We start from the raw sequence: 56,495 nt of genomic DNA on the forward strand, positions 1-56,495 counted from the left end.
TCTCTCCACACACACGGGAGCCCCCATCGGGCTGAGAGGAAGCACCCGGCTTCGACCGTCGAACCTGATCTGGATAATGCCAGCGCAGGGAGGAGAGGAATATGCACGCGTCCGCGCCTGCCGAAACGTCCGCCGCCACCGCCCGTCCCGGGCGACTCCGCTGGAGAGTCGTCGACATCGTCGTCGCCTCCGTGCTCGGAGTCGCGATCGGGCTGATCTTCTGGGCGTGGAACACCATCGGCTATGCCTGGTTCACCGCGATGGATGCGCTCACCCCGGGCCTCGGCGGCATCGCCGTCGGAATCTGGCTGCTCGGTGGGGTGATGGGCGGCCTCGTGATCCGCAAGCCCGGAGCGGCGATCCTGGTCGAGGTGATCGCATCCGTCGTGTCGATGCTCATCGGCAACGTGTGGGGCGTCTCGACAGTCTTCGAGGGCTTCGTGCAGGGGGTGGGCGCGGAGCTCGTCTTCGCGATCTTCCTGTATGCACGGTTCACGCTGCCGGTCTCGATGCTGGCCGGGGCCGTCGCCGGTGTCGGCTCGTGGGTCTTCGAGCTCTTCTACGGCCCCGCCGCGAACATCCAGAAGTCGCTCGAGTTCAACCTCATCTACCTCGGCACGATCCTCGTCTCGGGCGCGCTGCTGGCGGGCCTCGTCGGCTGGCTGCTGGTCCGGGCGCTCGCCGCCACCGGGGCGCTCAGCCGCTTCGCCGCCGGGCGGGAAGCGCGTCGCGAGGTCTGACATGACCCGCATCCCTGCGGGAAGGAACGGTGCCGCCGGCATCACCGCGGAGGGCTGGGGCTGGCGGTACGCCGGCCGCCGCGCGCCCGCTGTCCGCGATGTCTCCTTCACCGTCGAGCCCGGCGAGCGGGTGCTGCTGCTCGGAGCCTCCGGCTCCGGGAAGTCCACCCTGCTCGCCGGCATCGCGGGCCTCCTCGGCGGCGCCGACGAGGGCGAGGAGACCGGTGTCCTGCTCGTCGACGGCGAGCGGCCCGAGTCCCACCGGGGGAGAGTGGGCCTCGTCCTCCAGGACCCCGACACCGGGATCGTCCTGTCCAAGGTGGGGGACGACGTCGCGTTCGGATGCGAGAACCTCGGGGTGCCGGCATCCGAGATCCCCGCTCGCGTCGCCGAGGCGCTCGACGCGGTCGGCCTCGATGTGCCCCCTTCCCGCGCGACCAACGCCCTGTCGGGGGGACAGAAGCAGCGCCTCGCGATCGCGGGAGTGCTCGCCATGCGGCCCGGAGTGCTGCTGCTCGACGAGCCGACGGCGAACCTCGACCCGGACGGCGTCCGCGAGGTCCGGTACGCGGTCGAGCACGCGCTGGGCGAATCCGGCGCGACCCTGATGGTCATCGAGCACCGCACGGAGGCTTGGGTCGACCTGATGACGCGGGTCATCGTGCTGGACGCCGACGGCGGCCTCCTCGCCGACGGCGCCCCCGAGACCGTGTTCGCGCGGCACGGCGCGGCGCTGGCGGCCGCGGGGGTGTGGGTGCCGGGGCAGGCGATCGAGCTGCCGGTGCTCGAGCCCGTCCAGGTGGGGAGGGATGCCGTGCTCTCCGCCCGCGACCTCGCCATCAGCCGCGACGGCCGGACCCTCGTCCGCAGCGGCATCGATCTCACGATCCCCCGCGCGGCGGCCACCGTCGTGACGGGGCCGAACGGCGTCGGGAAGTCCACCCTCGCGCTGACCCTCGCGGGGCTGCGGCCCGAGGCGGCGGGCGCGCTCGAATCCGCGCCCGAGCTCGCCGGCCGCTCCGGGCGCAGGCCCATCCGCTGGACGTCCCGCGAGCTGCTCACGCGCATCGGCACCGTGTTCCAGGAGCCCGAGCACCAATTCCTCACGCAGACGGTCCGCGACGAGCTCGCCGTTGGTCCGCGCGCACTCAAGCTCCCTGTGGCCGAGGTCGAACGCATCGTCGACGAGCTGCTCGAGCGTCTGCACCTCGCCCCGCTGGCTCTGGCAAACCCGTTCACCCTGTCCGGCGGGCAGAAGCGGCGGCTGTCCGTCGCGACCGTGCTCGCCGCATCCCCTCCCGTCGTCGTCCTCGACGAGCCGACCTTCGGCCAGGACCGCACCGGGTGGATCGAACTCGTGCGCCTCCTGCAGGACGAGATCGCCCGCGGCACATCGATCGTCGCCGTGTCCCACGACAGCGGGGTCGTCCGCCACCTCGGCGGCCGGCAGGTCGCCTTCGCACCCGAGGCGGTGGTCCGCGCATGACTGTGGTCGAAGCTCCTGCGCGACGCGCCTGGCTCGACGGGGTCAACCCGGTCACGAAGGTCCTGGCGGCGCTCATCCTCGCCGTCCCGCTGATGGCCTCGATCGACGTCACCAGCGCGGCGCTCGTCATCCTGCTCGAGCTGCTCTGCCTCCCGCTCACCGGCCTTGCTCCGGCGGCCGTCGCGCGCCGCATCCTTCCCATCGTGGTGTTCGCGCCCATCGCCGGAGTCAGCATGCTGCTCTACGCGCAGCCGGCCGGCGAGATCTACTGGAGCTTCGGCTACGCCACCATCAGCAGCGGCTCGATCGTCCTCGCGATCGCCGTCAGCCTGCGCGTCTTCGCGCTCGCACTGCCGACGATCCTCCTGTTCGGACGCACGGATCCCACCGAGCTCGCGGACGGCCTCGCCCAGGTCGCGCATCTGCCCAGCCGCTTCGTGCTCGGAGTGCTCGCCGGTGCCCGCACCCTCGGGCTGTTCCTGGACGACTGGCGCATGATGGGCCTCGCGCGGCGCGCGCGCGGCGTCGGCGATCGCGGGGTCATCCGCCGGTTCTTCTCCATGGCCTTCGTGCTGCTGGTGTTCGCGGTCCGACGCGGCACGAAGCTCGCCACCGCAATGGAGGCCCGCGGGTTCGGATCCGGCATCCCGCGCACGTGGGCGAGGGAGTCCACGGTGGGGCCCCGGGATGCGGTCGCCCTCGCCGGTGCGGTCGCGATCATCGTCATCGCGCTGAGCGTCGCGATCGCCCTCGGGACCTTCCGCTTCGTCTGGAGCTGACGGCACCTGGCAGGCGATCCGGGCCGCGTACGCATCCGTGTCCTGGATACTGTCGAAGCATGAACGGCGAGGAAGCCCCTGGTACAGCGGCTGCTGCCGTACCGTCGCGGCACATCCTTCGCCAGCCGGCGTTCGCCCACTTCTGGAGCGCGACGACGATCCGTGCATTCGGCGGCGCGATCGCCGGGGTCGCCTTCCAGGTGCTCATCGTCACGGTCGTGAACGCGACTCCGGTGCAGATCAGCATCCTGAGCGCGCTCAGCGTGGTGCCGTATCTCTTCTTCGGTTTGATCATCGGCGCGCTGATGGATCGCTGGCGTCGGCAGCGCACTCTGGTGCTCACCACCATCGGCCGTGCGGTGACCCTCGCCGCGATCCCCGTGCTCCTGCTCCTGGATGCGCTCGGATTCTGGTCGTTGGCTGCGGTCACCCTCGTGCTCGGAGTGCTCACTCTGTTCGCGGATTCCGCGGCGCAGCCCCTGCTGCCGCGCATCGTCCCCCGAGGTTCGCTCGTGACGGCGAATGCACGGCTCGGTCAGAGCCAGACCGTCGCCGAGACCGCAGGGCCGGCAATCGGCGGCGCATTGTTCAGCCTGATCGGCGCACCGGTCCTGTTCATGTTCGAGGCAGTCATCAACGCCGTGGCCGCGTTCCTCCAATCGCGGATCAAGGTCGTCGAGCCCAAGGCGGAGCCTCGCGCCGCGGGTCGGCACGTCGGGCACGACATCGCCGAGGGCATGCGGTACACCTATCAGCACCCGACGCTGCGACCACTCGCGCTCTCGGTGCACGTCTGGTTCCTCGGGAACAGCATCGTGTCGACCGTCTTCGCCGTCTTCGTTCTGCGTGAGCTCGCGCTTCCGTCCTGGGCGTTCGGCGTTGCTCTGGCGCTCGGAGGGGTGGGCGGGTTCGTCGGAGCGATGATCGCGCCCGGCGTCGGTTCCCGGCTCGGAGCAGGACGGGCGATCCTGCTCGGCCGCGCCCTCGTCGTCGTCCCGTGGGTCATCCTCGCGCTGGCGCCGCTCACCGCCGACAGCGGCGTCGCTGTCGTGCTGGTCGTCGTCTCGGCTACGCAATTCCTTTACTGCCTCGCCATGGGCATCGAAGACGTCAACGACATCTCCTACCGTCAGGCCGTTGCGCCCGACGGCATCCAGGGACGCATGAACGCCACGATCCGAACCGTCAACCGCGTCGTGTTCTTCTTCGGTGCCCTGCTGACGGGGCTCCTCATGACGCTCCTCGGCTACACCCTGACGATCGGGATCGGTGCTTGCATCTTCGCCATCGCCGCGCTCGTGATCGTGTTCTCGCCACTGCGCGAGGCCCGGCACGAGGGTGTCTCGACCTGATCGACGACGTCAGCCACCGAACTGCGGCCGAGGTCGGCGCTCCCGTCCTCGGCGGGCCACGCCCTGACTGTGCGCGCAGAGGGATCGTCGCGCCGCTTGTCGATCGTCGATCCGCGGATGGCCGACCAAGACAAGTGCGCCGGAGTCGCCACGTTCGATATGCACGGCCGTGAATCCGACGCGCGCGATGATCGGCGACGACTTCCGAACTCGTCGAAGCCCGGGCTTGCGATGACTCATGCGATCCCGGACCCCAGGAGGTGGTTGCTGAAGTCGCGGATGTCGGGCATGTCTCCGAACGTCCGGGCGAGCTGAAGAGCCGCCGCATAGTCTGCGTCGGCGACCTCCGCGACGCTTTCCAGAGCGATTCCGGCCGGGCCTTCGAGCCCGATGATCGTCACGTTTCGAAGACCAGCGGTCGTCATTTCCTCCCGCAGCTCCTGTGGCGTGTGGAAATGACCGCCGGGGAACCCGAGCGAGGCAACCGGTGCCCCGTGTCTCAGCAAGCCCAGCCACGCATCAAGCGAGGCGTCGAGGAGGTCCGGATCGAGGGCAGCTGCGGCGAAAGCCGACATCCGGGGGATCGCTGCGGCGTGCACGAATCCGCCGGGTCGGCATACCCGGCGCGCCTCACTCAGCGCTTGCAGGCGTTCGTCGCGACCGGCCAGGTGGTAGAGGGGCCCCGCCATGAGGACTGCATCGAACGAGTCCTCCGGAAAGTCGAGTCGTCGGGCGTCTCCGATCGCAGCGGTGAATGTTCCGATACGGGCAGCCGCGGCGACCTGACTCTCCACCGGGTCGATCAATACGACCTGATAGCCACTGCGTGCCAGCGCTGCCGCGTGGACGCCGGTGGCTCCTCCGATATCCAGCACTCGGGCCGGGGCAGGGGTCGCGTTTCGGACGACTTCCTGCGTGCGCTCGAACTCGAGTCGTCCTTGGGCAGACCGTGTCGTCAGCCGCGCACTCTCGTCAAAGGCCTCGCCGTAGTACCTCTGTATCGCAGCGTCGATCCCGTCCTGATCCATACCTCATCATTCCGTACCGGACCCGCCGTTCCATCCGATCAGAGTCGTGGTCCGCAGCCCACCCGCCGAGTCAGACCCGGTCAGTCAGATCGCATTCCAGAGGTCGCGGTAGTAGGCGAGGCGCTCGCGGTCGGGCGCGATGCCGTACGCCTCGATGAGGGCGTCGGACCAGCCCGGCCCGTAGTTCCACTCCGTGCTCATGGATGCGACGGCGATATCGGCCCAGCGATCGGCGACGCCGAGCGCCCCGAGGTCGACGTGCGCCGTCCACCGGCCGCGGTCGTCGAGGAGCGTGTTGGGGCAGCAGGCATCCCCGTGGCACACGACGAGGTGGTCGATCGCGGGCGGCTCGCGCAGCGAATCGGGGATCAGGATGCCGCGGCCCTCGGCATGCCGGATCCGCGACTCGACGCTCCAGTCGAACGGGCAGTCGTCCACCGGCAGCGCGTCGTGTAGGGCGCGAAGACCCTCGCCGACGGCCCGCACCGCGAGGGCGGGCACAGCGATCCATCCCGGCGCGACCGCCGACTCGCCTCGGATCGCCGCGGTCACGAGCCACTCGTGCTCGTGATCGCCGCCGACTTCGAGCACCCTCGGCACGGGAGTGAACGCCCGCGCCCATTCGAGCCGTTGCACCTCGTCGATCACCGAGGTCTCCGCGTTGTACGGCTGCCACTTGACGTAGCGGCCATCGCCGATGCGGAACGTCCTCCCGCCGAGCTCGTTGAGCCACACGGCATCCACCGCTGCGTCTCCGGCCAGCTCGCGCACCGTGGCCGGCACGGCGAACGGTTCGATCGGGATGGTCACGCGGCCGTCGCCTCGGGGTTCACGAGTGCGTCGCGCAGCAGCACCGCATGGTTGTGCTCGGCGTCGTGCACGCTGTGCAGGAGGGTCACGACGTCATGCGCCTTCAGGTCGTCGCGCAGCCGCGGGACCGCGGGGTTCCCGGCGAGTTCTGCGCGGTAGGCGGCGGCGAAGGCGTCCCACGACATGCCGTCGTGGTGGAACGCCTTACGCAGCTCCGTCGAGGGCGCCACCTCCTTGGCCCAGAGGTCGAGGGCGGCCCGCTCCTTCGAGAGGCCCCGCGGCCACAGTCGGTCGACGAGGACGCGGAATCCGTCGGAGGCTGAGACATCGTCGTACACGCGCTCGATCCGGATCTCCACACACTCCAGTGAACACCCATCGGTAGCCTGGTGGGGATCGGATGCGGTCGGCGGTGACACCGAGTCTCGCCTAGACTGACACCCGATTCCAACACCATCGGTTCGAAGGAGAGCGCATGGACATCGCAGGAGCCGCGGCCCTCGTCACGGGCGGTGCGAGCGGGCTCGGCAGGGCCACCGCCGAGCGTCTCGCGGCCGCGGGCGCCCGGGTGACGATCGTCGACCTCCCCTCCTCGGTGGGCTTCGAGGTCGCCGGCGAACTGGGCGGCATCTGGGCCCCCGCCGACGTCACCAGCCCCGAGGAGGTCGCACTCGCGGTCGACGCCGCATCCACCGCCGGTCCCCTCCGTGTCGTCGTGAACTGCGCGGGCATCGCGCCACCCGCGAAGGTCCTGGATCGCGACGGCAAGCCGTCGTCGCTCGCGGACTTCGAGCGGATCATCCGTATCAACCTCGTCGGCACGTTCAACGTCATCTCGCAGGCCGCCGCCTACATGGCGCGCACCGAGCCGACCGAGGACGGCGACCGCGGGGTCATCGTCAACACGGCGAGCGTGGCGGCCTTCGACGGGCAGATCGGCCAGCCGGCCTACTCGGCGAGCAAGGGCGGCGTGCACGCCATGACCCTGCCGATCGCCCGCGAGCTCGCGCGCTACGGCATCCGTGTCTGCACGATCGCCCCCGGCATCATGGAGACGCCGATGCTCATGGGCCTGCCGCAGGCCGCGCAGGACTCGCTCGGCCAGCAGGTGCCGCATCCGGCCCGCCTCGGCAGGCCCGACGAGTACGCCCGCATGGTCATGTCGATCGTCGACAACGGCTACCTCAACGGCGAGACGATCCGTCTCGACGGAGCGATCCGGATGGCACCCCGATGAGCGATTCGATCCTCCTGGACATCGAGGGCGGCCTCGCCCGCGTCACCTTCAACCGACCCGCCTTCCTCAACGCGATGGACTTCGAGATGGGCCAGCGGTGGCGCGAGGTGGCGCGCCAGGTCACGTCCGACCCGTCCGTCGGCGCCGTGATCCTGGATGCCGCGGGCCCCGCCTTCTGCGCCGGCGGGGACGTCCTCGCGATGGCGACGTCGGGCGCCTCGGGCGCGGACGTCACGGCGGCGGCGCACACGATCCACGACGGGATCGCGGCGTTCGTGCACTCGGACAAGCCGATCGTGGCCGCCGTTCAGGGCGCGGTCGCCGGCGGAGGCCTCGGGCTCATGCTCTCTGCGGACTACATCGTCGCCGCCGACTCGGCGCGGTTCGTGAGCAAGTACGCCAACATCGGCCTGACGCCCGACCTCGGCGTGTCGACGCTGCTGGCTGCGGCGATCGGCCAGCGGCGCGCGCTCCAGCTGCTGCTGAAGGACCGCACGATCGACGCCGCGACGGCCCTCGAGTGGGCGCTCGTCTCCGAGGTCGTGCCGGGGGCCGAGCTCGCGGACCGGGCGGAGGCTGTCGCGCGGTTCTGGCTCGCTAACGCCACGGCGGCGTTCGGCCAGGCCAAGCGCCTCGTCCGCTCCGGAGCCGACCGCACCCTCGCCGCGAACCTCGACGACGAGGCCGCGACGATCGGCGCCCGGTTCGAGACCGACGAGGCCCGTGCGCGCATCGCCGCGTTCGCCGCAGCATCCGCCAAGTCCGCCCGCGGCGAGAGCGCATGATCTCGCCGAATGCACACGATCGCCGCGAGCGCAGCGTGTGGTCGCGGCGAGGACGCACGTTCTCGGAACACCCAGCAGAAAGGTCGGCCCCATGACCGCAGGCCCCCTGGCAGGCAAGACGATCCTGATGTCCGGCGGCAGCCGCGGCATCGGCCTCGCGATCGCGCTGCGCGCTGCGCGCGACGGCGCCAACGTCGCGATCCTCGCGAAGACCGACACCCCCCACCCGAAGCTCGAGGGGACGGTGCACACGGCGGCTCAGCAGATCCGGGATGCCGGCGGCAACGCCCTCGCGATCGTCGGCGACGTCCGCGAGGACGACGACATCACGCGGGCCGTGCTCGAGACCAAGGGCGAGTTCGGCGGCATCGACATCGTCGTCAACAACGCCTCGGTGATCGACCTCTCGGGCTCGCTGGACCTCGCCGCGAAGAAGTACGACCTCATGCAGGACGTCAACGTCCGCGGCACGTTCATGCTCAGCCGCGCAGCGCTGCCTGTGCTGAGAGAGGCGCCGAACCCGCACATCCTGTCGCTGTCGCCGCCGCTCAACATCACGCCGCGGTGGCTCGGCGCGCACACCGGCTACACGCTGGCGAAGTTCGGCATGACGATGGTGACCCTCGGCATCGCCGCGGAGTTCGCCCGCGACGGGGTCGCCGCGAACACCCTGTGGCCGCGGACCACGATCGCGACCGCCGCGGTGCAGTTCGCGCTCGGCGGCGATCGGATGATGAACGTCAGCCGCACGCCGGAGATCTACGCCGACGCCGCGTACGAGGTGCTGCAGCAGCCCGCGCGCGAGTACACCGGGCAGACGCTGATCGTCGAGGACGTGCTGGAGGCGGCCGGGATCACCGACTTCTCGGGCTACGCCGCCGTGCCGGGCACGCCGGACGACCAGCTGTTCCCGGACATCTTCCTCTAGGAGCCGGGGCGCACCGGCTCGGAGGATCAGGACTTCGAGCCGGTGAACAGCAGGATGCCGCCCAGGCCGATCATCATCCCGCCGCCGGTCGCCGTCAGCCGCTCCATGCGCTGGGGGGAGCGGCCGAACCAGTCACGCGCGCCGGAGGCGATGAGCGCCCAGGTGCCGTCCGACAGCAGCGCCAGCACGAAGAACACCAGGCCGAGCTCGATCATCTGCGTCGGCACCATGCCGGCGTTCAGATCGACGAACTGCGGCAGCACGGCGACGAAGAAGGCGATGGTCTTGGGGTTCGTGATGCCGACGATGAAGCCCTGACCCAGCTGCCTCCAGTGCGACCGCGGCATCTCGGCGACGGCGGCCGCCCGCTCCTTCCGGTGGCGGATCGCCTGTATGCCGAGGTAGGCGAGGTAGAGCGCGCCCACGATCTTGAGGATCGTGAACAGGACGACGGACTCGGCGACGATGCCGCCGACGCCGAAGGCGACGGCCGCGATGATCGGCAGAAGTCCGAGCGCGTTGCCGAGCACGCTGAGCAGGCCGCCGATGCGACCGAGGGCGAGCGAGCGGCCGATCGTGAACAGGACGCTCGGGCCCGGGATCACGATGAGCACGAGTGCCGCGGCCGTGAAGGCGAGGAGGTGGTCGGTGGGCACCATCGCGCCAGGATAGTCCCGCGAGCAGCAGGCGGGTCGGGCACGCGGCCGTTCCCACGACGAGCACAGGGGCCGCCGGTAGCCTGGAGGCATGACCGAGCCCCGTCCCGTCCGCTCCACGAAGCCGCGCACGGCGGGTGCGGATGCACCGCAGGTGCGTCCGAAGACGGCGCCCGCGGCCTCAGCACCGCAGGTGCGTCCGAAGACGGAGGGCTGGGCGCAGAAGAAGGATGCCGAGGGCCGGCCGCTGCTGCAGTTCGCGAGCCCGCGCCGCGGCAAGCCGCCGGTGCACCTCGCCGACCTCACTCCCGACGAGCGCGTCGCGAAGGTGACCGAGCTCGGGATGCCGGGCTTCCGTGCCACGCAGCTCGAGAAGCACTACTTCACCCATTACACGTCGGATGCTGCGGAGATGACCGACCTCCCGGCATCCGGTCGCGAGGAGCTGGTCGCGGGACTCCTGCCGCCGCTGCTCACCGAGGTCCGCCGGCTCGAGACCGACCGCGGCGACACCATCAAGTTCCTCTGGCGCCTGCACGACGGCGCGCTCGTCGAGTCGGTGCTGATGCGCTACCCCGGCCGTATCACGCTGTGCGTGTCGTCGCAGGCCGGCTGCGGCATGAACTGCCCGTTCTGCGCCACCGGCCAGGCGGGGCTCACTCGCAACATGTCGGCCGCCGAGATCATCGAGCAGGTCGTGCGCGCGAACGCGCTCATCCGTGCAGGCGGCCTCGGCGACCCCCGCGGTCTCGGCCATGACGAGGAGCGCGTCACCAACATCGTCTTCATGGGCATGGGGGAGCCGCTCGCCAATTACGCTCGCGTCATGCAGGCGGTCCGCGCCATGACCGACAAGAAGCACGGGATGGGGATGAGCGCGCGCGGCATCACCGTCTCGACGGTCGGACTCGTGCCCGCCATCAAGAAGCTCGCGGACGAGGACATCCCGGTCACCTTCGCCCTCTCGCTGCACGCCCCCGACGACGAGCTGCGCGACGAGCTCATCCCGGTGAATTCCCGCTGGAAGGTCGACGAGGCGCTGGATGCCGCGCGCGCCTACTTCGACCGCACCGGCCGCCGGGTCTCGATCGAGTACGCGCTCATCAAGGACATGAACGACCACGCCTGGCGCGCCGACCTCCTCGCCGACAAGCTCAATGCCCGCGGCCGCGGCTGGGTGCACGTGAACCCGATCCCGCTGAACCCGACGCCCGGCTCGATCTGGACGGCCTCCGAGAAGCCCGTCCAGGACGAGTTCGTCCGCCGCCTCAACGATGCCGGCATCCCGACGACGCTGCGCGACACCCGCGGCAAGGAGATCGACGGCGCCTGCGGTCAGCTGGTCGCGACCACCGAGGACGAGGCCGCCGCCGCAGCGCTGGCTTGAGCCCGCGTCCTCAGCGCTCGCCCACGAGTTCGCCGCGGACCTCGGCGAGGCGCTCCTCCAGCACCTCCAGGAACGCGGCGACGGCGGGCTGGCGCAGCGCCTCGGCCCGGGCGACCAGCCAGTAGGGGAGCCGCTGCTCGATCCGATGAGGCAGCACCCGCACGAGGTCCTCGTGCTGGTTCGCGAGGAAGACGGGCAGCAGCCCGAAACCCGCACCGCCGCGCGTGGCGTCGACGTGGACGTACACGTTCGTGCTGGCCACGGCATCCGTCATCCGCGGCACCACGCGCCGGGCGTCGTCGAGGGAGTCGACGTGCAGCATCGACTCGATGAAGTACACGAGGGGCTTCCCGGCGAGCTCGTCGGGATCCTTCGGCGCCGGGTTCTCGCGCAGATACTCGCGGCTCGCGTAGAGGCCGAGGGCGTAGTCGGCGAGGTGGATGGCGCGCGCCCGCCGCACCTGCGGCCGACCGACGACCACCTCGAGGTCGGCGCCCGCGCGCTGCTGGGAGGCCTGGCGCGTCCCGGTGACGATCTCGAGCGTCACCTCCGGATGCCGACGGCGCAGCGCAGCCATCGCCGGCGCCGCCACGAAGCCGCTGAACCCGTCGGTCGCCGAGAGTCGGATGAGGCCTTCGAGCGGCCCGCCGTCGCGTTCGTGCAACCCGCCGAGCGCCCGCTCGACGCTCTCAGCGGCGGACAGCGCCCGCGATCCGAGGGGGGTCAGCTCCCACCCGCCGGTCGCCCCCGCCGTGTCGCGGGTGAGGATGCGGCCGCCCAGCTGCGCCTCGAGGGCCGCGATCCGTCGGGCCACGGTCGTGTGGTTCAGCCCGAGCTGACGGCCCGCGGTCGTGAACCGGCCGCTGCGGGCAACGGCGAGGAGAACCAGAAGGTCGTCCGCGCTGAGCGGCGGTGTGGGGAAATGCGCGGTCATGTGTGCAGTTTTGCACATGGTCCGACGCCACCGCCCTGCATTAGTGTGCAGACGTGGCAGCGCAGCTGGGGCCTGCACGCGGAGCCGATCTCGGGGGCCGCACCGCGCTCGTGACGGGCGGCGGAAGCGGTATCGGCGCCGCGTGCGCTGCCGCTCTGGCGGCGGCCGGCGCTCACGTGCTCGTCGTGGACCGCGACGCCGCGTCTGCCGCCCGAGTCGCCGAGGAGCTCGGCGGCGAGGCCGTCACGCTCGACCTCAGCGACGTGGACACGCTGGCCGAGCGGCCGTTCGACGCGGACATCCTCGTCAACAACGCGGGCATCCAGACGGTCGCGCCGATCGTCGAGTTCGATCCGGCCGTCTTCCGGCGGATGCTGGACCTCATGGTCGTCGCGCCCTTCCTGCTCACGCGAGCGGTGCTGCCCGGAATGTACGCGCGCGGGTGGGGGCGCATCATCAACATCAGCTCCGTCCACGGCCTGCGGGCGAGTCCCTACAAGGTCGCCTACGTCACGGCGAAGCACGCGCTGGAGGGCCTCTCCAAGGTCACGGCGCTCGAGGGCGGAGCCCACGGCGTGACGAGCAACTGCATCAATCCGGGCTACGTCCGCACGTCTCTCGTCGAGAGGCAGATCGCGGACCAGGCGCGGGTGCACGGCATCCCGGAGTCCGAGGTCGTCGAGAAGGTGATGCTCGTCGAGGCGGCGATCAAGCGGCTGCTCGAGCCCGAGGAGGTCGCCGGCCTGGCAGTCTGGCTCTGCGGCCCGTACGCGTCGGCGGTCACCGGCTCGTCGTACACGATGGACGGCGGATGGAGCGCCGCGTGACACTCTCGGTCTCGACCTTCGGCCCGCAATCCGGCACGCCCGCCGTCCTCGCCGTGCACGGGATCACGGCGAACAGCCGCTGCTGGGACACGGTCGCCGCGCATCTCCCTGAGCGCCGGGTCATCGCACCGGATCTGCGCGGGCGCGGGCGCAGCAACCGGATGCCGGGCCCCTACGGACTCCGCCGGCACGCGGCCGACCTCGCCGAGCTGCTCGATGCCGACGGGGGCGAAGCGCGGGTCGTGATCGGGCATTCGATGGGTGCTTTCGTCGTGGTCATGCTCGCCTCCGGCAGGCCCGACCTCGTCGAGCGGCTGGTGCTCGTCGACGGCGGCTTCCCGCTCGACCTGCCGCCCGGCGCGACGAGCGTGGACGACCTCGACCCCGGCGTGATGCTCGGCCCGGCGGCTGCTCGGCTCGCCATGGAGTTCACCGACCCGGAGTCCTACCTCGACTTCTGGCGCCGGCATCCATCGTTCGCACGGGACATGACTCCGGCCGTCGAGGCGTACGCGCTGTACGACCTGGAGGGCGACCCTCCGCACCTCCGGCCGTCCACCCTCGCCGCCGCCATGATTGAGGACGCCCTCGAGCTGTACGGTCCGGAGTGGTATCTCGACGCCCTGCGCGGACTCCGCATGCCGGTCGCGGTGCTGCGCGCTCCGCGCGGGCTGATGGATGCCGAGCCCCTCTACGCGCCGGGCGTGCTCGAGTCGTTCCGCGAGCTCGTGCCGCAGCTCGAGATCGTCGAGGTCGAGGACGTCAACCACTACACGATCCTGTTCGCCGACCGCGGCGCCGAACGCGTGGCCGAAGCCGCATCCCGCTGACCCGACCCCCGAAGGAGCATCATGGCCGACATCTTCGACGGCATCACCGCCCACCGCGTCGAGACCGACCGCTACACGGCGAACGTCCTCGAGCGCCCCGCATCCGCTCCATCCGCGCCCGATACGACGGTCGTCTTCGTACACGGAAACGTCTCGTCGTCGCTGTTCTACCAGCCGACGATGCTGGCGCTGCCGGAGGGCGTGCGGGCGCTCGCGATCGACCTGCGCGGATTCGGCGACAGCGAGACGAAGCCGGTGGATGCGACGCGGGGCTTGCGGGACTTCGCCGACGACGTGCGCGCGGTGCTCGACGCTCTCGACCTCGACCGGGTGCACCTCGTCGGCTGGAGCATGGGCGGCGGGGTCGTGATGCAGGTCGCACTCGACGCGCCGGAGCGCGTGCTCTCGCTGACGCTCGAGTCCCCCGTCTCGCCGTACGGCTTCGGCGGCACGCATGGCCACGACGGGCAGCGCAACGACGAAGACGCGGCAGGCACGGGCGGCGGCGGCGCGAACCCGGACTTCGTCGCGCGCCTCGAGGCCGGCGATATGAGCGCGGACGCGCAGACGTCCCCGCGCACGGTGTACCGCACCGCGTACGTCGCGAAGCCCGAGCTGCAGGAGGCGAACGAGGACCTCTGGGTGGCATCGATGCTGACGACGGCGACCGGCGTGGACAACTATCCGGGAGACGCCGCCGGCTCGGAGAACTGGCCCGGCTTCGCCGCGGGCACCCGAGGCGTGCTCAACACGATGACCCCGCAGCACCTGGACCTGTCCGTGATCGTCGACCTCGAGGTGAAGCCGCCGATCCTCTGGATCCGCGGCGAGAAGGACGCGATCGTCTCGGACGCGTCGTTCTTCGATCTCAACCAGCTCGGCCTGCTCGGCGTCATCCCCGGCTGGCCCGGGGCCGAGGTCGCTCCGCCGCAGCCGATGGTCACGCAGACGCGGGCGGTGCTCGACCGGTACGCCGCGAACGGCGGCACCTATCGCGAGGTCGCGCTGCCGGACGCCGGGCACGCGCCGCACCTCGACGAGGCGGAGGCGTTCGACCGGGAGCTCGCCGCGCACATCGGCGTCGCCTGACGGCGGCCGACATAGGCCACGTCCAGGCGACGTCCACGGGATGTCCAGGCGGGCTTCTCTAGCGTGGTGGGATGTCTTTCTCCGCGCACCGGCCCGGCCGCATGGACTCGCAGGGGCGGATCTCGTTCGAACTCGACGAGCCCGGGACCGCAGAGGACGGCGACGAGTGGGACTTCCTGCGGGAGTTCGACCCGGAGCCGTCGCAGGCGACGAACCCCGCAGTCCCGTCGCAGCCGTCGAACCCCACAGTCCCGTCGCTCCAGGCGGAGGCTGCCCCGCATCCTGACCTTCCCGCTCCGCGGCCGAAGCGCGAGAAGCGCGAGCGCACGCCGCTGCGCCCCGCCCGCACGCTCGCGATCCTCGGCGGCGCCGACGGCGCGATCCTCGACCGCGTGCCCGGTGAGACGCCCAAGTTCGTCCAGATGTTCTTCGTGCTGCTCGGCACGGCCGTGGTCTCCGCGATCTCGATGCTGTTCGCCCTCACGACGGGCGCGCAGGCGTGGCTCTGGCTCGCCATTCCGCTCGCGCTCCTCTGGGCGCTCCTGATCTTCAACCTCGATCGCTTCCTGACGTCGACGATGTCATCGACCCGCAGCATCCCGAAGCTCATCGCCCTCGCCATCCCCCGTGTCCTGATGGCCGCGCTGATCGGCTTCGTGGTCGCCGAGCCCGTCGTGCTGCAGGTCTTCCACAACGACATCGCCCGCGAGGTCGCCTCCACCAACATCGTGCAGGCGCAGTCCGATCAGAACGCGCTCGAGAAGGGCCCTGAGAAGACCGCGATGGATGCCGCAGCCAAGCGCGTCGCGGCACTCCAGCAGCAGGCCAAGACCGGCATCGTCGCGGGAACGTCGGGGAACTCCGCATCCCAGTCCGCCGCCCAGGGCACGGTCGACGACCTGACGGCGAAGCTGGCGGCCCAGCAGAAGGTCATCGACACCGCCCGCGCGCTGTACCAGTGCGAGCTCACCGGCCAGGGCGCCGGCACCGTTCCCGGCTGCACCGGCGTGAAAGGCCAGGGCGCCAGCTCGTCGGCGGCCCAGGCGCAGCTCGCGCAGGCCCAGCAGACCTACGATGCGCTGGCCGGGCAGCTGCGTGCCGCGAACTCGCAGCTCGGCGCGGCCACGACGGCCGAGAAGAGCCAGACCACGGCATCTGAGTCGACCAACCGCGCCGCGGCCAGGAGCGAGCTCCCGGCCGCGCAGAAGCAGTACGACGCGGCGCTCGCGGCCTACAACGCGCGGGCGGATGCGGTGGCCCAGGGCAACGCGGGTGCGGTCGGGCTGCTCAGCCAGATCACGGCGCTCGGCACCCTGGGCGAGAAGCAGCCGGCGATCCTGTGGGCGCACTGGCTGATCGCGGGGCTGTTCTTCATGATCGAGCTGCTGCCGGTGCTCGTGAAGGTGCTGACGAGCTACGGCGAGCCGAGCCTGTACGAGCGCACGGCGGCGATCCGCAAGAGCGTCGACCTCGACCGCGTGAGCGCGGAGGGCTTCCGCGACCGCGCGGCCATCGTCACGACCGCCGCCCAGGAGGCGGATCCGGCCTGACACCCGCGTTCCGGGTGGAGGATGTCGTCATGGAGACATGGGACGCGATGCGCTCGCGGCGCAATGTGCGGCAGTTCACGGATCAGCCGGTCGCCGATGACGCCCTCGACAGGATCCTCGACGCCGGACGGCGGGCACCGTCGGCGGGCAACTGGCAGCCGTGGGACTTCGTGCTGGTGACCGACAGGGCGCAGCTCATCGAGCTGTCGAAGGTCTGGCAGGGCGCCGGGCATGTGGCGCGAGCCGCAGCGGCGATCGCGATCGTCGCACCCGAGCCGAAAGACGACCGGCAGGCGGCTCTGCTGCAGTACGACCTCGGCCAGACCACGTACGCGATGATGATCGCCGCCGCCGACCTCGGCGTGGGCACCGGGCATGCCGCGGTCGCCGACCAGGACCAGGCGAAGGCCGTGCTGGGCTTCCCAGACGGGCGGTTCCTGGCGTGGGTGCTCGCAGTCGGATACCCGGCCGACAAGCCGCTGGCCGTCCTCCGGCGGCTCGACCGGCGGCCCTTCGACGAGGTCGTGCACCGCGGGACCTGGAACGGCGGGGCCGCCTCGGCCTGATCGGATCAGACCGTGAGCAGCACCTTGATGGCGCGACGCTCGTCCATGGCCCGGTAGCCCTCGGCGGCCTGTTCCAGCGGCAGGGTGAGGTCGAAGACGACGCCGGGGTCAATGGCGCGGTCCCAGATCAGCCGGATGAGATCGGGGAGGAACCGGCGCACCGGAGCAGGTCCGCCATGCAGGTGCACGCCTGAGAAGAAGAGCTCCTGCCCGTCGAGGGAGACGTCGTGCGAGACGCCGACGAAGCCGACGTGCCCGCCCGCGCGGGTGGCGCGGATCGCCTGCATCATCGACTCCTGTGTGCCGACCGCCTCGATCGTGGGGTGCACCCCGAGGCCGCCGGTGAGCTCCTTGATCCGCTCGACGCCGGCGTCGCCGCGTTCCTCGACGATGTCGGTCGCGCCGAAGCGGTGGGCGAGCTCCTGACGGTCGGCGTGGCGCGACATCGCGATGATCCGCGGCGCTCCGAGCTGCTTCGCGGCGAGGATGCCGAGCAAGCCCACAGCGCCGTCGCCGACCACGGCGACGGTCTTGCCCGGGCCGGCTTCGGCGGCTACGGCGGCGAACCAGCCGGTGCCGAGGACGTCCGACGCGGCGAGCAGGGACGGGATGAGGTCGGGATCCGGCTGACCCGGGGTCGCGACGAGGGTGCCATCGGCCAGCGGCACGCGCACGTACTCGGACTGGGCGCCGGTCGCGGCACCCGGCTGCCGATGCACGCAGTGCGTCTGGTACCCCGCACGGCAGATCTCGCACGTGTTGTCGGAGGCGAAGAACGACCCGACGACGAAGTCGCCGACCTTCACGTTCCGCACGTCGGCGCCGATCTCGGTGACGACTCCCGCGTACTCGTGACCCATCGGGTTGTGGTCGACGTGCTCCGCACCGCGATATGGCCAGAGGTCGGACCCGCAGATGCAGGTCGCGGCGAGCTTGATGACGGCGTCGGTGGGATCGACGATCGTCGGCATCTCGCGATCTTCGACCCGGACATCGCCGGGGGCGTGCATGATGACTCCGCGCATGGGGTTCTCCTTATCGGGTGACAGAGGTTGGGACGGCCGGCGGGCTCGAGACCGAGCGGGCACGGCGGGGGAGACGGGTGAGGAAGAAGAAGGCGGCGGCCGCGAGCGCGGTCGCGGTGACCGTCACGACGCCGAGCGGCAGGATGCTGGTGGCCCCGGCGATTCCCACGAGCGGCGCCGCGACGCCACCGAAGCCGAAGCGCACCATGCCGAGCACGGACGACGCCGTCCCGGCGATCTGCGGGTAGCCGACGAGCGCGAGCGTCGTCGCGGGGGGCGAGGTGACGGCCACGCCGCTCGCCAGTGCGAACAGGGCGGCCAGGACGACCCACAGCGGCACGGCCGAGATCCCGGCGGCGAGCAGTCCGAGCGCGCCGAGCCCGGTGACGGCGATGCCGACCGCCAGCGTTCCGCGCACCGACCACTGCTCCGCAGCGCGTCCCGAGAAGTAGCCGAAGACCATGAATCCGGCCGAGTTCGCGCCGAAGGCGAGCGCGTAGGCCTGCGGCGAGAGCCCATAGATGTCCTGCAGGACGAACGTGGCGCCCGCGAGATAGGCGAAGAGCCCCGCGTAGAGGAAGCCCTGGGTGAGGACGGCCCCACGGAACACCCGGTCGGCGAGCAGTGTGCCCAGATCGCCGAGGGTGCGGGAGAACCCTCCCGTCGTCCGGCGTTCGACGGGCAGTGTCTCGCGGAAGGCGAGGAGCGTGATGATGAGGATGCCGGCCCCGATGGCCGAGAGGAAGACGAAGAGGCCTCGCCAGTCGAACGTGCTGTTCAGCATGCCGCCGAGCAGAGGCCCGACGATGGCGGCGAAGCCGCCGACCACGGTCAGCCGGCCGTAGAAGCGGATCAGGGCCCCGCCGGAGTACAGATCTCGTCCGGCCGCCTGTGCGATCACGATGCCGACGCCTCCCGCCAAACCCTGCACGAGCCGAGCGAGGATCAGAAGCCCGACGGTCGGGCTCGCCGCGCACAGCGCCGACGTCGCGATGTAGGCGACGATCCCGATCAGCAGGATGCCGCGGCGCCCGTACCGGTCGGACAGCGGGCCGGCGATCAGCTGGCCGGCCGCGAGCCCGACGAGGCAGGCGGTCACCGTGAGCTGCGCGATCGAGGTCGCGGCGGACAGCTCGGCGGTCAGTGCGGGCAGCGCGGGGAGGTACAGGTCCATCGAGATCGGGCCGAAGACCGTCAGCAGCAGGAGGAGCGGTGGCAGCAGGCGCCCGGTGGTCGCGAGGCTCGTCGGCGGGGTCATGCATCCAGCGTCGCGCGATGCCCGTGTGCGGGGGAGTTCCTGATGAGACGTGTACCGACAGGGCACCCCTCGCCTTCGAGGATCGGCCTAGCCTGCTGTGCATGGACAATCGAGCCGAGGTGCGTGAGTTCCTCATGACCCGCCGGGCCCGGGTGACGCCCGAGGCGGCCGGACTCATCGGCGGCCCGAACCGGCGCGTCTCGGGGCTCCGCCGCAGCGAGGTCGCGGCGATCGCCGGCGTGAGCGTCGAGTACTACGCGAAGCTCGAGCGCGGCGCGATCGCCGGCGCATCCGCATCCGTCCTCGATTCCGTCTCGCGAGCCCTGCAGCTGGACGACACCGAGCGCGCTCACCTGCTGGACCTCGCCCGTGCCGCGGACGGCATCCCGACGAGCGGCCGCCCGCGCCGTCGCGCGTCCAAGCCCGGCGCCGCACGCCCCAGCCTGCAGTGGGCACTGTCGGCGATCACCGACGCGGTCGCATTCGTGCGAGACCCCCGGCAGAACCTGCTCGCCACGAACGAGCTCGGCCGTGCCTTCTACGCGCCGGTGATCGGCGACGGCGGCCGCACGCCGAACCTGGCGCGGTTCCAGTTCCTCGATCGCGCGTCGCGCGATTTCTACCCGGACTGGGATGTGTTCGCCGGGATGTGCGTCGCCATCATGCGGGCGGAGGCCGGACGCGATCCGCACGACAAGGAGCTGCAGGATCTCGTGGGCGAGCTCTCCACACGCAGCGATCTCTTCCGCACCCTGTGGGCCGCGCACGACGTGCGCACGCACGGGGCGGGAACCAAGCGGTTCGAGCACCCCGTCGTGGGGGAGCTGACCCTCGCCTACGAGGAGCTCGCGATCACGGCCGAGCCCGGCAACGTGCTGATGCTGTACACCGCGGAGCCGGGGTCGCCCTCCGACGAGCGCCTGCGGCTGCTCGCATCCTGGGCTGCGACGAGGTCCCGCGAGGTGCAGGAGGCACCCGCTGCGTCTGTCGCAGACGGCACGGAGACGGCGTGAGGTCCGACGGCGCGCGCGGGCGCATTAGCGTTGAGACATGAAGTATCGCTACCTCGGAAACAGTGGCCTGAAGGTCTCGGAGATCACCTACGGAAACTGGGTCACGCACGCGTCCCAGGTCGACGACAGCGCGGCGATCGCCACCGTCCACGCGGCCCTCGACGCCGGCATCACGACGTTCGACACCGCCGACGCGTACGCCAACACGGCCGCCGAGGTTGTGCTCGGCAAGGCGCTCGCCGGTCAGCGCCGCGAGTCGCTCGAGATCCTGACGAAGGTGTACTGGCCCATCGGCCCGAAGGGCGCGAACGACGTCGGCCTGAGCCGCAAGCACATCTTCGAGGGCATCGACGGATCGCTGAAGCGCCTCGGCGTCGACTATGTCGACCTGTACCAGGCGCACCGCTTCGACTACGAGACGCCGCTCGAGGAGACGTTCCTCGCCTTCGCCGACATCGTCCGGCAGGGCAAGGCCCTCTACATCGGCGTCTCGGAGTGGACCGCCGACCAGCTGGTCGCCGGCGCCGAGCTGGCGCGCGAGCTGAAGGTGCCGTTCATCTCGAACCAGCCGCAGTACTCCATGCTGTGGCGGGTCATCGAGGAGAAGGTCGTCCCCACGAGCGAGGAGCTGGGCCTCTCGCAGATCGTGTGGTCGCCGATGGCGCAGGGCGTGCTGTCGGGCAAGTACCTGCCGGGCCAGCCCCTGCCCGAGGGGTCGCGCGCGACCGACGAGAAGAGCGGCGCGGCGTTCATCCAGCGCTTCCTGACCGACGAGGTCCTCACCGCCGTGCAGCGTCTGCAGCCGATCGCCGAGGATCTGGGCCTCACGATGCCGCAGCTCGCCGTCGCGTGGGTGCTGCAGAACCCGAACGTCGCGGCCGCCCTGGTCGGCGCCTCGCGCCCGGAGCAGATCGCCTCGAACGTCGCGGCCTCCGGAGTCGTCCTCGAGGACGACGTCATGTCGGCGATCGACGAGGCGCTCGGCGACGTCGTCGTGCGCGACCCGAAGCTGACCGACGAGGTCTCTCCGAAGTCCCGTCCCTGATCGCATGATCACGAGCGCGGGAATCCTCCTGTACCGGCGCGCGCCGGCGCTGGAGGTGTTCATCGCGCACATGGGCGGGCCGTTCTGGGCCCGCAAGGACGCCGGAGCGTGGTCGATCCCCAAGGGCGAGTACGACCCGGCGACCGAAGACGCGTGGGATGCGGCGACCCGCGAGTTCCGAGAGGAGCTCGGGGTCGCCCCTCCCGACGCGCACGTGCTGGACCTCGGCGCCTTCACGGTCACGTCGGGCAAGCGCCTCACAGTGTACGCATTGGACGGCTCGGACTGGGGTCCCGGACCGTTCGAGTTCGGCGAGTTCGAGCTCGAATGGCCGCCCCGCTCGGGCAGGGTGCAGCGTTTTCCCGAGGTCGACCGCGCGGAGTGGTCGACGATGGATGCTGCGCGCCTGCGCCTCGTCAAGGGGCAGGCGCCGATCCTCGACGTCCTGCAGCGCGTCGTCTGATTCAGGCGACCGACCGGTCGGCGGGCTCTCCCGCGACGGCCTCGGCTACGCCCCCGCCGCCTGAGCGTCGGCCTGACGCTGCTCCTCCCACTCGGAGACGAGCTCCGGGATCCGTCGGGACATGAACCGGAGGAACGCCGCCATGTCGGATGCGCGGGCGGCGATGGCGGCATCGTCCGCCACGGCTGAGCCGATCCGCTCGATGTAGTCCGCCATCCGCTCGTACACGGGTGTGTTGCTCATGAGCACCGTGTGCCAGGTGTCCGCCGCGAGGTCGTAGCGGTCTCGCCGGTCGCCCGGCACCGACCGGCGCAGGATGAAGTGGGTGTTGAGCAGATACCGCACGGCTCCCGAAACCGCCCCGGCGCTGATGCCGAGCCGGTCGGACAGCTCGGCGGCCGTGTAGCCGCCCTCCGGCGCGGCGATCAGCGCCATCATGACGCGAGCGGGCATGCGTGGCATGCCCGCCGCGGTCATGACGGTCGCGGCCTGCTCGGCCGGCTCTATGCCGCGGTGCTCCATGCTGTCCCCCGGCTCCACGCTATCCGTCGCTCGCCAGTTCGCGGCGGCGCATGAGGACCAGGGACACGCCGGCCCCCGCCGCGACGATCAGGATGAGCCACCACAACCCCTGGATGTCGACGTCGCCGTGGGACACGATCGGCGAGACCGCGAAGGGCGAGAACTTCGTCGTCCACTCGGGGAGCCCGAACAGCGGCCCGAACAGCCCGAACACGGTGGCCACGAACACGAGTCCCCATCCGACGGCGATCGTCGCCCGGGGGATGAGCACGAACGCGAGGCCGGCGAGCACCGCGAACACGCAAGCGGCGAGGCCCTGTCCGAGTCCGACGACCGCCACGACCTCGAACAGGTCGGATGACGGGCGGCCGGCGAGCCCGAGCCAGCCGGTCAGGATCGCCGCGCCGACGATGATCAGGATCGCGAACAGGGCCACGAGCAGGTAGTCCGCGAGCCATCGCACGCGGTCGACCGGGCGGGCGAGCACATTCTCCGCGGTGCCGTGCGCCTCCTCCTGGCGCGCACGGACCACCGTCTGCACCCCAGCACACGCGGCGAGGATGCCGAGCATCGTGAAGAAGACCGTCACCACGGTCTCATCGAGAGAGCCCGCCTTGGCGATCTTCTCGAGGATCTGCTCGACGGCGGGGTTCTGCCCGGAGATCTGGCCGGCCAGCCCGCTGAGCGTCGTGGCCAGGATGCCTGTCAGGGCGCCGCCGATCGCCCAGCCGATGATCGATCCCGACGTCAGGCGCCACACGAGGGCGTGCGGGGTGCCGAGAGCGGGACGCGCGTGGGCGCGGCCGCGACGCTCGGGGATGAAGCCCGCGCCCATATCCCGCACCGACTGCAGAGCTGTCGCGGCGATGGCGAGCACGAGACCGACGGCGAGGCCCAGCGCAGCCGGCCCGAAGTCGTTGGTGTCGTACGGGCGCGCCTGCTCCGCCCAGCCGAAGGGGGAGAGCCACACGAGCCACGAGCTGGTGATGCGGGTCAGGTCGTTGCTCGGGGTGCCGGCCGCGTTGCCGATGCCGTTGATGAGGAACGTGCCGACGAGGATCCACACCGTCAGGGAGTTCGCGCCACGCGACGTGCGCATGAGCTGCGAGGCCATGAGCCCGATGCCGAGGAAGGCGATGCCGGTCGTGCCTGTGACGACGCCCATGACGACCGAGCCCTGCGGATCGACCTTCGCGGCGATGAGCGCCAGGGTGACGAGGATCGCGAGCACGACGTTCGCGGCGACGCCGTGGACGATCGTGGCCACCGTCGGCCGCGTGCGGCCGACAGGAGTGGCCGCAACGAGCTCGGAGCGTCCCGCTTCCTCGTCGCCGCGCGTGTGGCGCACTGCGAGGAACGTGCTCATGAGCCCCGCGAGCATCGTCAGCCAGGGCAGGATCTCGAACGCCAGGAACTGCCCCTCGGATGCGCCGGACGGCAGGCCGCGGAACATCATGATCACCGGGTTCGCCATGACGGCTGCCAGGACCTCGACCCGGTCGGAGTGCGTGCCGTAGGACTGCGTCACCCCGGCGTAGCCGGAGAAGGCCAGGAGGACCACGGCGAGGATCCACAGCAGCAGCTGCAGCCAATCCCGCCGCAGCCGCTGCCGGAGGAGGGTGCCCATCACGACTCCTGCGCGGCGGCGCGACGCGAGGAGCGCGTGCCGTTCTCGTCCTCGGCGTGACGGAGCGCGTCGAGGTCGTCGCCGTAGTGCCGGAGGAAGAGCTCCTCGAGCGAGGGCGGCTCGATGCGCAGGCCGGCGACGTTGTGCTGGGCGAGCAGCGGGAGGACGGCGGTGACCTCGTCGCTGTCGACGGTGAACCGCGCGCGGCCCTCGGCGACGGTGCCGTCGTGCGCCTGGGGGATGCCGGCGAGAGCCGAGGCATCCATCGCTTCGAACGACACCTGCGTGCGTGTCAGGTGACGCAGATCGGCGAGGGTCCCCGTCTCGACGACCCTGCCTGCCCGGATGATGCTGACCCGGTCGCACAGGAGCTCGACCTCGGAGAGGATGTGGCTCGACAGCAGGACCGTCGCACCGGCGCTGCGCAGCAGCTCGACCTCGTCGCGGAACGCGACCTCCATCAGCGGGTCGAGGCCGCTCGTAGGTTCGTCGAGGATGTACAGATCCGCCGGCACGGCCAGCGCGGCGATGAGCGCGACCTTCTGACGGTTGCCCTTCGAGTACGCACGGCCCTTCTTGCGGGGGTCGAACTGGAAGACGTGCATGAGCCGGTCGCGCTCGGACCGGTACGTGGCATCCTTCGTCTTCGCCCCGCGCAGCCGCGCGAGGAAGTCGATCGCCTCGCCGCCGGAGAGATTCGGCCACACGCTCACATCCCCGGGGACGTAGGCGATGCGCTCGTGCAGGGTCGCGGCGTTGTGCCACGGCTCCTCGCCCAGGACGCTCACGTCGCCCCCCGTCTTGCGTGCAAGTCCCAGGAGGATGCGGATGGTGGTCGTCTTCCCCGCCCCGTTGGGACCGAGGAAGCCGTGGACCTGCCCTTCGTCGACCGAGAGGTCGAGGCCGTCGAGGGCGTGCACGGCGCCGTAGTGCTTCGTGAGTCCGCTCGTGCGGATGACTGTGGTCATGACGCCGAGTGTACGCCGATTTCAGGAATTCGTGAAAGTTCTAAACGAAATCCCTACGGCGTGTTCTCGGCGCGCGTCTCGATCTCCCGGGCCGCCCGGATCCGATGGAGGCTGTTCTGATAGCGCTCCTGATGGATGCGGGCGTGCATCCACTCGTCGACGTGCCGCACACCCGGGGAGGTGCGCAGGCGGCCCAGCAGGTCGGTGAACTCGGCGAGGGAGCGGAACGTGATGGTAGCGACCATGTCGTAGCGCCCGACGCCGGAGGCGAGGAATTCGAGCGCCGGCTCGGCCAGCAGCACCTCGAGGGCGTGGGGGTCGTCGCCGTTCAGCACGATGCCGAAGCCGAAGGCGAGGCCCTCGGCATCCGCCTCCTCGCGCTGCAGGATGGCGCCGATCTGCATGGCGCCGGACTCGATGAGCCGGGCGACGCGGATGCGGCACCCGCTGATCGAGAGCCCGACCTGCGTGCTCATCTCGGCGTAGCCGAGCCTGCCGTCGACCTGCAGCAGTTCCATGATCTGCAGGTCGGCCTCGTCGAGCGAATGCGGGATCAGCCGCGGCTCCGCGCCGAGGAAGAAGCTGCGCAGCATCCTCTCGTAGAGCATGACCGAGACCTCCGTGACGCCCGGCATCGCACGGACCGCGCGCAGCGCGCTCTGCAACTCGGTGAGAGTGGTCAGATGCAGCTCGACGACGATCTGCATCGCACCGGTGATCTCCGAGATGAAGACGGTCGAGTCGATCTGGGCGATCCGCTTCGCGAGTGCGCCGACGTCACCCTCGGCGCGCACCATCAGGTGGGCGAGGACATCCAGTCCGAGCAGGCGCGGATGCACCGCTGCCACGATCCGCAGCGATCCGTCCTCGAGCAGCGGCCCGATGCGGCGCGTCACGTTGGCGCGTGTCGTGCCGAGGCGGCGAGCGAGATCGCTGAAGGAGGCGCGGCCGTCTCGACGCAGCAGAGCGATGGCGCGTTCGGTGAGCTCGTCCACGGTCCAAACGTATCGCACGGGTGCCATCTGTGGTAGCAACTTTGCTCCAATCAGCATCGATGAGGATGCGATGGCTCACGCTAGCAGGCTTTAGACAGAAGAAATCGCACAAAAGATACCCTAGAAATGCTAAATTGCATTGACATGTGAGCCCACGGCGGGCAGGATCGATCTCACCCGCCCCCGCTTACCTCTTCAAGGGAGAAGAACCATGAACCAGCGTGTCCTCGGCCTCGCAGCGGTCGCCGCTGCTGCCCTGCTCCTCAGCGCCTGCTCCAGCGGAGCGTCCGACAGCGGCGCCTCCCACCCGACCGCCGCGGCGGCCAAGACTCCGGCCGGCCTCATGCAGGCAGGCACCCTCTCGGTCTGCATCGACCCGGAGTACGCCCCGCTCGAGTCCTACAAGAACGGCTCCAGCGGCGATGTCGTCGGGTTCGACGCCGACGGCGCCCGCGCGCTCGCGACCTACTGGGGAGTGACGCCGAAGTTCAACGTCACCTCGTTCGACGGCCTCATGCCCGCCTTGAACGCCAGCCGCTGCGACATCGTGTGGAGCGGCCTCTACCAGAGCGAGGCGCGCAAGGCCATCGCCGACTCATCCGCCTACATGCAGGCGGGCCCGACCGTCGTCGCAGCACCCGCGCTCGCTGCCAAGCTCAAGACGAAGGACGACCTGTGCGGTCTGCGCGTGGTCACGCAGTCGGCATCCGCGAACTCGGACGATGTGGCCGCGCTCTCGAAGGCCTGCGAGGCCGGCGGCAAGAAGCCCATCACCCAGAGCAACTACCCCCAGACGGCGCAGACCGTGCTCGCGCTGATCAACGGCAAGGCCGACGCGCTCGTCGAGACGAACGTGGGAGCGGCGTACATCGTGTCGCAGAACGAGGGCAAGCTCGCCGTCGCCAAGAACGTCTTCCCCTCCGAGACGACCTTCGGCGTCTTCACGCGTAAGGGCGACAAGCTCAGCGAACCGGTCGCCACGGCGCTCAAGGCTCTGTACACCGACGGCACGTTCGCGAAGATCGCCGCGCAGTACAAGCTCGACCCCACGTCGCTCGACGTCTCCCAGTGACGGTCGTTCGACTCGATAACGGAGGTTGAGACATGGGTTTCGATCTGCAGATCTTCTTAGGGCAGCTGCTCAATCCGCAGTACCTCTGGGGAGCGCTCCTGTCCATCGGCGTCGCTGTGGTCGCCCTGGTCATCGCCACGGTCCTCGGGTTCTTCCTGGCCCTCGGGCGGACGTCGCCGAACCGGTGGGGCAGCGCCGCGTCGGGCACGTACATCTGGCTGTTCCGGGCGATCCCGGCGCTCCTCGTGCTGCTCATCATGTGGAACGCCCTCCCGCAGCTGCTGCCGATCTTCAAGGCCGACTGGTACACGCCGTTCATCGCGGCATCCGTCGGACTGGGTCTGGTCGAAGCCGCGTTCATGGCGGAGATCATCCGATCCGCGCTCAACAGCGTGGACGAGGGGCAGGGACTCGCGGGACGCGCCCTCGGGATGACGCCGTCATCGGTGATGCGCACGGTGATCCTTCCGCAGGCGATCCGCACCGCGCTGCCCCCGACCGGCAACGAGTTCATCGGGCTCGTGAAGTACTCGTCGCTCGCATCCGTCATCTCGCTGCAGGAGCTGCTGACCACGGCCCAGGTGGGCGTGAACACGACCTTCCGCTACGCGGAGTACTACGCGGTCGCGATCATCTACTACCTCGTCATCGTCAGCATCATCACGCTCGTCCAGGGGCGCATCGAGAAGCGGTTCGCCTGGAGTTCGCGCGGCGCCAAGAAGCAGCTGTTCACGACGACGACCGACACGCAGCTCATCGCGGTGGGCAAGGCTCGCGGCACACGAAAGGGCGTGAACGCATGACCGCCATCACAGACGCGGCCATCCCGACCCTCCAGGTCAGGGGACTGCACAAGAGGTACGAAGGCCTCGAGGTGCTCAAGGGCGTCGAGTTCCAGATCCGCCGCGGCGAGGTGAAGGCGGTGCTGGGCCCGAGCGGCTCCGGCAAGTCGACGATGCTCCGCCTGATGGCTCTGCTCGAGCCGGCCGACCAGGGCGAGGTGCTGCTCAACGGCACCCGCATCGGGGCCACCGGCACGGCCGACAAGCCGCATCACCACCACGAGCGCAGGCTGGCGATCGAACGGCGCCAGATCGGGATGGTGTTCCAGCGGTTCAACCTGTTCCCCCACATGAACGCCCTGGACAATGTCGCCCTCGCGCTCGTCAACGTCCAGAAGGTCGACAAGGGACAGGCGCGGGAGCGGGCCTACGCCATGCTCGAGCGCGTCGGGCTGGGGGATCGTGACGGCCACTTCCCGTCCGAGCTGTCCGGCGGTCAGCAGCAGCGTGTGGCCATCGCCCGTGCGCTGGTGCTCAACCCGCAGGTCATGCTGTTCGACGAGCCGACCTCTGCGCTCGACCCCGAGCTCGTGGGCGAGGTGCTCGATGTGATGGAGCAGCTGGCCGCGGACGGCATGACGATGATCGTCGTCACGCATGAGGTGCGCTTCGCCCGCCGCGCCGCCGACGAGGTGTCGCTGTTCGACTCGGGCGTCCTGGTCGAACAGGCCGCCCCGGACGAGTTCTTCGACAACCCGCAGCACGACCGCACGAAGAAGTTCCTCAGCCATGTCCACTGAACGACCCCTCGCCCTCTATCTCGACACCGACGACATCGACCCGGCCCCGGGCGTCGAGCTGCTCGAGGCCGCGGGATTCCGTGTGGAACGTGTCGAGAGCCACGACCCGGACGAGTTCGTGGCCGCCGCCGCCGAGGCGGAGGCCCTTCTCATCGGATACGACCCGATCACCGCCGACATGATCGAGCGGATGCCGCGCCTGCGGATCATCGCGATGCTCTCGATGGGGGTCGACGGGGTCGACGTGCAGGCGGCGACGGATGCGGGCGTCTGGGTGTCGAACGTCCTGGGCGCCGCCACCGATGAAGTGGCCGCGCATGCGCTGGGCCTGGTGCTCGCGGCTCGCTCGATCGATCGGGCCGCGCGCGCGACGCGGTCGGGCGCCTGGCGCGTGGAGGATGCCCCGCGGGCGACCACGGAGTGCACCGTGGGCGTCCTGGGCCTCGGAAGGATCGGGCGTCGGTTCGCCGAGTTCGCCGGCCCTCTGTTCGGCGAGGTGATCGGCACCGATCCGATGCTTCCGGACGACGCCGACACCCGCGACATGCTCCGTCGCGCCGGCATCCGCCGGGTGGACCTCGACGAGCTGATCGCGGCATCCGATGTCCTGTCCCTGCACGTCCCGCTCACGGCCCAGACGGCCGGACTCGTCGACGCGGACTTCCTTGCGGCGATGCCCGAGGGTGCGGTTCTCGTGAACGTCAGCCGCGGCGGCCTGATCGATGAGGATGCGCTGCGGGCGGCCCTCGACTCGGGGCACATCGCCGGCGCGGGTCTCGACGTGCTGGCGACCGAGCCCGCCGCGCCGGACCACCCATTCCGCACGCACTCCCGTGTCGTGCTGACCCCGCACGTCGCCTATCTCTCCACACGCACCGGACGCGAATACGCCACGCGACAGGCGCAGAACGTCATCTCCCTGTTCGCCGGCGATGCTCCGGACACCCCGGTGAACCGTCCGGCCCCGCCGGCCGGCATCCACTGATCGAAGGTCCCCATGCGCAAGCTCTCCCTTCCCGATCGCCCCCTCGACGAGCAGGGCGCGAAGATCGTCATCGCCCGCCGCATCCGCACGCTGGACGACGCCGACACCGTCGCGACCGCGATGCTCATCGTGAACGGCCTCATCGCGGCCACCGGCACTCTCGACGAGTGCCGAAGGGCCGCGGACCGGTACTCGGCCGTCGCGCCGGAGGTGCACGACCTCGGCGACGCGGTGGTCGTGCCGGGGTTCATCGACGCGCACGCGCACCCGCTGATGCTCGGTCAGATGATGAGCTGGGTGGACTGCGGACCCGAGCGGGCCGGCAGCATCCCGGAGATCGTCGCCCTGCTGCGCGAGGCCGCGGAGCGGACGCCGCACGACCTGCCGGTGCGCGGCTACGGATACGAGCAGCGCAACCTGGTCGAGCGGCGGCACCCCACCCGGTTCGAACTCGACGAGGTCGCCACGGGTCGTGAGGTCTACCTCATGAACGCCTCCGGGCACGGTGGCGTCGTGAACAGCCACACGTTCGAGAAGTACGGAGTGACCCGGGACACCCCGAATCCCCAGGGCGGCGAGTTCTTCCGCAGCGCCGACGGGGAGCTCACGGGAGAGCTGTCGGATGCTGCGTGCAACATCCTCACCGGGCTGAGCGGCGTGAAGATCGGTCACCACGGCCCGAACTTCCACCTCGGCGATGCCCCCGAAGAGCACGTCCGCCAGCTCGCGGCGGCGCAGCGCAACTTCCTCGAAGGCGGCGTCACCGCGATCGGCGACTGCCAGGTCTCCAGCCGCGAGTTCGACACGTATCTGCGTCTGGCTGAGCGCGACGGGCTCCATCTGCGCGTGTCCATGTACCTTCTCTCGCATCTGCTCGACGACGCGCTCGACATGGGGCTGAGGGGACAGTTCGGCAACGCCCGCCTCAGCTTCGCCGGCATCAAGCTCTATGCCGACGGAACGCTCGGCGGCTGGACCGCCTACTTCCCCGACGGCTACGTCGGCGACCCGTGCCGCACCGGCCAGCTGTACCACGAGCCCGCCGAGTATCGCGAGCTCATCCTCAGGGCGCACCGGGCAGGGCTGCAGACCGCGACCCACGCCCAGTCGCCCACCGCGATCGAGATGGTCGTCTCCGCGATCGAGTCCGCCCAGGCGACCGACCGACGTCCGGATGCCCGCCACCGCATCGAGCACTGCGGGCTTCCGACCCCCGAGCAGATCGAGCGTATGGCGGCCGCCGGCATCCGCCCTGTCAACCAGCCGCAGCACTACTACAACTGGGGCGAGGGCGTCGAGCAGGCCATCGGCACCCCCGGCGAGCGGTTCAACCCGCTCGGCGAGTTCGTGCGCGCGGGCGTGCCTGTCACGATCTCGTCCGACGCGCCGGTCGCCGAGCCGCGGCCGCTCGAAGCGATCCAGGCATCCGTCACCCGGGTGACGCGCCGTGGACGCAGACTCGGACCCGACGATCTGGTCATCGACCCGCTGACCGCGCTGCGCGGTCACACGATCGAGGCCGCGCGCTCGATCGGTCGTGAGGACGACCTCGGCAGCCTGCAGGTCGGCAAGCGTGCCGACTTCGCGGTGCTCGCGGCCGACGTCGACGAGGTCGCCCCCGAGGCGATCCGCCACATCGCCGTGCTGCAGACCTGGATCGACGGAACACGCCACCACATCGCGGCGACCGCAGAAGGAGTGAACTGAGCCATGACCCTGACCACCTACTTCGACGAGGTCGAGGCGGCCGAGGCCGAGGCCGCGTCTGCCGCGGGCGTGGCGATCGACAACACGGGTCTCGCGATCCTGCAGACGCTGCGCGCCTACGGCGTCGACACCGTCTTCGGAATCCCCGGCACGCACAACCTGGAGTTCTACCGGCACCTGTCGCGCCTCGGCATGCGCGCGGTCACCTCACGGCACGAGCAGGGCGCCGGCTACGCCGCCGACGGATGGGCGCAGCGCACGGGCCTGCCGGGCATCGTCATCACGACATCCGGTCCCGGACTGCTGAACGCCCTGTCCGCGGCCGGAACGGCGTACTGCGAGTCGCGACCGCTCATCATCCTGTCCCCGGGCGTCGCACTCGGCGCGGAGTTCGCGGACGTCGGGACGCTGCACGAGACCAAGGACGCCACCGCCGCGAGCGGAGCGATCGTCGAGTGGAGCCGCCGCGTCGCCGACGCCGGCGCCGCGGTGCAGGCTGTCCACGACGCGTTCGAGCTGTTCCGCACCGGGCGCCCGCGTCCGGTGCACATCGAGGTCCCGCTCGACGTGCTCGAAGGAGCCGCGGTCGTCGCTGCAGCAGAGCTCGCGCCGCGTCCGAACCCCGGGTACACATCGGCCGACGAGGCGGGCGTGGTCGAGGCGGCGCGGATCCTCGCCGGCGCCGTGCGGCCCGCGATCATCGCCGGTGGCGGCTCCACCGGCGCCGCGGCATCCATCACCGCCCTGGCGGAGCGCCTCGGCGCTCCCGTGGTCACCACGGTGAACGGCAAGGGCACCGTGGCCGAATCGCATCGGCTCGCGATCGGCGCGGAACTGCGTCTCGAGGCCGCGCGCGACGTGGTCAACGGGTCGGATGCGCTGCTGGTCATCGGCGCGAAGATGGGCGAGGCGGAGCTCTGGGGCGGCGTGATCCAGCCCGATGCGCCCGTCATCCGCGTGGACGTCCTCGCGAGCCAGGGACAGAAGAACGTGGCCTCCGACCTGGTCCTCGTGGGGCACGCGGAAGCCGTCGTGATGCAGCTGCTCGAGGCGGTGGGCCCGGGGTCGAAGCCGGCATGGACCGATCTCGATGCCGTGCGCGCCGCATGCGTCGCGGAGGCCGCGGAGGTCAACAGGGCCACCGACCGGGCCGCGCGGGCGATCGCAGCGACCTTGCCGGGCAACGCCGTAGTGGCGGGCGACTCGTCGCAGATCACCTACCTCGGCATGGCCAGTGCTGTGCGACAGGACGAGCCGCACGCGTTCCTCTACACGCCCGCGTACGCGACGCTCGGCTACGGTCTGCCCGCAGCCATCGGCGCGGCCGTGGCGGAATCGACGCGGGGAGACGATGCCCGGCCCGTGGTGTGCGTGGTCGGAGACGGCGCGCTGATGTTCGCCGTGCAGGAATTCGCCACCGCGGTGGAGCAGGAGCTCGACCTGACGGTCGTCTGCTTCGACAACGGCGGCTACGGGGAGATTCAGCAGAACGAGGTCGATCGTGGCATCCTGCCGATCGGCGTCCGCCTCGCTCAACCGGACTGGGCGGCTCTCGCAGACGCCTTCGGAGCGCACGGCTGGAGGGTGCGAGCGGCCGAAGAGCTCGACCCGATCATGCGTCAGGCGGCGCGCGCGGGCGGAGTGAACCTCGTCCACGTCCCCTCGTACCTCTTCCCGTAGATCCGATCCTCGACTCGCCCGGTCGCCCGAAGGAGGCCGCGAAAGGAAATCATGACCACACCGATCGGTCCCGTCGACAGCTCCCGCACGCCTCGATTCGCCGGACGGGACGGCTTCGCGCGCCTGCCGCGACTCGACCAGGTCGGGCACGCCGACATCGTCGTGACCGGCGTGCCGTTCGACAGCGGCGTCTCGTATCGTTCCGGCGCACGGTTCGGCCCGAACCACGTGCGCGAAGCCTCTCGGCTGCTGCGCCCGTACAACCCCGCCCTCGACGTCTCCCCGTTCGAGCTCGCGCAGGTCGCCGACGCCGGCGACATCGCGGTCAACCCGTTCCACATCGGCGAGGCGATCGAGACCGTCGAGCAGGCGGCGCTCGACCTGACGGTCGACGGTTCGCGTCTGGTCACCCTCGGCGGCGACCACACGATCGCGCTCCCGCTTCTGCGGGCGGCCGCGAAGAGGCACGGCCCGGTCGCGCTGCTGCACTTCGACGCGCATCTCGACACCTGGGACACGTACTTCGGCGCGGAGTACACCCACGGCACCCCGTTCCGTCGCGCCTTCGAAGAGGGCATCATCGACACCGAGGCCCTCAGCCACGTCGGCACGCGCGGTCCCCTGTACGGCAAGCGCGACCTCGAGGACGACCGCCGCTTCGGCTTCGGAATCGTCACCAGCGCCGACGTCTACCATCAGGGGGTGAACGAGGTCGTGGCCAAGCTGCGTGATCGCATCGGCGATCGCCCCCTGTACATCTCGATCGACATCGACGTGCTCGACCCCGCGCACGCTCCGGGGACGGGGACCCCGGAGGCCGGTGGGATGACGAGTCGCGAGCTCCTCGAGATCCTTCGCGGGTTCCGTGGTCTGAACCTCATCGGGGCCGATGTCGTCGAGGTCGCCCCGCCCTACGACCATGCCGAGATCACCGGGGTGGCGGCATCCCACATCGCCTACGATCTCGTCTCGCTGCTCGCCCTCCAGCACGAGGCGAGAGGGAGTGCCGGGCACTGATGGATGTCGCGATCATCGCCGTCTACCTCGCAGCGATGCTGGTGTTCGGCATCTGGGGCAAGAGCCGGACCAAGAACTCCAGCGACTTCCTCGTCGCAGGTCGGCGGCTCGGCCCCGGCTTCTACACCGGGACCATGGCCGCGGTCGTGCTCGGCGGCGCCTCCACCGTCGGCGGCGTCGGACTCGGCTACAAGTTCGGCATCTCGGGCATGTGGCTCGTCGTCGCGATCGCGGTCGGCCTCCTGCTGCTCAGCCTGGTCTTCGCAGGGCCGATCCAGAAGCTGCGCGTGTACACCGTCGCCCAGATGCTGAAGCTGCGGTACGGCATCGACGCGACGAGCGCGTCGGGCTTCGTGATGGCGCTTTACACGCTCATGCTCACGGTGACGTCGACCATCGCGTACGCCACGATCTTCCACGTGCTGTTCGGCACGGAGCGTGTCATCTCGATCGGCATCGGTGCCGCCATCGTCATCCTCTACTCGTCGATCGGGGGGATGTGGTCGATCACGCTCGCCGACATGGTGCAGTTCATCATCAAGACGATCGGCGTCTTCTTCCTCCTGCTGCCGTTCGCCTGGACCAGCGCCGGCGGCTACGACGGCATCATGAAGCGCCTGGGCGACGCGGGCCCCGCTCACTTCGATCCGACCAGCATCGGTGTGGACACGATCATCACCTTCTTCGTGATCTACACGTTCGGCATGCTCATCGGGCAGGACATCTGGCAGCGGGTCTTCACCGCGCGCTCTCCGCGGGTCGCCCGCTGGGGCGGCACGGCGGCAGGCCTCTACTGCGTGCTCTACGGCGTGGCCGGTGCGTTGATCGGCACGGCGGCGGCGGCGCTCCTCCCGCACATCGACACGAAGGACGACGTCTACGCCGCCCTCACGGAGAAGATCCTGCCGATCGGGCTGTCGGGTGTCGTGCTCGCCGCCGCCATCGCGGCCATGATGTCGACGGCCTCCGGTGCCCTGATCGCGACCGCGACGGTCGCTCGGGCCGACGTGGTGCCGTTCGTCGGCCGGCTCTTCGGCCGCGACACTGCGGCGGCCGCAGGCAACCCCGAGCATGACGTCCGCTCCAATCGCATCTACGTCATCGTGCTCGGCGTGCTCGCCACGGCGATCGCGATGATGCTGAGCGACGTCGTCGCGGCGCTCACCGTCGCCTACGACATCCTCGTCGGGGGACTGCTCGTGCCGATCCTCGGCGGCTTCCTCTGGAAGCGCGCGAGCGGCGTCGGGGCGATCTGGGCGATGGCGGCAGGCACCGTTGTCACGCTGGGCACGATGGCGTTCACGGGCGTGCTCGCCAACGAGCCGATCTACTTCGGCCTGATCGTCAGCCTCATCACGTACGTCGTCGTGAGCCTCGCGACGCCGCGGACATCGGATGCCGTGCTGACGGTGTGGCGCGATCGCCTCGCCGGTCGCGAGGTCCCCGAGGCGGACGACCTCGTGCACGCCGTGGTCTCGGTCGACGCCGCGTCGGTCGCGGCGCGTGCCGACGACTCTCGCTGAGACTCTCGTCTTCACTTTCGCTCTGTATACGGAGAGGGTTCATACGGCATCAGATTCCCCCGGTAGGTGAAGTTGTGTATACACTGACCTCGGCGTGATCCGAGGGGGGTGCGTATGAGAGCGAGTGATCGCACCTACCGTGCGCTGCTCGACGAGATCCAGTCCGGTGCGCTCGCGCCGGGCACCGCCCTCGCCGAGGGCGAACTGGCGGCGCGCCTGGGAGTGAGCCGCACCCCCGTGCGCGAGGCGCTGGGACGCCTCGCCGCCGAGGGTCTCGTGATCGAGGTCTCGCCGCGGCTGACGGTGGTGGCCGACCTTGCGACGGACGACATCCGCGACCTCTTCGAGCTTCGCCGCGCCCTCGAGGAGACGGCGGTGCGCATCGCCGCGACGAGGGGGAATGCCACCGCCTTCGCCGCGCTCGCCGAGGCGTTCGAGCGGACCGAGGCGGCGCGCGACCCCGACGCGGACGCGTACTACGCACTCATCGCCGACTTCGACGCGGAGGTGGATGCCGCAGCATCCAACGCGTATCTCGCCGCTGCCCTGCGCACCGTGCGCACCCACCTCGTGCGGGTGCGCAGACTCGCCCGCGACAAGCCCGCGCGGCTCGCGGCATCCGTCGCAGAGCACCGCCTCATTGCGCAGGCGATCGCGACGCGCGACGCTGATCTCGCGGCTCACGCCACGCACGTGCACCTCCACAACGCCCTCGCGAGCATTCTCGACAACGCCTCGACGAGCTCGGCCGGATCACCGACCGGAACCGTCCCCACGATCTCCCATCGACCGACACGCTCAACCGAAGGAGCACCATGACCGTCACGCACCACCTCCGTGTGCACCGCAGCGACGAGAACCTCCCGCGCGAGGGGCAGCTGGCATGGGCCATCGCCCGCGTCGCCGCCGATCCGGTGGAGGTCGACTCCGACGTCGTCGACATGATCGTCAACCGCATGATCGACAACGCGGCGGTGGCCGCCGCATCCCTCACCCGACACCCGGTCAGCTCCGCCCGGCAACAGGCCCTGGATCACCCGGTGTCGGTGAACGGCGACGGCGCGACGATCTTCGGCTGCGCGCTCGAGCGCCGTACGAGCCCGGAATGGGCGGCGTGGGCCAATGGCGTCGCGGTGCGCGAGCTCGACTACCACGACACGTTCCTCGCGGCGGAGTACTCGCATCCGGGCGACAACATCCCGCCGATCCTCGCCGTCGCCCAGCACGTCGGCTGCGACGGCACGGCCCTCGTGCGCGGGATCGCCACGGGCTACGAGATCCAGATGGACCTCGTGCGCGGCATCAGCCTGCACAAGCACAAGATCGACCACGTCGCGCACCTCGGCCCGTCGGCGGCGGCCGGCATCGGCACGCTCCTCGCGCTCGACGTCGAGACGATCTACCAGGCGATCGGGCAGGCGCTGCACACGACCACCGCCACGCGGCAGAGCCGCAAGGGCGAGATCTCGACGTGGAAGGCGTTCGCGCCGGCGTTCGCGGGCAAGATGGCGGTCGAGGCGGTGGACCGCGCGATGCGCGGCGAGACGAGCCCGTCGCCGATCTACGAAGGCGAGGACGGCGTCATCGCCTGGATGCTGGACGGCCCCGACGCGTCGTACGACGTGTCGCTGCCCGGCGAGGGCGAGCCCAAGCGCGCGATCCTCGACTCGTACACGAAGGAGCACTCCGCCGAGTACCAGGCGCAGGCGTGGATCGACCTGGCCCGCAAGCTCCACAACGACGGCATCGACATCGACTCGATCGAGTCGGTCGTGCTGCACACGAGCCACCACACGCACTACGTGATCGGCTCCGGCGCGGGCGACCCCCAGAAGTACGACCCGCACGCCTCGCGCGAGACGCTCGACCATTCGATCCCCTACATCTTCGCCGTCGCGCTGCAGGACGGCACGTGGCACCACGTCGACTCGTACCTCCCCGAGCGCGCGCAGCGCGCCGACACCGTCGAGCTGTGGAAGAAGATCACTACGGCCGAGGACGAGGAGTGGACGCGCCGCTACCACTCCGAGGACCCGGACGAGAAGGCGTTCGGCGGCCGGGTCGTCATCCGGTTCGAGGACGGCTCGGAGCTCGTCGACGAGATCGCCGTCGCCGACGCCCACCCGCTCGGCGCCCGTCCGTTCGCCCGCGAGGACTACGTCCGCAAGTTCCGCACGCTCGCCGGGCCCGTGCTCGAGCCCGAGGAGATCGAGCGGTTCCTGGAGCTCGTCCAGCGCCTGCCCGAGCTGAGCCCCGAGGAGGTCCGCGAGCTGTCGATCGTGGCGAAGCTCGGCGTCCTCGCGCTCGCCCCGGCCCCGCAGGGGCTCTTCTGATGCTGTACTCGCAGGTTCCGGCGCACGAGAAGCGCCGGGCGTTCCGCGAGCGCCTCGCCTCGGGCGAGCTGCTGCGGTTCCCCGGCGCGTTCAACCCGCTGTCGGCCCGGCTCATCGAGCGCACGGGCTTCGAGGGCGTGTACATCTCCGGCGCCGTGCTCTCCGCCGACCTCGGGCTGCCCGACATCGGCCTGACGACCCTGACCGAGGTCGCCGGCCGCGGGCAGCAGATCGCCCGGATGACGGATCTCCCTGCGCTCATCGACGCCGACACCGGCTTCGGCGAGCCGATGAACGTCGCCCGCACGATCCAGACGCTCGAGGACGCGGGACTGTCCGGCATGCACATCGAGGACCAGGTCAACCCGAAGCGCTGCGGGCACCTCGACGGCAAGGCCGTGGTCGATGAGGACACCGCGGTCAAGCGCATCCGTGCGGCCGTCGACGCCCGCCGCGACCCCGACTTCCTCGTCATGGCCCGTACCGACATCCGCGCCGTCGAGGGGCTCGAGGCGGCGAAAGACCGTGCGCGCGTGCTCGTCGATGCCGGGGCGGATGCGATCTTCCCCGAGGCGATGCGCACGCTCGAGGAGTTCGCGGCCGTGCGCGAGGCGGTGGATGTGCCGATCCTCGCGAACATGACCGAGTTCGGGAAGTCCGACCTCTTCACCGTCGACCAGCTGCGCGACGTGGGGGTGAACATCGTCATCTGGCCGGTCTCGCTCCTGCGCATCGCGATGGGGGCGGCCGGTCGCGCCCTCGACACGCTGAAGGATGAGGGCCACCTGACGGGACTCCTCGACCAGATGCAGCACCGCGCCGACCTGTACGACCTCATCGACTACGAGCAGTACAACCACTTCGACACGAGCGTCTTCAACTTCACCATTGCGAAGGACTGACATGACCGACATCAAGAAGGGCCTCGCGGGGGTCGTCGTCGACTACACGGCGATCAGCAAGGTCAACCCCGACACCAACTCGCTGCTGTACCGCGGCTATCCCGTACAGGAGCTCGCCGCGACCCAGCCGTTCGAGGCCGTCGCGTACCTCTTGTGGCACGGCGAGCTGCCGACCGGCGAGCAGCTGGCCGAGCTGGTCGCCTTCGAGCGCGCGAACCGCACCCTCGACCCCGCCGTGAAGACCGCCATCGACCTGCTGCCGCTCGAGGCGCACCCGATGGATGTCGTGCGGACCGCCGTGTCGGTTCTCGGAGCCGCCGATCCTGCCGCCTTCGACAACTCCCGCGAGTCCGACCTGGCGAAGGCGCGGCTGCTGCTCGCCAAGATCCCGGCCATGGTCGCGTACGACCAGCGCCGCCGGCGGGGGCAGGGCATCGTCGAGCCACGGGACGACCTCGACTATGCCCACAACTTCTTGTGGATGGCGTTCGACGATGAGCCGGATCCGGTGGTCGCGCAGGCGTTCAACGTGTCGATGATCCTCTACGCCGAGCACTCGTTCAACGCCTCGACCTTCACCGCGCGCGTCATCGCCAGCACGATGGCCGACCTGTACTCCGCCGTCGTCGGTGCGATCGGAGCCCTGAAGGGCCCGCTGCACGGCGGGGCGAACGAGGCCGTGATGCACATCTTCGACGAGATCGGCGAGGCCTCGAACGTCGGCCCGTGGCTCGACGAGGCGCTCGCGTCGAAGCGGAAGATCATGGGCTTCGGGCACCGCGTGTACAAGCACGGCGACTCCCGCGTGCCCACCATGAAGGCTGCGCTGGACACCCTCGTCGAGCACTATGACGCCGACGAGCTCGCGGCCGTGTACGACGCGCTCGAGTCGGACTTCGTCTCTCGCAAGGGGATCTATCCGAACCTCGACTACCCGTCGGGGCCGGCGTACCACCTCATGGGCTTCGACACCCTGACCTTCACGCCGCTGTTCGTCGCGGCGCGGGTCGCGGGGTGGACGGCGCACATCATGGAGCAGGCCGCATCCAACGCGTTGATCCGCCCTCTGTCGGAGTACAACGGACCCGACGAGCGGCACATCGACGGCTACGTCCCGAACGATGCGACCCTGTCGGCTGTCGACCGGCCGGAGGAAGCCACGGGCTGAGTCGGGCACGCTGGAAGCGCTTGCGTTCCTATGCCTCCCTGAACGGGCCAGCTCCGCCCGCCCGCGGAAACATGAGCGAATTCTCATGTAAGCGCTTGCGGTAGACGACCTCCGGCTGTTAGCTTCCTGAGAAACCGAACCTCTCAGGAGCAAACGTGTCGAAGACGACCCGCGCCTGGCGCGCACTCGCTCTCTCCCTCACCGCCGCGCTCGTCGCCGTCGGCGGCACCGTCGCGGTGACGGCACCGGCCACTGCGGCCGCGCGGACCTTCACCCTCGTCGGCGACCTGCAGTCCGAGCTCGGCTGCGCCGCCGACTGGGCTCCCGACTGCGCGCAGACCGCGCTCGTGTCGACCGACAAGCCCGGCATCTACGCCGCCGACTTCACGGTCCCGGCCGGCACCTGGAACTACAAGGTCGCCGTCAACGGAACGTGGGACGAGTCGTACGGCCTGAACGGCGGCGGCGACAACATCCCGCTGACCGTCGCGGGTCCCACGCAGCTGCGGTTCGAGTTCGACGACAACGCGCACAAGGTCGGCGTGGAGGTGGCGCCGGCGGCGCTGCGCGCCGGCTACACGTCCGACGACGACGCTCTCGTCGCGGCTCCCGCGCGCCAGAAGGGCGCCGACCAGCAGTTCTACTTCGTCATGACCGATCGCTTCGCGAACGGCGACACGTCGAACGACACCGGAGGCCTCACCGGCGACCGCATGTCGACCGGCTTCGACCCGACCGACAAGGGCTTCTACGAGGGCGGCGACCTAGCAGGCCTCCACTCGAAGCTCGACTACATCCAGGGCCTCGGCACGACCGCGATCTGGCTCACCCCGAGCTTCAAGAACAAGCCCGTCCAGGGCACGGGCGCCGACGCGAGCGCCGGGTACCACGGCTACTGGATCACCGACTTCACGCAGATCGACCCGCACCTCGGCACGAACGACGAGCTCAAGTCCCTGATCGCCGACGCCCACGCGCGCGGCATCAAGGTGTACTTCGACATCATCGTGAACCACACCGCCGACGTCATCTCCTACGCCGAGAACCAGTACTCCTACATCGACCAGGCCACGAAGCCGTACAAGGATGCATCCGGCACGGCGTTCAACCCGGCCGACTACGCGGGCGGCGACACCTTCCCGACGATGGACCCCGCCACGTCGTTCCCCTACACGCCGGTGGTGTCCGACGCGGAGAAGAACATCAAGGTGCCGTCGTGGCTGAACGACGTCACGCTGTACCACAACCGCGGCGACTCGACCTATACCGGTGAGTCCACGACGTACGGCGATTTCAGCGGGCTCGACGACCTCATGACCGAGAACCCGAAGGTGGTCAACGGCTTCGCCGACGTCTACGACACGTGGATCGACACGGGCATCGACGGCTTCCGCATCGACACCGCCAAGCACGTGAACTTCGAGTTCTGGCAGAAGTGGACGACCAAGGTCCTCGACTACGCCCACAGCCACGGCAAGCCCGACTTCTTCATGTTCGGCGAGGTCTACGACGCCGACCCGGTGAAGCTCTCGCCGTATGTCCGCAAGACGGACATGAACTCGGTGCTCGATTTCACCTTCCAGTCGTCGGCCACGAGCTACGCGTCGGGCAACTCGGCGAAGGGACTGCGCACCCTGTTCGCCGGCGATGACCATTACACGACCTCGACGACCTCTGCCACCGCACTGCCGACGTTCCTCGGCAACCACGACATGGGCCGCATCGGCTACTTCCTGCGCACCACGTCGCAGCCGCTGCAGCGGGATCTGCTGGCCCATGACCTGATGTTCCTGAGCCGCGGCCAGCCGGTCGTCTACTACGGCGACGAGCAGGGCTACGCGGGAGCCGACCCGGGCAACGACAAGAGCGCCCGTCAGTCGCTGTTCCCGACCCAGGTCGCCGAGTACGCGAACCAGAACCTCGTCGACGGCACGCCGCTCGGCAGCGGCGCCCACTACGGCACGAACACGCCGGAGTACACCCAGATCGCGGCGCTCTCCGCACTGCGCAAGGCCAATCCCGCTCTTCAGGACGGCGCACAGATCGAGCGCTACGCCGCCGACGGCGCCGGCGTCTACGCCTTCTCGCGCGTCGACCGCTCCGACAAGGTCGAGTACCTCGTGGCGCTCAACAACGCCGCCTCGGCGCAGACGGTGAGCCTCGCGACCTTGACGGCCGGCGCCCACTACGCGTCGGTCTACGGCGGCGGCGCGGCCCTGACGACGGATGCCGCGGCGAAGACCTCGATCACGGTGCCGGCGCTCTCGGCCGTGGTCTACAAGGCCGACCGCGCGGTGAGCGCGCCGGACGCGGCATCCGCCGTCACGATCGCGGCACCCGCGGCCGGAGCCGCGATGACGGGATCGGCGGCTGTCTCGGCGACCGTCGACGACGCCTGGCGCGAGACGAGCTTCGCCTGGCGCGTCGTCGGCTCCGCCGACTGGCACGCCCTCGGCACGTCCGAGACGACGACGCCGCGCGTCTTCCACGATGTCGACGGGCTCGCCAAGGGCACGCTGGTCGAGTACCGCGCGGTGTCGACGGATGCCGCGGGCCACCGCTCCGCGGCCTCGACCTACGCATCGGTCGGCAATGCGGTGAACCTCGGTGCGGCCGACCAGCCGACCACCGGCTACGGCTCCGTCAGCGTCCCGGGAGACCTGAACACCGAGATGGGATGCGCCGGCGACTGGCAGCCCGACTGCACGGCGGCGCATCTCACCAAGCGCGCCGACGGCATCTGGGCGGGCACATTCGACCTGCCCGCCGGCGACTACCAGTACAAGGTCGCGATCGACGACAGCTGGACGCTCAACTTCGGCGCCAACGGCGTCAAGGACGGCCCGAACGTCGCGCTGCACCACCCCGGGGGCAAGGTCACGTTCTACTTCGACCCGCGCTCGAACCAGGTGCAGACCACCGACGACGGCCCGATCGTGACGCTGCCCGGCTCGTACCAGGCCGCGATCGGATGCCCGGGCGACTGGGCGCCCGACTGCCTCGCCTCGCTCATGAGCGACGGCGACCGCGACGGGGTCTACGAGTTCTCGACCGACCAGATCCCGACGGGTGCCTATGAGGTGAAGGTCGCGCACAACCTCGGCTGGGACGTGAACTACGGTGCGAACGGCGTGCCGGGCGGAGCGAACCTGTCCTTCAGCGCGACCACCGGCAAGCAGGTGCTGTTCCGCTACACCCTGGCGACCCACATCCTCGAGATCGTCGTCACCGACCCGCCGCTCCCCGGGCTCGGCGAGTCGCGCGCCCAGTGGATCGACGCATCCACCGTCGCGTGGCCGGCTGATCTCGGATCGAAGGATGCCGCGGCCACCTGGCAGCTCTACGGCTCCGCCGACGCGAGCCTCGCGGCGAAGGACGGCGCCGTCACGGGCGGCGGCGACCCCATCGCCCTCACGAAGGTGGCGGGCGGCTTGACCGATGCGCAGAAGGCGAAGTTCCCGGCGCTGGCCGGTGCCACGGCCCTGCACGTCGAGGGCCAGGACCGCGCCGCCGTCGCGACCCTCCTCAAGGGACAGCTCCGCGTCGCGCAGCGGGACGGCTCGGGTGCGCTCAGCGCCTTCACCGGCGTGCAGATCCCGGGCGTCCTCGACGACCTGTACGCGACCGCGGTCGCCAAGACGCCGCTCGGCGTGACTTTCCTCGGGGCGCAGCCCACCTTCCGCCTGTGGGCGCCGACGGCGCAGCACGCGACGCTCCTGACGTGGGATGCCGGTGCCACCGGCGACCCCGTGCGCCGTGACGCGAGCTGGGATGCCGCATCCGGTGTCTGGACCGTCAAGGGCGGCGCCGCGCTCAAGGGCTCCGAGTTCCTGTGGGAGGTCCAGGTCTACGCCCCGACCACGGGGAAGATCGAGACGAACCGCGTCACCGACCCGTACTCGGTCGCCTTGACGACGAACTCGACGCGCTCGGTCGCGATCGACGTCGACGACCAGAAGTGGCGGCCGGACCAGTGGCGCAAGACCGCCTCGCCGGTCGTGGCCAAGCCCGTGGACCACACCATCTACGAGCTGCACATCCGCGACTTCTCGATCTCGGACACGACGGTGCCTGCCGCCCTGCGCGGCACGTACTCCGCCTTCACGCGCGACAGCGCGGGGACGAAGCACCTGCGCGAGCTCGCGGCCGCGGGCATCAACACGGTGCACCTGCTGCCGTCGTTCGACCTCGCGACGATCCAGGAGGATCGCTCCAAGCAGACGACCCCGAGCTGCGACCTCGCGGCGATGGGACCGGCATCCCCCGACCAGCAGGCGTGCGTCATGGCCCAGGCCGACACGGACGGATACAACTGGGGCTACGACCCGTTCCACTACTCGGCCCCCGAGGGCTCGTACGCGGTGGACCCGAACGGCGGGGCGCGGGTCTCGGAGTTCCGGCAGATGGTCGGCGCGCTGCACGGCATGGGCCTGCAGGTCGTCCTCGACCAGGTCTTCAACCACACGGCGGCCTCCGGCCAGGCGGACACCTCGGTGCTCGACCAGGTCGTGCCCGGCTACTACCAGCGGCTGAACGCGGCCGGCGCCGTGGAGACCTCGACCTGCTGTCAGAACGTCGCCACCGAGCACGCCGTCGCGCAGAAGCTCATGGTCGACTCGATCGTCACGTGGGCGAAGGAGTACAAGGTCGACGGCTTCCGGTTCGACCTCATGGGGCACGCATCGAAGGCGAACATGCTGGCGATCCGCTCGGCGCTCGACGCCCTGACCCTGAAGAAGGACGGCGTCGACGGCAAGGCCGTCTACCTGTACGGCGAGGGCTGGAACTTCGGCGAGGTCGCGAACAACGCACTGTTCGAGCAGGCCACCCAGGGTCAGCTCGGCGGCACGGGCATCGGGACGTTCAACGACCGGCTGCGTGACGCGGTGCACGGCGGCAGCCCGGTCGACGGCGGATCCACCTTCGTCCAGGGCTTCGGCACGGGGCTCGCGACGGACTCGAACGGCGACGCGATCAACGGCTCGAGCGCTCAGCAGCTCGCGGCTCTCGGGCACGACACCGACCTCGTGAAGCTCGGTCTCGCCGGCAACCTGCGGTCGTACTCGTTCCTGACGTCGGAGGGCACGGTGAAGCAGGGGTCGCAGATCGATTACAACGGGCAGGCTGCCGGCTACGCCGACCAGCCCGACGAGGTGATCAACTACGTCGACGCCCACGACAACGAGACGCTGTACGACCTGTCGGTGTTCAAGCTGCCGCGCGGCACGTCGATGGCCGACCGCGTGCGCATGAACACGCTGCAGCTGGCCACCGTCACGCTCTCGCAGACGCCGTCGTTCTGGCAGGCCGGGACGGAGCTGCTGCGCTCGAAGTCGCTCGATCGCAACAGCTACAACTCGGGCGACTGGTTCAACCGCATCGACTGGACCGGGCAGCAGAACACGTTCGGCTCCGGCCTGCCGCCCGCCGCCGACAACAGCGGGAAGTGGTCGATCATGGCGCCGCTGCTCGCGGACGCGGCGCTGAAGCCGAAGGCGGCGGACATGGCCGCCGCCGACGCCGGCGCGATGGATCTGCTGAAGGTGCGCTCGCAGGTGGGCCTGCTGCGTCTCGGCTCCGCAGACCTGATCAACCAGAAGGTGTCGTTCCCGAACGGCGGCGCCCAGGCGGCGCCGGGAGTGGTCGTGATGCTCGTCGACGACGAGGCCGGTGCCGACGTCGACCCGTCGCTCGACGGTGCGCTCGTCGTCTTCAACGCGTCGCCGACGGCGACGACGCAGACGATCGGCTCGCTCACCGGGCGCGACTTCCGCCTCGTCGCCGCGCAGGCGAACGGGTCGGATGCGATCGTGAAGACCACGACGTGGGATGCGGCGACCGGCACGGTCACCGTCCCCGCGCGCAGTGTGGCGGTGCTCGTCCAGAAGGAGGCGCCCCTCCGGGGCGGCCTGCGCTGACACCGGGTTCCAGCCGGATCGGGAGTCCGCCGCCCTGCAGCGCAGTGCGGCGGACTCTCATATGAACAGCGCTCTCTCCCTGTCGCAGGTCGATGACGCGTGGGCCGTCGCCGAGAGCGCCGACCGCGCGGGTGAGCGTCGACACGCGAAGCTAGGGTGGGAGCGCCGGGCGACACCCCTGCCCGTGCGACGGAGCACCAGGGAGCGCAGAACCATGACCGACTACGAGACGATCCTCGCCGAGACCCGCGGCCGGGTGGGCTGGATCACCCTGAACCGCCCCGAGGCGCTGAACGCGCTGAACTCCCAGGTCATGAGCGACGTGGTCGACGCGGCGACCCGCTTCGACGCGGACGAGGGCATCGGGGCGATCGTGGTGACGGGCTCTGAGCGCGCCTTCGCGGCGGGCGCCGACATCAAGGAGATGGAGTCCAAGTCCGGTCTCGACATGCTGATGGGCGACCACTTCGGCGGGTGGGCCCGCTTCGCCGCCGTCCGCACGCCCGTGATCGCAGCCGTGTCCGGCTATGCGCTCGGGGGAGGATGCGAGCTGGCGATGATGTGCGACATCATCCTGGCCGCCGATACGGCGAAATTCGGCCAGCCCGAGATCAACCTCGGCGTGATCCCGGGGATGGGCGGTACGCAGCGCCTCGTGCGGGCGGTCGGCTACTACAAGGCAGCGGAGCTCGTGCTGACCGGCCGGCTGATGGATGCGACGGAAGCCGAGCGCGCAGGCCTCGTCTCGCGGGTGGTGCCCGCATCCGAACTGCTCGCCGAGGCCGGAACGGTCGCCGACACGATCGCGGCGAAGTCGCTGCCGTCGCTGTACGCGGCGAAGGCCGCGATGGATGCGGCGCTCGAGACGACGCAGGCCGAGGGCCTGCGGTTCGAACGGCAGGTGTTCGCGGCGCTCTTCGACACCGAGGACCAGAAGGAGGGCATGGCCGCCTTCCGGGAGAAGCGCCCGCCGGTCTTCGGCAATCGCTGACACTCAGGCTCACGTATTCTGAGACTGAGGCTCACCGGCCTCGCCGGATGCCGTGCATCCCCCGCCCATAGACTCATCACGACGAAGGAGTGCTCATGAGGATCGTCGTCCTGGTCAAGGAAGTGCCGGACACCTATGGTGACCGCAAGCTCGACCTCGAAACGGGTCTCGCCGACCGCGGGGCCAGCGAGACCGTGCTCGACGAGATCGGCGAGCGTGCCCTCGAGGTCGCGCTCTCGTACGCCGACGCGCACGCGGGCACCGAGGTCGTCGTGCTGTCGGTGTCGCCGGAGTCGGCCGCCGCGACCGTTCGCAAGGGTCTCGCGATGGGCGCGGCCTCTGCGGTGCACGTGGTCGACGAGCGGCTCCGCGGCGCCGACCTCGGCCTCACGGCGGAGGTGCTCGCGGCGGCAGCGCAGCGCACGGGCTTCGACCTGATCATCGCGGGCAACCAGTCGACCGACGGCACGGGCGGCGTGATCCCCGCGATGGTGGCCGAGGTGCTCGGCATCCCCCATGCGACCAGCCTGAACAGCGTCGAGCTGACCGACACGGGCGTGGCGGGCGAGCGGGCGACGGACGGCGGCACGATGCGGGTGGAGGCGCCGCTTCCTGCGGTGATCTCGATCACGGAGCGCCTGCCCGACGCACGGTTCCCGAACTTCAAGGGCATCATGGCCGCCAAGAAGAAGCCGTTCGAGACGCTGTCGCTCGACGACCTCGACGTCGACCCCGATGACGCGGGGGCGGCGCGGTCGATCATGATCGCGATCGCCCAGAAGCCGCCGCGCGCGGCGGGTGTGAAGATCGTCGACGAGGGGGATGCCGGGCAGCAGCTGGCGGACTTCCTCGTGCAGAACCGGCTGGCGTGAGAAGGGGATGACGATGACCTACGCAGACGACTCGATTCTGGTGCTCCTCGACATCACCCCCGCAGGCGAGCTCGCGAAGTCGGCTCCCGGCCTGCTCGGCGCGGCCGCGTCGGTGGGCACCCCGGTGGCGCTGATCGCCGGGCCGGGCGCCGTAGCCTTGGCGGAGGCCGCAGGCCGGCTCGGCGCCGCACAGGTGCTGGTTGCCGAGACAGACCCGTCCTCGTTGATCGTGCCGGCGGTGGACGCCCTGACCGCCGCGGCGGCGCGGGTGCGACCCGACGCCGTGCTGGCGTCGCACTCGGTCGAGGGTCGCGAGGTCGCGGGCCGGTTCGCCGCTCGCACCCGCTCCGCTCTCGCCGTGGACGCGGTCGGAGTCTCGCGGGATGCCGAGGGCGTGGTCGCGCACCACTCCGTCTACGGCGGGGCGTACAACGTCGACTCGGCGGCGACCTTCGGCGCGCCGGTGATCACGGTCCGCCAGGGCGCCATCGACGACCGCGCCGAGGCGCGCACCCCGGAGGTCCACACCCTTGACGTCGAGTCGTCGGGCAAGGCCGCGGCATCCGTCTCGAACGTCCAGGCGGCGCAGGCGACGTCATCCCGGCCGGAGCTGCGTGGGGCGGCGAAGGTCGTCTCCGGCGGGCGCGGATTGGGGTCGGGGGAGAAGTTCGAACTCGTCGACCAGCTCGCGGACGTGCTCGGCGCGGCGGTGGGCGCATCGCGCGCGGCGGTGGATGCGGGCTACGTCCCGCAGTCGTACCAGGTCGGGCAGACCGGCGTCTCGGTGTCCCCCCAGCTGTACGTCGCGATCGGCATCTCGGGTGCGATCCAGCACCGGGCGGGGATGCAGACGGCCAAGACGATCGTCGCGATCAACAAGGACGGCGACGCCCCGATCTTCGACATCGCCGACTTCGGCGTCGTCGGCGACCTGTTCACGGTGGTGCCGCAGCTGATCGACGCGCTCAAGGCGCGGAAGGCCTGAGCGTTGGCGACGTTCGGGACAGTGGTGCGGCGCGGCCTGCCGCGCGCGGCCGGCGGCGAACCGTGGCCTGCCGACGGAGGGGCACCGGTCGCGGCAGCCGATCCGGTCGCCGAACCGGCAGCCTCGGTCGCCGAACCCGGCGCCGCCTCGCCTGCGCCCGCCACCGTCGCCCCGATCGCTGAGGCATCCATCGCACCCTCCCCGGCCTCCGAGCGCGCGGAGCGTGACGACGCATCCCCGCCGCAGACGGCGGTTCCCGTGGCCGCCGACACCGCGGCGACCGCCTCCCTCCGGCGGGGTCTGCCCCGCGTGACGGGCGGCGAGCCGTGGCCGCCTGCGGCCGCGGTTGCCCCTGCTGCTTCGGCCGCGGTTGCCGCCGCTCCCGCTGCCGGGGGTTCCGCCGGTCCTGCGGCCACGGTTGCCGCCGCTCCTGAGGCCACGGTTGCCGCCGCTCCTGAGGCCACGGTTGCCGCCGCTCCTGAGGAAGCGGCTGCCGTCGCAGCCGCTTCCGCTCCCGCTGCGGCCGCAACTTCGGCGATCGCCGTTCGTCGCGGTCTACCGCGGGTGAAGAGTGGCGAGCCGTGGCCGCCCGCAGACTTCGCCCCGGCGCCCGTCGAGCTCACTGCCGCCGCATCCACCGCGGAACCCGCCGCCGCAGCGGAACCGGCTGAGGTCGCATCCCCCACCGCTCCCGCCCCGCGCCGCGGCCTCCCGCGCCCCGGCGAGACGCCCGCCCCTGCGGCAGCATCCGCCCCCGTCACGACCGCAGTCGTCGCGGAGCCCGCCGGCCCCCTCGAGCCCCTCCCGTCTCCGCAGACGGCCTTTCCGGGTGCGGCCGCGGTGCGGTGGAATGCGGACCGTCGTTCGGGCAAGACCCCGATCGCGGCCCCCGAGCCGGAGCGCATCGGCCCGTTCACGAAGCTCCAGTGGGCGGGTGCCGTCATCGTCGGCGGTGCGGCGCTGCTGTTCGCCGCGGGCATGGCCGTGCTGTTCGTGCGCTGGTTCCTCAGCCTGACGTTCATGCAGGACTTCCTGCACACCTACCCGGGCGCGTACCCGCTGCCCGAGGCGGCGCCGGTCGGATTCCCGGCATGGCTGAACTGGCAGCACTTCTTCAACGTCTTCTTCATGGTGCTGATCATCCGCACCGGCCTCACCGTCCGCCGCGAGAAGCGGCCGAGCGTGTTCTGGACGCCGAAGAGCAACCCCAAGCGCAAGATCAGCCTCACGCTGTGGTTCCACCAGTCGCTCGACCTGCTGTGGATCATCAACGGCGTGATCTTCGTGATCCTGCTGTTCGTGACGGGGCAGTGGATGCGTCTCATCCCGACGAGCTGGTCGGTGTTCCCGAACGCGATCTCCGCGGCGCTGCAGTACGTATCGCTGGACTGGCCGACCGAGGACGGCTGGGTCAACTACAACAGCCTGCAGCAGCTCACGTACTTCGCGACCGTGTTCATCGCCGCCCCGCTCGCGATCGCCACGGGGGTGCGCATGTCCGGGGTGTGGCCGAAGAACGCGAAGCGCCTGTCGCAGGCCTACCCGGTGGAGTGGGCGCGGGCCGTGCACTTCCCGGTGATGCTCTACTTCGTGCTGTTCATCATCGTCCACGTCACCCTGGTGCTGGCCACGGGGGCACTGCGGAACCTGAACCACATGTACGCCTCCTCCGACCAGGTGAACTGGGTCGGGTTCTGGATCTTCGTCGCATCCCTCGTCGTCATCGCCGCGGCCTGGGTGGCCGCCCGCCCGCTCGTCCTGGCTCCCATCGCCCGTCTGTTCGGCAAGGTCAGCGGCCGGTGAGCAGCACGTCGCGGCGGGGGATGGCCCCGGGGGGATAACCGGAAGAGAACTGTCCGGATGCCTCAGGGGCGAGGCGGGATGCCGAGTCCTACCTTTGAGGCATGACCACTCCCACCACCGCCGGACCGATGCCCGGGTCCACCGACCGCGTGGCCCCCGCAGCCCCTGCAGCGTCGGCAGCACCCACACCGCCGCCCGCGGCCACCGCGCGGCCCGCGCCGCCCACGCCGACCGCGCGCGTCCGCATCGCGACGCCCGGGCGGGTCGCCGGGTCTGCGCTCCAGCTCGCGGCGTACGGCGCCATCGGCTCCGCCTACTTCGGGATGCTCTTCGCCGTCCTCGCGACCGGCATCGGGCTGCTCTTCGTCTTCGGCATCGGCATCCTCCTGCTCATCGCCCTCGAATACCTGCTCTTCGCCCTGGGATGGGCCGAGGTGGCCCGGGTCGATGGCCTGTACGGGTTCGGGCTGGCGCCCCGCCGGCCGCGGACGAGCGGCCGCCCCGGCTTCAGCGGCTTCCTCCGCACGCTGGGGCTGCAGTTCATCGACCCGTCCATGTGGCGTGCGGTCGCCAGTGCCGCGATCGCGACGGTCTTCGGTCTCGTCGTCCTCGCACAGGTGCGGAGCATCGCCTCGGGCTTCGCCATGCTGTTCCTCCCCGTGACGGGGAGCCCTGACCAGGTCGGCATCAGCGGCACCGGCATCGCGGTGCCTCTGGCCTGGGCCGTGCCGGTCGGCCTCGGGCAGATCATCATCGGCCTCGCCATCATCATCGGTCTCGCTCTCCTGGACGGGCTTCTCGTCCGCGTGATCCTCGTGCCGTCGCGTGAGGCGGCGCTCGCCGAGCAGGCGCGCACATCGCAGGCGCAGCGCGCCGGCGCGGTCCGCGCGGCCGATGTCGAGCGCACGCGCATCGAGCGCGACCTGCACGACGGCGTCCAGCCGCGGCTGGTCTCGGTCGGGATGACGCTGGGCCTCGCCCAGCAGAAGATCGACGACGACCCCGAAGCCGCGAAGGCGCTCATCGCGGAGGCGCACGCCTCGACCAAGGCGGCGATCACGGAGCTCCGGCAACTGGCCCGCGGCATCCACACCTCCGTCCTCACCGATCGCGGACTCGATGCCGCCCTCTCCGCCCTTGCGGCGCGGTCGCCCGTGCCCGTCGTGCTCGACGTCCGGCTCGAGCACCGGTGCAACCCCGACGTCGAGGCGGCCGTCTACTTTGTGATCGCCGAGGCCCTCACGAACGCCGCGAAGCATTCGCGCGCCGCCCAGTGCCGCGTGCTCGTGCGGCAGCGGGTCGCCGAACCCACCCCGGGCGCCACCGCGACACCGGCCGGAACCGGCATCCTGTGGGCGCGCATCGAGGACGACGGCATCGGCGGCGCGACGATCGTGCCCGGCGGCGGACTCGACGGACTCGGCAACCGGGTGCTCGGCGTCGGCGGCACGTTCCGCCTGGAGAGCCCGGTCGGCGGACCGACCACGGTGGAGGTGAGCATCCCGTGCGCGTTCTGATCTGCGAGGACTCGGTCCTCCTCCGCGAGGGCCTCGTGCGGCTGCTCGAGGATGCCGGCCACACGGTGGTCGCCGCCCTGCCCGACGCCTCCGGAGTCGACGAGGTCGCGCGCACGCAGGCGCCGGATCTCTGCATCCTGGATGTCCGCCTGCCGCCGACGCACACCGACGAGGGCATCCGTGCGGCGCTGCGGCTGCGGGCCGAGAACCCAGAGCTGCCGGTGCTCGTCCTCTCCCAGTACGTCGAGGAGCGGTACGCGACCGAGCTGATCGCAGGCAGGGGCGGAGCCCTCGGCTACCTGCTCAAAGACCGCGTGGCCGACGTCGGGGACTTCCTCGAAACCGTCACCCAGATCGCCGGCGGCGCGACGGTGTTCGACCCCGAGGTGGTCGCGCAGCTGCTCGGGCGGCGCACGCGGGATGAGCGGATGCAGCGGCTCACCGACCGCGAGTCCACGGTCCTGGCGCTCATCGCGGAGGGCAAGTCGAACCAGGCCATCGCCCAGACGCTGCACATCAGCGAGGGCAGCGTCGAGAAGCACATCACCTCCGTGTTCCAGAAGCTCGACCTCGAGCCCGACGAATCCGGTAACCGCCGCGTCCTCGCGGCCCTCGCGCACATTTCGCACAGCGGCGCCCAGCCGCAGACAGGAGAACTCCGATGAGCACTCTCACTCCTCCTCCGCCGGCACCCGCGCCGGCGGCACCCACCCCGTCCGGCCCGAGCGGCGGGGCCCGTGCGGTCGCCATCGTGGCCATCGTCCTCGGCGCCGTCGTCATCCTCGGCACCGCGGCCATCGCCGCATTCGGCACAATGCTCTCGACCACCCATCGGTCGGATGTCGTGACGGCATCGGACGTGTCGGGCGTGGACACCCTGGAGGTCCACCTCAACGCCGGCCGTCTGCAGGTCGAGTTCGCCGATGTCGCGCAGCCGCGACTCGAGTCCCAGGTCTCCGCGGGCTCCGGTCCGTGGACCATGAAGGTCGACGGCGCGAAGCTCGTCGTCAGCTCACCCGACCGTCGCTTCGGCTGGGACGGGTTCTTCGGGCCGTCCGATCAGGCGACGCTGCGTCTGCCGAACTCGATGCACGGGCTGGATGCTGCGCTGACCGTCGCCGCAGGAGACCTCACGGCGAACGGTGACTTCGGCTCCGTCAACCTCGACCTGCAGGCGGGGTCTGCGCGCGTCGACGGCTCGGCCACGGACCTCCTCGCCAAGACCAGCGCCGGGCGAGGGGACCTCGACCTGTCCGGCGTCAACACGGCCGACCTCACGGTCACGGCCGGGGCGATGAACGCCGTGCTCCGTGGCAGCCAGCCGAGTCGGACGACCGTGCAGGTGGATGCGGGTGCCCTGACCCTCTCGCTTCCGCAGGGCTCGTACGACGTGACGTCCGACGTCTCCGCCGGGCACGTCGACAACCGGCTGTCGACGCAGTCGGGGGCCTCCAGCACCGTGGACGTTCACGTGTCGGCCGGTCAGGTGACGCTGCAGCCGACCCCGTGACGACGAGACGGATGCGGGGGATGCCGGGGCGTCCCCTGCATCCGTCTTGAGGTTCAGCGGACAGTCCGCGCGGCGGGCGCACCGGCGTCTGCGCCAGGTGTCACCATGGTCCCCATGGCACTCGACCGGATCAGTCTCGTCATCCCACCCGTCGGCGCGTGGCGCGAGCAGCAGCGCTGGTACCGCTGGGCCGAGGACGTCGGCTACGACGCGGTGTACACCTACGACCACCTCACCCACGCCACCTCCCCCGGAATGTGGCTGGGTGAGGCGTTCACCACCCTGACGGCCGCGGCGGCCGTGACCGAGCGGATCAGGCTGGGCACGCTGGTGGCCTCCGCCGTCCTGCGCACCCCGGTCGCCCTGGCCCGTGTCGCGATGACCGTGCAGGACATCACGGGTGGCCGGCTGGTCCTCGGTCTCGGCATGGGCTCGCCGACCTGCGCGCTCGCCGATCACGGGCGGCGCGATGAGCTCGGCGAGATGTCGGCACGCTTCGCCGACGTCGTCCGCGGCTACCTCGCCGTGCTCGACGGCGCCACCGACTGGGAGGGCGGGACCATCTCGTTCCGCGGACTCGAGACGACAGCCATGCCGGAGGGCGCCGAGGCGCCCGAGCTCATGCTCGCCGCGCACGGGCCGCGTGCCCTCGCGCTCGCGGCGGCGCACGCCGACTCCTGGAACACGTACGGCGGCCCGGGATCGACGACGCTCGAGGCCGAGGACTTCTGGGCACTTCTCGGCACCCAGCTGTCGGGCTTCTCCGACGGGTGCGCGGCGGTGGGCCGTGATCCGGGGTCGGTGCGACGGTCGCTGCTGCTCGGCTTCGGTCGGGTTCGTCCGACGGCGAGCGTCGACGACTACGTCGTCGCGGCCGAGCGCGCGGCCGGCCTGGGCTTCGACGAGCTCGTCGTCTACGGCCCCGAATCGCCGGCCGGGATGGGGTCCGACCCGGGCGTGCACGAGCAGGCGCTCGCGCGCTTGCGCTGATCTGCCGGCTGAGGCTTCAGGCGGACGGGTCGAGAGGCCCGCGGGTCAGGGATGCCGCGCCGGCGGCGAAGCCCTCGGCGTACGCCTCGTCCGCGCCCTGGTGGAACATGTCGCGCTCGGCGGGCCGCACGATCGAGCGCGCCCCCGGGAGGTCGAGCGAGCCGACGAGATCAGCACGTCCGCGGACGACCGCGACCGGCAGCCGCGCGGCCTTGCCCTTGACGAGATCCGTGGCCGCCGCGAGCTCGTCGGCGACGCAGGGGAGGGTGACGACCAGCGGGCGGCCCTCGGCATCCGTCGTTCCGCGCAGGTCGTCGAAGACGTGGATGCCGGCTGCCCCGATCGCCGAGTCGGTCTGACCCTCGCGCCAGGCGCGGCCGAGGGTGTCGGAGACGATGACTCCGACCTCGATGCCGAGGCGCTCCCGCAGGCCGGCCGCGAGGCCACGGGCCGACGCGTCCGGGTCCTCGGGCAGCAGCAGGACCGTGCCCTCGGGCGTGTTCGACGCATCCACTCCCGCGGCGGCCGCCACGATGCCCAGACGGTTCTCGACGATCCGGGTCGTGTGGCCCGTGTCGGAGGTGCGGGATGCGACGAGCCGCACCGTCTCGGCCGTGATCGCGTCCTCGCGGTCGGCGGCAGTCACGAAGCGATCCTCGGCCTTGGAGACGATCTTCGAAGTGACGACGAGGATGTCGCCGTCGCGAAGGCTGTCGCCCGCAGCGTCTGCGATCAGAGCGACGAGGTCGGCGCCGGCGGTGATCTCGGGGATGCCGGGCAGCGCCCAGACCGTCAGCACGCCCGGACGATCAGCGGACGAAGCGGACTTCGGTCAGCGTCTCGCCGAGGAACGGCTCGGTGTGCTGAGCGCCGTCGAGCTGGAAGCCGTTTCGCTCATAGAAGCGGTGCGCACGGGGGTTGTCGTCGGCGACCCACAGGTAGATGGACTCGCCCTCCTCGACGGCCGCGTCGAACAGCTGCTGGCCGATGCCGGTGCCGTGGTAAGCGTCGAGCAGGTAGATGAAGTAGAGCTCACGGAAGCGCGGAGCATCCTTGTCGCGTGCGGGGCCCGAACCCACGAAGCCGACGATCTCGCCGTCGACCAGCGCGGCCCGCATGGTGAACTCCGGACCCTGGGCGGCCCAGTGGGTCCACAGTTCGGCGAGGCGCTTGGGCGAGACGGCCTCGAGCGCGGCCTTGCTGATCAGGTGGTCGTAGGTCTCATGCCAGCACGTCGCGTGCACGCGGCCGAGGGCTTCCGCATCCACGTCACGGACCGGACGGACAACGACTTCGGTGTGCATCTCGGTAGCCATGCGCGAGACTCTACGCGGGTCCCGCCGAGACCGGAAATCGAGGGAACGGCAGGTGAACGGGGGGTGCCGAGCGGATGCGAAAGTCGTCCGCGGTTCAGTCAACTGCTCGGTGGTCGCCCGGTCGCGAACGGCTCATGCTGTAGGCATTCCACAATCCAATCGGCAGAACAATCGAGGAAGGCTACGATCGCCCCTCGTGAACGTGATCTGGCGAACGCTCCTCGTGCACCTCGCGGCCCGGCGTCGACTGCGACGCGGCCAGGCGCTGGCGCCGTCGGAGGTGAGCCGCATCCGGCTGACCACGCTGCCGACGGACATCGACATCCTTCGGCACATGAACAACGGCCGCTACCTGTCGCTCTTCGACCTGGGCCGCTGGGACCTGCTCGTGCGGACCGGGATCTGGGATGCGATGAGCACGCACGGGTGGTACGCCGTGGTGTCGTCGGAGACGGTCACGTTCCGCAAGTCGCTAGAGCTGTGGCAGCGGTTCGTCGTCGAGTCGCGGATGCTCGGCCACGACGACCGCGCCGTGTACATGGAGCATCGTGCGGTGGTGGACGGCGAGGTCTATGCGCGCGCCATCGTGCGGGCCCGCCTGCTCAAGAAGGCCGGCGGCACCCTGTCTCACGATGAGCTGTTCGCCGCGGTCGGGCGCCCCGAGGGCGTGCCGGACGTCGAGCCGTGGGTGCACGAATGGGCCGCCGCATCCGCCCTGCCCTCC

At 70.4% G+C, this 56,495-nt stretch carries 51 protein-coding genes and 1 riboswitch (1 of these 52 cut by a window edge); of the genes, 38 read left to right on the top strand and 13 right to left on the bottom strand.

What is annotated here, in order from left to right; genetic code table 11:
* Positions 1-3 precede the first annotated feature (3 nt).
* Positions 4-109, top strand: a riboswitch (TPP riboswitch).
* The 4 genes from AC0NZN_RS07865 to AC0NZN_RS07880 all read left to right on the top strand — a co-directional run bounded on the left by AC0NZN_RS07865 (position 102) and on the right by AC0NZN_RS07880 (position 4,357).
* Entirely contained in the window at positions 102-740 is a 639-nt protein-coding gene (locus AC0NZN_RS07865) for an ECF transporter S component (protein ID WP_474591732.1), read from the top strand. It overlaps the preceding riboswitch by 8 nt.
* A gap of 1 nt (position 741) precedes the next feature.
* On the top strand, positions 742-2,226 hold the full coding sequence (locus AC0NZN_RS07870) for an ABC transporter ATP-binding protein (protein ID WP_474591733.1): 1,485 nt from the start codon (positions 742-744) through the stop codon (positions 2,224-2,226).
* A complete protein-coding gene (locus AC0NZN_RS07875) occupies positions 2,223-3,005 on the top strand; it encodes an energy-coupling factor transporter transmembrane component T family protein (RefSeq protein ID WP_474591734.1) in 783 nt (260 codons plus the stop codon). Before AC0NZN_RS07870 ends, AC0NZN_RS07875 begins: the two co-directional genes overlap by 4 nt.
* Positions 3,006-3,064: 59 nt before the next feature.
* Positions 3,065-4,357, top strand: coding sequence for an MFS transporter (locus AC0NZN_RS07880; RefSeq protein WP_474591735.1), 1,293 nt, complete (start codon positions 3,065-3,067; stop codon positions 4,355-4,357).
* Positions 4,358-4,593: 236 nt separating this feature from the next.
* Here AC0NZN_RS07880 and AC0NZN_RS07885 read toward each other — a convergent pair whose 3' ends face one another.
* The 3 genes from AC0NZN_RS07885 to AC0NZN_RS07895 all read right to left on the bottom strand — a co-directional run bounded on the left by AC0NZN_RS07885 (position 4,594) and on the right by AC0NZN_RS07895 (position 6,554).
* Entirely contained in the window at positions 4,594-5,385 is a 792-nt protein-coding gene (locus AC0NZN_RS07885) for a class I SAM-dependent methyltransferase (protein WP_474591736.1), read from the bottom strand.
* Positions 5,386-5,469: 84 nt separating this feature from the next.
* The gene (locus AC0NZN_RS07890; protein WP_474591737.1) at positions 5,470-6,195 is read right to left on the bottom strand and encodes a phosphotransferase; all 726 of its coding nucleotides are present in this window, start codon (positions 6,193-6,195) and stop codon (positions 5,470-5,472) included.
* On the bottom strand, positions 6,192-6,554 hold the full coding sequence (locus AC0NZN_RS07895; RefSeq protein WP_474591738.1) for a DUF488 domain-containing protein: 363 nt from the start codon (positions 6,552-6,554) through the stop codon (positions 6,192-6,194). Before AC0NZN_RS07895 ends, AC0NZN_RS07890 begins: the two co-directional genes overlap by 4 nt.
* Positions 6,555-6,670: 116 nt before the next feature.
* Between AC0NZN_RS07895 and AC0NZN_RS07900 the strand changes: the two genes are divergently transcribed.
* From AC0NZN_RS07900 to AC0NZN_RS07910, 3 genes are all read left to right on the top strand, one after another.
* On the top strand, positions 6,671-7,432 hold the full coding sequence (locus AC0NZN_RS07900; RefSeq protein WP_474591739.1) for a 3-hydroxyacyl-CoA dehydrogenase: 762 nt from the start codon (positions 6,671-6,673) through the stop codon (positions 7,430-7,432).
* Entirely contained in the window at positions 7,429-8,217 is a 789-nt protein-coding gene (locus tag AC0NZN_RS07905; RefSeq protein WP_474591740.1) for an enoyl-CoA hydratase/isomerase family protein, read from the top strand. The genes AC0NZN_RS07900 and AC0NZN_RS07905 overlap by 4 nt, the downstream gene beginning before the upstream one ends.
* A 91-nt stretch (positions 8,218-8,308) precedes the next feature.
* Complete coding sequence (locus AC0NZN_RS07910) at positions 8,309-9,145, top strand: SDR family oxidoreductase (RefSeq protein WP_474591741.1); 837 nt, start codon at positions 8,309-8,311, stop codon at positions 9,143-9,145.
* Between the two features lie 26 nt (positions 9,146-9,171).
* On the opposite strand, the gene AC0NZN_RS07915 is transcribed toward AC0NZN_RS07910, so the two are convergent.
* Positions 9,172-9,804, bottom strand: coding sequence for a LysE family translocator (locus AC0NZN_RS07915; RefSeq protein WP_474591742.1), 633 nt, complete (start codon positions 9,802-9,804; stop codon positions 9,172-9,174).
* An 88-nt stretch (positions 9,805-9,892) separates the two neighbouring features.
* On the opposite strand from AC0NZN_RS07915, the gene rlmN reads away from it, so the two are divergent.
* On the top strand, positions 9,893-11,188 hold the full coding sequence (gene rlmN / locus AC0NZN_RS07920; RefSeq protein WP_474591743.1) for a dual-specificity RNA methyltransferase RlmN: 1,296 nt from the start codon (positions 9,893-9,895) through the stop codon (positions 11,186-11,188).
* A gap of 10 nt (positions 11,189-11,198) precedes the next feature.
* On the opposite strand, the gene AC0NZN_RS07925 is transcribed toward rlmN, so the two are convergent.
* The gene (locus tag AC0NZN_RS07925; RefSeq protein ID WP_474591744.1) at positions 11,199-12,122 is read right to left on the bottom strand and encodes a LysR family transcriptional regulator; all 924 of its coding nucleotides are present in this window, start codon (positions 12,120-12,122) and stop codon (positions 11,199-11,201) included.
* A 53-nt stretch (positions 12,123-12,175) separates the two neighbouring features.
* Here AC0NZN_RS07925 and AC0NZN_RS07930 point away from each other — a divergent pair, with 53 nt between their 5' ends.
* The 5 genes from AC0NZN_RS07930 to AC0NZN_RS07950 all read left to right on the top strand — a co-directional run bounded on the left by AC0NZN_RS07930 (position 12,176) and on the right by AC0NZN_RS07950 (position 16,984).
* Entirely contained in the window at positions 12,176-12,949 is a 774-nt protein-coding gene (locus AC0NZN_RS07930; protein WP_474591745.1) for a 3-hydroxybutyrate dehydrogenase, read from the top strand.
* Positions 12,946-13,779 carry an alpha/beta fold hydrolase gene (locus AC0NZN_RS07935; RefSeq protein ID WP_474591746.1) on the top strand — a complete coding sequence of 278 codons (834 nt, stop codon included), beginning with the start codon at positions 12,946-12,948 and terminating at the stop codon, positions 13,777-13,779. The genes AC0NZN_RS07930 and AC0NZN_RS07935 overlap by 4 nt, the downstream gene beginning before the upstream one ends.
* A 21-nt stretch (positions 13,780-13,800) precedes the next feature.
* Positions 13,801-14,868 (top strand): alpha/beta fold hydrolase, encoded by a 1,068-nt coding sequence (locus AC0NZN_RS07940; RefSeq protein WP_474591747.1) that lies wholly within the window; start codon positions 13,801-13,803, stop codon positions 14,866-14,868.
* A 71-nt stretch (positions 14,869-14,939) separates the two neighbouring features.
* The gene (locus AC0NZN_RS07945; protein WP_474591748.1) at positions 14,940-16,418 is read left to right on the top strand and encodes a DUF4407 domain-containing protein; all 1,479 of its coding nucleotides are present in this window, start codon (positions 14,940-14,942) and stop codon (positions 16,416-16,418) included.
* Between the two features lie 29 nt (positions 16,419-16,447).
* Positions 16,448-16,984 (top strand): nitroreductase family protein, encoded by a 537-nt coding sequence (locus AC0NZN_RS07950; RefSeq protein WP_474591749.1) that lies wholly within the window; start codon positions 16,448-16,450, stop codon positions 16,982-16,984.
* A gap of 5 nt (positions 16,985-16,989) precedes the next feature.
* Here AC0NZN_RS07950 and AC0NZN_RS07955 read toward each other — a convergent pair whose 3' ends face one another.
* Positions 16,990-18,009, bottom strand: a complete 1,020-nt coding sequence (locus AC0NZN_RS07955; protein WP_474591750.1) for a zinc-dependent alcohol dehydrogenase family protein — start codon at positions 18,007-18,009, stop codon at positions 16,990-16,992.
* A gap of 10 nt (positions 18,010-18,019) precedes the next feature.
* Positions 18,020-19,267, bottom strand: a complete 1,248-nt coding sequence (locus AC0NZN_RS07960; protein ID WP_474591751.1) for a multidrug effflux MFS transporter — start codon at positions 19,265-19,267, stop codon at positions 18,020-18,022.
* A 101-nt stretch (positions 19,268-19,368) separates the two neighbouring features.
* On the opposite strand from AC0NZN_RS07960, the gene AC0NZN_RS07965 reads away from it, so the two are divergent.
* The 3 genes from AC0NZN_RS07965 to AC0NZN_RS07975 are packed head-to-tail and all read left to right on the top strand — an operon-like array spanning position 19,369 to position 21,788.
* Complete coding sequence (locus AC0NZN_RS07965) at positions 19,369-20,280, top strand: helix-turn-helix domain-containing protein (protein WP_474591752.1); 912 nt, start codon at positions 19,369-19,371, stop codon at positions 20,278-20,280.
* Positions 20,281-20,317: 37 nt separating this feature from the next.
* The gene (locus tag AC0NZN_RS07970) at positions 20,318-21,325 is read left to right on the top strand and encodes an aldo/keto reductase family protein (RefSeq protein WP_474591753.1); all 1,008 of its coding nucleotides are present in this window, start codon (positions 20,318-20,320) and stop codon (positions 21,323-21,325) included.
* 4 nt (positions 21,326-21,329) lie between these two features.
* On the top strand, positions 21,330-21,788 hold the full coding sequence (locus tag AC0NZN_RS07975; protein WP_474591754.1) for an NUDIX hydrolase: 459 nt from the start codon (positions 21,330-21,332) through the stop codon (positions 21,786-21,788).
* A gap of 45 nt (positions 21,789-21,833) precedes the next feature.
* On the opposite strand, the gene AC0NZN_RS07980 is transcribed toward AC0NZN_RS07975, so the two are convergent.
* From AC0NZN_RS07980 to AC0NZN_RS07995, 4 genes are read right to left on the bottom strand one after another with little or no spacing between them, the layout of a single operon-like run.
* Positions 21,834-22,310: a GbsR/MarR family transcriptional regulator gene (locus AC0NZN_RS07980; protein WP_474591755.1), complete on the bottom strand. Its 477-nt coding sequence runs from the start codon at positions 22,308-22,310 to the stop codon at positions 21,834-21,836.
* Positions 22,311-22,329: 19 nt separating this feature from the next.
* Positions 22,330-23,937: an ABC transporter permease gene (locus AC0NZN_RS07985; RefSeq protein WP_474591756.1), complete on the bottom strand. Its 1,608-nt coding sequence runs from the start codon at positions 23,935-23,937 to the stop codon at positions 22,330-22,332.
* A complete protein-coding gene (locus tag AC0NZN_RS07990) occupies positions 23,937-24,905 on the bottom strand; it encodes an ABC transporter ATP-binding protein (RefSeq protein ID WP_474591757.1) in 969 nt (322 codons plus the stop codon). The genes AC0NZN_RS07985 and AC0NZN_RS07990 overlap by 1 nt, the downstream gene beginning before the upstream one ends.
* A 53-nt stretch (positions 24,906-24,958) precedes the next feature.
* Positions 24,959-25,900 (bottom strand): Lrp/AsnC family transcriptional regulator, encoded by a 942-nt coding sequence (locus tag AC0NZN_RS07995; protein WP_474591758.1) that lies wholly within the window; start codon positions 25,898-25,900, stop codon positions 24,959-24,961.
* Positions 25,901-26,111: 211 nt separating this feature from the next.
* Here AC0NZN_RS07995 and AC0NZN_RS08000 point away from each other — a divergent pair, with 211 nt between their 5' ends.
* The 21 genes from AC0NZN_RS08000 (at position 26,112) to AC0NZN_RS08100 (ending at position 54,455) form a co-directional block, all read left to right on the top strand.
* A complete protein-coding gene (locus tag AC0NZN_RS08000) occupies positions 26,112-26,972 on the top strand; it encodes a transporter substrate-binding domain-containing protein (RefSeq protein ID WP_474591759.1) in 861 nt (286 codons plus the stop codon).
* 32 nt (positions 26,973-27,004) lie between these two features.
* Positions 27,005-27,775 (top strand): amino acid ABC transporter permease, encoded by a 771-nt coding sequence (locus AC0NZN_RS08005; protein WP_474591760.1) that lies wholly within the window; start codon positions 27,005-27,007, stop codon positions 27,773-27,775.
* On the top strand, positions 27,772-28,554 hold the full coding sequence (locus AC0NZN_RS08010; RefSeq protein WP_474591761.1) for an amino acid ABC transporter ATP-binding protein: 783 nt from the start codon (positions 27,772-27,774) through the stop codon (positions 28,552-28,554). Before AC0NZN_RS08005 ends, AC0NZN_RS08010 begins: the two co-directional genes overlap by 4 nt.
* The gene (locus tag AC0NZN_RS08015) at positions 28,544-29,539 is read left to right on the top strand and encodes a C-terminal binding protein (RefSeq protein WP_474591762.1); all 996 of its coding nucleotides are present in this window, start codon (positions 28,544-28,546) and stop codon (positions 29,537-29,539) included. Before AC0NZN_RS08010 ends, AC0NZN_RS08015 begins: the two co-directional genes overlap by 11 nt.
* A gap of 12 nt (positions 29,540-29,551) precedes the next feature.
* Positions 29,552-31,246, top strand: coding sequence for an amidohydrolase (locus tag AC0NZN_RS08020; protein WP_474591763.1), 1,695 nt, complete (start codon positions 29,552-29,554; stop codon positions 31,244-31,246).
* 3 nt (positions 31,247-31,249) lie between these two features.
* Positions 31,250-32,926 carry a thiamine pyrophosphate-binding protein gene (locus AC0NZN_RS08025; protein ID WP_474591764.1) on the top strand — a complete coding sequence of 559 codons (1,677 nt, stop codon included), beginning with the start codon at positions 31,250-31,252 and terminating at the stop codon, positions 32,924-32,926.
* Positions 32,927-32,977: 51 nt separating this feature from the next.
* Complete coding sequence (speB, locus tag AC0NZN_RS08030) at positions 32,978-33,943, top strand: agmatinase (RefSeq protein ID WP_474591765.1); 966 nt, start codon at positions 32,978-32,980, stop codon at positions 33,941-33,943.
* Entirely contained in the window at positions 33,943-35,466 is a 1,524-nt protein-coding gene (locus tag AC0NZN_RS08035; protein ID WP_474591766.1) for a sodium:solute symporter family protein, read from the top strand. Before speB ends, AC0NZN_RS08035 begins: the two co-directional genes overlap by 1 nt.
* A gap of 114 nt (positions 35,467-35,580) precedes the next feature.
* Entirely contained in the window at positions 35,581-36,285 is a 705-nt protein-coding gene (locus AC0NZN_RS08040) for a GntR family transcriptional regulator (protein WP_474591767.1), read from the top strand.
* Positions 36,282-37,799, top strand: coding sequence for an MmgE/PrpD family protein (locus AC0NZN_RS08045; RefSeq protein WP_474591768.1), 1,518 nt, complete (start codon positions 36,282-36,284; stop codon positions 37,797-37,799). The genes AC0NZN_RS08040 and AC0NZN_RS08045 overlap by 4 nt, the downstream gene beginning before the upstream one ends.
* Positions 37,799-38,701, top strand: a complete 903-nt coding sequence (prpB, locus tag AC0NZN_RS08050; protein ID WP_474591769.1) for a methylisocitrate lyase — start codon at positions 37,799-37,801, stop codon at positions 38,699-38,701. Before AC0NZN_RS08045 ends, prpB begins: the two co-directional genes overlap by 1 nt.
* Before the next feature lies 1 nt (position 38,702).
* Positions 38,703-39,869, top strand: coding sequence for a bifunctional 2-methylcitrate synthase/citrate synthase (locus tag AC0NZN_RS08055; RefSeq protein ID WP_474591770.1), 1,167 nt, complete (start codon positions 38,703-38,705; stop codon positions 39,867-39,869).
* A gap of 155 nt (positions 39,870-40,024) precedes the next feature.
* Positions 40,025-45,787: a pullulanase-type alpha-1,6-glucosidase gene (gene pulA / locus AC0NZN_RS08060; protein ID WP_474591771.1), complete on the top strand. Its 5,763-nt coding sequence runs from the start codon at positions 40,025-40,027 to the stop codon at positions 45,785-45,787.
* A gap of 214 nt (positions 45,788-46,001) precedes the next feature.
* A complete protein-coding gene (locus AC0NZN_RS08065; protein WP_474591772.1) occupies positions 46,002-46,778 on the top strand; it encodes an enoyl-CoA hydratase in 777 nt (258 codons plus the stop codon).
* Positions 46,779-46,873: 95 nt separating this feature from the next.
* Positions 46,874-47,650 carry an electron transfer flavoprotein subunit beta/FixA family protein gene (locus AC0NZN_RS08070; RefSeq protein WP_474591773.1) on the top strand — a complete coding sequence of 259 codons (777 nt, stop codon included), beginning with the start codon at positions 46,874-46,876 and terminating at the stop codon, positions 47,648-47,650.
* 13 nt (positions 47,651-47,663) lie between these two features.
* Complete coding sequence (locus AC0NZN_RS08075) at positions 47,664-48,635, top strand: electron transfer flavoprotein subunit alpha/FixB family protein (RefSeq protein WP_474591774.1); 972 nt, start codon at positions 47,664-47,666, stop codon at positions 48,633-48,635.
* 3 nt (positions 48,636-48,638) lie between these two features.
* A complete protein-coding gene (locus tag AC0NZN_RS08080) occupies positions 48,639-50,438 on the top strand; it encodes a cytochrome b/b6 domain-containing protein (protein ID WP_474591775.1) in 1,800 nt (599 codons plus the stop codon).
* Between the two features lie 101 nt (positions 50,439-50,539).
* Positions 50,540-51,955: a sensor histidine kinase gene (locus AC0NZN_RS08085; RefSeq protein ID WP_474591776.1), complete on the top strand. Its 1,416-nt coding sequence runs from the start codon at positions 50,540-50,542 to the stop codon at positions 51,953-51,955.
* Positions 51,943-52,620 (top strand): response regulator, encoded by a 678-nt coding sequence (locus AC0NZN_RS08090; RefSeq protein ID WP_474591777.1) that lies wholly within the window; start codon positions 51,943-51,945, stop codon positions 52,618-52,620. Before AC0NZN_RS08085 ends, AC0NZN_RS08090 begins: the two co-directional genes overlap by 13 nt.
* Positions 52,617-53,465 (top strand): hypothetical protein, encoded by an 849-nt coding sequence (locus tag AC0NZN_RS08095; RefSeq protein WP_474591778.1) that lies wholly within the window; start codon positions 52,617-52,619, stop codon positions 53,463-53,465. Before AC0NZN_RS08090 ends, AC0NZN_RS08095 begins: the two co-directional genes overlap by 4 nt.
* A 114-nt stretch (positions 53,466-53,579) precedes the next feature.
* Positions 53,580-54,455, top strand: a complete 876-nt coding sequence (locus AC0NZN_RS08100; RefSeq protein WP_474591779.1) for an LLM class flavin-dependent oxidoreductase — start codon at positions 53,580-53,582, stop codon at positions 54,453-54,455.
* 16 nt (positions 54,456-54,471) lie between these two features.
* On the opposite strand, the gene cofE is transcribed toward AC0NZN_RS08100, so the two are convergent.
* Complete coding sequence (cofE, locus tag AC0NZN_RS08105; RefSeq protein WP_474591780.1) at positions 54,472-55,254, bottom strand: coenzyme F420-0:L-glutamate ligase; 783 nt, start codon at positions 55,252-55,254, stop codon at positions 54,472-54,474.
* A gap of 10 nt (positions 55,255-55,264) precedes the next feature.
* Positions 55,265-55,771 (bottom strand): N-acetyltransferase family protein, encoded by a 507-nt coding sequence (locus tag AC0NZN_RS08110; protein ID WP_474591781.1) that lies wholly within the window; start codon positions 55,769-55,771, stop codon positions 55,265-55,267.
* 196 nt (positions 55,772-55,967) lie between these two features.
* On the opposite strand from AC0NZN_RS08110, the gene AC0NZN_RS08115 reads away from it, so the two are divergent.
* Positions 55,968-56,495: the 5' portion of an acyl-CoA thioesterase gene (locus AC0NZN_RS08115; RefSeq protein ID WP_474591782.1), read on the top strand. It continues 33 nt past the right edge of the window; the window shows 528 of its 561 coding nt (coding positions 1-528); it begins with the start codon at positions 55,968-55,970; the stop codon falls past the right edge of the window.

The organism is Microbacterium sp. sgz311019, assembly GCF_056135325.1.

What these genes read in the sequence shown, in the direction of transcription:
- rlmN (WP_474591743.1), top strand. Translation starts at nt 9,893, where the DNA reads ATGACCGAGCCCCGTCCCGTCCGCTCCACGAAGCCGCGCACGGCGGGT.
- AC0NZN_RS07980 (WP_474591755.1), bottom strand. Translation starts at nt 22,310, where the DNA reads ATGGAGCACCGCGGCATAGAGCCGGCCGAGCAGGCCGCGACCGTCATG.
- speB (WP_474591765.1), top strand. Translation starts at nt 32,978, where the DNA reads ATGACCACACCGATCGGTCCCGTCGACAGCTCCCGCACGCCTCGATTC.
- AC0NZN_RS08095 (WP_474591778.1), top strand. Translation starts at nt 52,617, where the DNA reads ATGAGCACTCTCACTCCTCCTCCGCCGGCACCCGCGCCGGCGGCACCC.
- AC0NZN_RS07900 (WP_474591739.1), top strand. Translation starts at nt 6,671, where the DNA reads ATGGACATCGCAGGAGCCGCGGCCCTCGTCACGGGCGGTGCGAGCGGG.
- AC0NZN_RS07975 (WP_474591754.1), top strand. Translation starts at nt 21,330, where the DNA reads ATGATCACGAGCGCGGGAATCCTCCTGTACCGGCGCGCGCCGGCGCTG.
- AC0NZN_RS08100 (WP_474591779.1), top strand. Translation starts at nt 53,580, where the DNA reads ATGGCACTCGACCGGATCAGTCTCGTCATCCCACCCGTCGGCGCGTGG.
- AC0NZN_RS07870 (WP_474591733.1), top strand. Translation starts at nt 742, where the DNA reads ATGACCCGCATCCCTGCGGGAAGGAACGGTGCCGCCGGCATCACCGCG.
- AC0NZN_RS07910 (WP_474591741.1), top strand. Translation starts at nt 8,309, where the DNA reads ATGACCGCAGGCCCCCTGGCAGGCAAGACGATCCTGATGTCCGGCGGC.
- AC0NZN_RS07965 (WP_474591752.1), top strand. Translation starts at nt 19,369, where the DNA reads ATGGACAATCGAGCCGAGGTGCGTGAGTTCCTCATGACCCGCCGGGCC.
- AC0NZN_RS08040 (WP_474591767.1), top strand. Translation starts at nt 35,581, where the DNA reads ATGAGAGCGAGTGATCGCACCTACCGTGCGCTGCTCGACGAGATCCAG.
- AC0NZN_RS07985 (WP_474591756.1), bottom strand. Translation starts at nt 23,937, where the DNA reads ATGGGCACCCTCCTCCGGCAGCGGCTGCGGCGGGATTGGCTGCAGCTG.
- AC0NZN_RS08075 (WP_474591774.1), top strand. Translation starts at nt 47,664, where the DNA reads ATGACCTACGCAGACGACTCGATTCTGGTGCTCCTCGACATCACCCCC.
- AC0NZN_RS08015 (WP_474591762.1), top strand. Translation starts at nt 28,544, where the DNA reads ATGTCCACTGAACGACCCCTCGCCCTCTATCTCGACACCGACGACATC.
- AC0NZN_RS07865 (WP_474591732.1), top strand. Translation starts at nt 102, where the DNA reads ATGCACGCGTCCGCGCCTGCCGAAACGTCCGCCGCCACCGCCCGTCCC.
- AC0NZN_RS08085 (WP_474591776.1), top strand. Translation starts at nt 50,540, where the DNA reads ATGACCACTCCCACCACCGCCGGACCGATGCCCGGGTCCACCGACCGC.
- AC0NZN_RS08055 (WP_474591770.1), top strand. Translation starts at nt 38,703, where the DNA reads ATGACCGACATCAAGAAGGGCCTCGCGGGGGTCGTCGTCGACTACACG.
- AC0NZN_RS08000 (WP_474591759.1), top strand. Translation starts at nt 26,112, where the DNA reads ATGAACCAGCGTGTCCTCGGCCTCGCAGCGGTCGCCGCTGCTGCCCTG.
- AC0NZN_RS07905 (WP_474591740.1), top strand. Translation starts at nt 7,429, where the DNA reads ATGAGCGATTCGATCCTCCTGGACATCGAGGGCGGCCTCGCCCGCGTC.
- AC0NZN_RS07955 (WP_474591750.1), bottom strand. Translation starts at nt 18,009, where the DNA reads ATGCGCGGAGTCATCATGCACGCCCCCGGCGATGTCCGGGTCGAAGAT.
- AC0NZN_RS07940 (WP_474591747.1), top strand. Translation starts at nt 13,801, where the DNA reads ATGGCCGACATCTTCGACGGCATCACCGCCCACCGCGTCGAGACCGAC.
- AC0NZN_RS07960 (WP_474591751.1), bottom strand. Translation starts at nt 19,267, where the DNA reads ATGACCCCGCCGACGAGCCTCGCGACCACCGGGCGCCTGCTGCCACCG.
- AC0NZN_RS07950 (WP_474591749.1), top strand. Translation starts at nt 16,448, where the DNA reads ATGGAGACATGGGACGCGATGCGCTCGCGGCGCAATGTGCGGCAGTTC.
- prpB (WP_474591769.1), top strand. Translation starts at nt 37,799, where the DNA reads ATGCTGTACTCGCAGGTTCCGGCGCACGAGAAGCGCCGGGCGTTCCGC.
- AC0NZN_RS07880 (WP_474591735.1), top strand. Translation starts at nt 3,065, where the DNA reads ATGAACGGCGAGGAAGCCCCTGGTACAGCGGCTGCTGCCGTACCGTCG.
- AC0NZN_RS08035 (WP_474591766.1), top strand. Translation starts at nt 33,943, where the DNA reads ATGGATGTCGCGATCATCGCCGTCTACCTCGCAGCGATGCTGGTGTTC.
- AC0NZN_RS07990 (WP_474591757.1), bottom strand. Translation starts at nt 24,905, where the DNA reads ATGACCACAGTCATCCGCACGAGCGGACTCACGAAGCACTACGGCGCC.
- AC0NZN_RS08010 (WP_474591761.1), top strand. Translation starts at nt 27,772, where the DNA reads ATGACCGCCATCACAGACGCGGCCATCCCGACCCTCCAGGTCAGGGGA.
- AC0NZN_RS07925 (WP_474591744.1), bottom strand. Translation starts at nt 12,122, where the DNA reads ATGACCGCGCATTTCCCCACACCGCCGCTCAGCGCGGACGACCTTCTG.
- AC0NZN_RS08070 (WP_474591773.1), top strand. Translation starts at nt 46,874, where the DNA reads ATGAGGATCGTCGTCCTGGTCAAGGAAGTGCCGGACACCTATGGTGAC.
- AC0NZN_RS08020 (WP_474591763.1), top strand. Translation starts at nt 29,552, where the DNA reads ATGCGCAAGCTCTCCCTTCCCGATCGCCCCCTCGACGAGCAGGGCGCG.
- AC0NZN_RS07945 (WP_474591748.1), top strand. Translation starts at nt 14,940, where the DNA reads ATGTCTTTCTCCGCGCACCGGCCCGGCCGCATGGACTCGCAGGGGCGG.
- AC0NZN_RS08065 (WP_474591772.1), top strand. Translation starts at nt 46,002, where the DNA reads ATGACCGACTACGAGACGATCCTCGCCGAGACCCGCGGCCGGGTGGGC.
- AC0NZN_RS07915 (WP_474591742.1), bottom strand. Translation starts at nt 9,804, where the DNA reads ATGGTGCCCACCGACCACCTCCTCGCCTTCACGGCCGCGGCACTCGTG.
- AC0NZN_RS07875 (WP_474591734.1), top strand. Translation starts at nt 2,223, where the DNA reads ATGACTGTGGTCGAAGCTCCTGCGCGACGCGCCTGGCTCGACGGGGTC.
- AC0NZN_RS08110 (WP_474591781.1), bottom strand. Translation starts at nt 55,771, where the DNA reads ATGGCTACCGAGATGCACACCGAAGTCGTTGTCCGTCCGGTCCGTGAC.
- AC0NZN_RS07885 (WP_474591736.1), bottom strand. Translation starts at nt 5,385, where the DNA reads ATGGATCAGGACGGGATCGACGCTGCGATACAGAGGTACTACGGCGAG.
- AC0NZN_RS08045 (WP_474591768.1), top strand. Translation starts at nt 36,282, where the DNA reads ATGACCGTCACGCACCACCTCCGTGTGCACCGCAGCGACGAGAACCTC.
- AC0NZN_RS07970 (WP_474591753.1), top strand. Translation starts at nt 20,318, where the DNA reads ATGAAGTATCGCTACCTCGGAAACAGTGGCCTGAAGGTCTCGGAGATC.
- AC0NZN_RS08025 (WP_474591764.1), top strand. Translation starts at nt 31,250, where the DNA reads ATGACCCTGACCACCTACTTCGACGAGGTCGAGGCGGCCGAGGCCGAG.
- AC0NZN_RS08005 (WP_474591760.1), top strand. Translation starts at nt 27,005, where the DNA reads ATGGGTTTCGATCTGCAGATCTTCTTAGGGCAGCTGCTCAATCCGCAG.